This is a genomic window from Mojavia sp., assembly GCF_059505145.1.
In genome coordinates this window covers 1-43762 of sequence record NZ_JCACKA010000077.1, presented here as the reverse complement: position 1 = coordinate 43762, position 43762 = coordinate 1, and the positions used below count along the sequence as shown (strand labels likewise).

Here is a 43762-nt window from a genome sequence, read left to right as displayed (position 1 = left end):
GTGTTCCAAGCTCAAAGTTTCATGTTCCGAAATCGGAGTTTCGTGTTCCAAGCTCGGAGTTTCGTGTTCCAAGCTCAAAGTTTCATGTTCCGAAATCGGAGTTTCGTGTTCCAAGCTCAAAAAATGAGATTGTGAGAGCGATCGCTGTGATCTCGGACTGACTTAATTGGGCAGATATTGCTGGAGTTTGGGTTCAGCCATAAGATAAATGATGCTGCACAGGATGCTACTTCTAGCTTATCTCTATGAGTAAAGTTTGAAACGATGTTTCTGGGGATGCTTCAAGACATCTATCCAATGTTGGCATTGAGAGATTGGAGCGATCGCTTTTCGTACAACCTCTAGAGATAGTTCATACTATGTTGCGATCAGACAGATTCGGATTTCCTCCCCTCTGCTCCCCGAAGTTTGCTTGGAGGGAAACCCTCCTGGCAACTTCTCTTCCTGCTCCTCTGCTGCCCTAATTTACTATCTTTGAATGCAACTCGGTATCAAATTCCAGCGCTACTTTCTGGAGTGCGTTGCTGAATCAGAGTATGAAATTCCAAAATTGTATTTCTTCAACTCTTACTCTTTGCGCCTTTGCGCCTTCTGGAGAAACGGTTCTTTTTGGTCTGGAATTGCAGGTATGAATATTTTCATACCAAGTTGCAATCAAAAGTAGCAACTGTCATTGCGAGCGAAACAAAGTGGAGCGAAGCAATCTCCGTTAACGAAAGATTACTACAACAGAACGCAACTTGGTATCAATAACCAAACCGAGTTTGTTCCATCAAAAAAGCTCAAGCAACAATGCTTGAGCCTCTACAATATTGAATTAAGTTGATGGGACTGATGGGATAATAAACAGCCCCTACCTTCTTACGCTAACAAAGTAGCTTAGTAGCGATTGCGGTTGCCGCCACCGTAGCCACCACGATTACCACCGCCAAAGGAACCTCCCCTATCTTCTTTGGGTTTAGCCTTATTGACTTTAAGGTCACGGCCCATCCACTCAGCACCATCAAGAGCTTCAATGGCAGCTGTTTCTTCAGCTTCTGAACTCATTTCCACAAAAGCAAACCCGCGCAGACGACCTGTCTCACGGTCAGTAGGTAGCTGAACACGTTTTACAGAACCATATTCTGCAAAAACAGCGCTCAAGGCATCTTGTGTAACTTCGTAAGAAAGGTTACCTACGTAAACTGACATAGAATGTCTCCAAAACCATAAGAGTGTAGAGATTTAGATTTCGGAGAGAGTCTGAAAATACCAAAAGGAAAAAGCCTGTCAATACTAACAAAAAACACTATCACCGAATTAATTCTCACTTTCTATTATGGCATACCAATTAGCTATGTAGGGAGGAATTGGTAAAGCTGTTATAAAAAGTCATCTTAGCCATTAACAGCTAAGTGCAGCTATGTCTTTAGTAGAACGAATGAAATGGGCATTGGGCATTGGGGTATTTATTTATATAGATATTGGGATGGGTGGGTAAACTAATAGCTGTAACCCACCTCACAAATTAATCTAATCTCTTTTCTAAATACTGACCGATCATCAATTGCTCACCAGCACGAGAGATAATAGTTTGGCGAGTACGGTATTTACTACCTACTAGCTTTAACTCTTCTTCAAACACTGAGTCATTATACTCAGTTCGCAAACACAGTGTTTTGGGATTGGGAAAATAATATTGGGCGGTGACTGGTTTGGATGTGGCAAAACCGCGATCGCGATACAAAGTGCTTCCTAAAGCGCCAAATAAAGTTGAACCTTTAGATTCTTTCCTTCCTGTAACTGAATCTGTACTCTCCCAGATAACTTCAGCACCGCATATCAAACTCATTGAATCTGGTAACCCGTGCAATTGAGCAAGCTTTTGCAATTCACCACATCCTTGTTCTAAAAACCGGATGCTGATTATACTCACCATTTCTTTGGTAGCTCCCGACGGCAAGGTGTAGTAGCGGCGTTCTGATCGCCACTTGCCCACTGATTCAGTGAAAAATTCTGCTATTTGGGATTCATCAGTAGTTTGTGCAAGTTGTAATGGTGATGTCACTAAATGCCTTCCTCACGCAAAGTTAATATATAGTTGAGCTTTGAGATGACTACATTATGACCGTCTCAAATGCCAGTTTTTTTTACTTTTCTTAATTTAAACTAGATGTTAGAGGAATTACTGATAGTTTAACTACAATGTTAAAAATCCCAATTCAGATTAGCTTCTAGCCTAAAGCAGAAGCTAAAGATGAAAAATCTGGCTTTTTACTTGTTACCAGTGTTATACCTTGGGGAAGAGCTTAGAAAAGCTAAAAATACGTATACTAAGTTTATATTTACATTGAGAATTATTCTGCTTTTCTTATTAAAGAACAACAGTTTTTCTACAAAAAAATTTTTGAGAGACAACTTATGCTTTATTCTTCTTTTTCCTTGTCCACCTTTATCAAAAAAAGTCGGTAGTAAACGGCTGTTCTAGCCCAAAGCCGCCCTATCAGGAGCAAAATAATGATTTTGGATAGAAACAAGCCGCACAAGCTATTGCAGAAGCAAGATTACCTAGTCGGAACTCAGAGAATTAACTCCCAGTTAAATTACACAGTTTACAAAGAGAATAAAGAGAAGTATCCCCGTGGCGTTGGCTGGCGGTCTCCTTTATTTATTGCTTGTGTCTTGGGTATTGGACTCATGACAGCAAGTTGTGGCTCATCTCCAAAAGAATCAGCCGGGGCGCAATCTCAAGGCCCCAATGCTGCTCAAAAAAGAGGTGGTGCAACACCTGTAGATGTAGCGATCGCTCGCACTGGGTTACTGCAAAAGCAACCAGAATATACAGGGACTACCATCCCATTCCGAACTGTATCACTGCGATCGCAAGTTGAAGGGCGATTGTTAGGATTGAACGTAGATGTGGGAGATAGAGTTAAGCAAGCGCAGATTATTGGGCAGTTAGATGACGCCCTACTGTTAACAGACTTAAAGCAAGCAGAAGCAGAATTAGCAGCCCTAAAATCAGAAGTAGCAAGGGCACAAACTCAGGTAAGCAATGCTCGTGCCGAAGTCGAAAGGGCGCGCCTACAAGTGGTGCAAGCACAAGCAGACTCACAACGGCAACAGAGACTATTTCAACAAGGAGCGATCGCCGAACAAGCCGCCGAACAAGCACGTACTCAGGCGCAAACAGCAGCCCAAGCGCTACGGGCAGCTAATGAGCAAGTACGTACAGAACAGCAAGCCGTCGCCGCAGCCCAAGGTAGAGTAGTTGCCCAACAAGCAGTAGTTGCCCAAACCAAAGAACGCAGATCCTACGCACGGTTAACATCTCCCATCGCTGGCGTAGTAACAGAAAAAGTCACAGAACCAGGAAATTTGATCCAAGCAGGTGGTGAAGTCTTGCAAATAGGTGACTTTAGCCGTGTAAAAGTTGTCGTGCAAGTTTCCGAATTAGAACTAGCACAAATTCGAGTTGGACAGTCTGTGCAAGTCCGCTTAGATGCCTACCCTAATCAAGTATTAAAGGGGAGAGTAACACGTATTTCCCCAGCGGCTGATGCAACAGCTCGCTTGATTCCAGTAGAAGTAGAAATTCCTAACATTAACGGTAATATCGGTAGCGGACTGTTGGCAAGAGTCAACTTTGAAACTCAGGGAACACAGCGAGTATTAGTACCGCAAACTGCTATTCAGCAGCAAGCAACTAACAAAGCGGCTTCCTCGTCTGGAGAAGCTCAAAAACAGCCAGCTAATCAAAATGGAACTTTATTCGTAGTTACAGAAGTAGAAGGTAAAACAAAAGCCACAGCCCGTTCTGTAGCTTTAGGAAAAAGAGGTGATGGCAAAGTCGAAATTTTATCTGGGTTACAACCCGGAGAACGCTATGTGGTTCGCAGTGGTAGACCTTTAAAAGATGGGGCAGCTGTCAGTCTTTCGATTCTGTCAGAAAAAGCAGAGTCGACCCCTGCAAGAAATTAAGTAATTTAAAAAATTTTAACTTAGAAAAATGCAGCAGGTAACTAAGAGCAGCGGATTTAGTATCAGTACTATCTCTATCCGCCAACACATTGGCACACTCATGCTGACTTTGGCGGTAATAGTACTAGGTGTATTTTTTATATTAAAGTTACCCGTAGATTTGCTACCATCAATTACTTATCCCCGGATTGGTATTCGCGTACAAGCTCCTGGAGTGTCCCCAGAGGTAGCGGTTGATGAAGTCACTAGACCCTTGGAAGAAGCTTTTTCCGCCACAGAGGGAGTAGTACAGGTTTTTTCCCAAACTCGTGAGGGACAGATCAGTTTGGATCTGTTCTTTCAGCCAGGGGGAAATATTGACCAAGCATTAAATGATGCCACTGCCGCATTTAATAGAGCCAGAAGCACATTACCAGACACTATTGAAGAACCGCGCTTATTCAAAGTTGATCCCTCCCAGTTACCTGTGTATGAGATGGCATTAACCTCACCGTCTTTAACAGGCGTTGATTTGCGCGTTTTTGCTGAAGAAGAACTAGCCCGTGAATTAGGTGTTGTGCCTGGGGTCGCAGGGGTAGACGTATCGGGAGGAGTGCAAGAAGAAGTCAGGGTTAATATTGATTTGGATCGGTTGCAAGCATTAGGTGTAGGTTTAACTGATGTACTAGATGAGCTGAGAGACCGCAATCAAGATATTTCTGGCGGTCGGATTCTGGGGCAGAATTCTGAGCCATTAACCCGTACTGTCGGGCGTTTTCAAAATGCCAATGAAATCGGCAATCTTTCTTTTGAAGTCTCTTCTCCCGCTACTACCTCTGCTACCTCTACTTCCCAAACTCCCAACCGCCGCGTCTATTTACGGGACTTTGCTGAAGTCATTGATGGTTCAGAACAACAACGGGTATATGTTCTACTCAACGGAGAAGAGGCGGTCAAAGTCAGTATTCAAAAGCAGCCCGATGCAAACACCATCAACGTTGTCGATGGGGTAAAAAAACGGCTGGAAGAACTCCGCAATTCTAGTGTGATTCCTGAAGGGACAATTATTACACCTACCTTAGATGAATCGCGGTTTATTCGTAATTCCATCTCAAATGTTACCAGTTCCGGTTTGATTGGTACTGCACTGGCGGCGATCGCAGTTTTACTATTCCTTGGTTCCCTAAGACAAACTTTTATCATCGTTATTGCCATCCCTTTAGCAACTATGGCTGCCATCATCTTGATGGGGCTATTTGGCTTATCACTCAACGTTTTTAGTTTGGGTGGTTTGGCACTAGGTGTAGGGATTGTGGTTGATAACTCTATCGTGATGTTGGAGAACATTGCCGAGGGTGCTGGAATGACACCGGGTAAAGATACAAGAACCCGCTTGAGTCAAGGTCAACTAATTTCCCAAGCTGAACAAAGTAGCCAAGAAGTAGAATCAGCTCTAGTTGCTTCCACCAGTACCAACTTAGTAGCAGTGTTGCCGTTTTTGCTTATTGGTGGTTTTATCGCCTTATTGTTCAATGAGTTAATTCTTACTATCACCTTTTCCGTAGCGGCCTCAATCTTGATTGCTGTGACAATTGTGCCAATGCTCGCTTCGCGCATGTTAGCATGGCGATTTTCTAGCCGTTTGAGTGAATTTTGGCTACTACGCCAGTTCAATCGCAGTTTTGAAGCTGCTACCGGAGGATATGGGCGTTTTTTGGCAGGTATATTGCGCTGGCGGCTAATAACAGTAGCGATCGCTATTCTCCTATTCGGCGGTGGCAGTTTGTGGATGGCTCCGCAAATTCCTCAAGAAATACTGCCCCGCATCAATACCGGACAAGCCAACTTAAATGCCCAGTTTCCTCCCGGTACACCTCTAGAAACAAACCAAAAAGTCATGACTGCGGTGAATGAAATTATCCGCAACCAACCAGAAACAGAATATGTTTTCACTACAATTGGTGGTGCTCTCTTTGGAAATGCTACCAATGCTAATCCCCTAAGAGGTACTAGTAATATTACCCTAAAACCGGGTACAGATGTGGAAGCTTATGTAGAACGAGTCACCCAAGAATTTAACAAGCTAAATCTAGCAGGAATTCGCTTGCGGCTTTCCCCTGGTCAAGTGCGGGGTTTGATTCTTAGCAACTCTCCTGTACGTGGCGCTGATGTTGATTTGATTCTTCAGGGTAACGATGCAGATGTTTTACAACAAGCTGGTAGTCAGGTACTATCAGCCCTGGAAGAGCAAGCTACCCTAGCACGGTTCCGTCCTGATGCAGATGAGCGGCAACCAGAAATTCAGATTCTTCCAGATTGGGAGAGGGTTTCAGCTTTAGGGTTAACTACCACCGATATTGGAGAAACAATTCAGACCGCACTCGAAGGCAGCGTACCAACTCAGCTACAACGCGGCAACCGTTTGGTAGATGTTCGGGTGCAGTTAGATGAATCATCGGTGCAAGCAGCTTCTCAATTAGAAAGGTTACCTTTGTTTGTGGACAATAATCGCCAAGTCCGCTTGAGCGATGTTGCCAAAATTGTTGAAGGTCAAGCTCCTGGAGAAGTTCAGCGAATTAACCAGCGCCAGGTTTTCTTAATTGCTGGCAATTTGGCTGAGGGAGCCAGCCTCAGTGATGCTTTAGCACAAGTAAACAGGGTAGTCAATAGTATAGATTTGCCTGAAGGAGTTAGCTTATTGCCTAGTTCGGCAGCTGAATCTAATCAGCAACTACAAGACTCATTAAAGCTGTTAGGGGGATTAGCTGCCTTTTTAGTCTTTGTCGTCATGGCTGTGCAATACAACTCCCTCATTGACCCGCTGGTAATTATGTTTACCATTCCGCTGGCGTTAGCTGGGGGTATTTTCGGGCTTTACATTACCAAGACAGCGATTGGTGCAACTGTGATAGTTGGTGCAGTTTTATTGGTGGGTATTGTGGTGAACAATGCCATCATCATGGTAGAACTAGCAAATCAAATTAGGGAACGGGAAAAAGTTGACCGGAAAACAGCGATTTTGAAAGCTGCTCCGCAACGTTTACGTCCAGTATTAATGACCACAATTACTACAGTGTTGGGTATGTTTCCCTTAGCATTGGGAATTGGTGAAGGCTCAGAATTTTTACAACCATTAGGTGTGGTAGTGTTTTCGGGGCTTTCCTTAGCAACACTACTGACACTGTTTATTATCCCCTGTTTTTATTCGCTGCTACACGATCTTTTCAGTTGGGGTTGGATGAAGCCGATTTTAATTCAGTTGGAGGCATGGCAGAAAAAGTTTTACTAAGTGTAATTTACGTCTTCCTGGTTTGTGGCAATCCATACTACCTATGTCAATTCGCATAGGTAGTATTGTTGGATATTTGAAAAAAACTTCTAGTCAATAGTTTTAACCCAAAATCTCAAATCCACAATTAGTATTAGGCTTCGCTACTTCCCCACGCCTCTGTCAACATCTGCAATGGTATATGAGTATCAATCAACACAATTTTATTCAGGTGAGCATTACGAAGATTTGTTCTGCGTGAGACGGTAGCAGTGAGCAAAAGCCACCAAGCAACACGAGAAAAAATAACTGGATATACCATAGTCAGAAAACCCTTCAGCTTGCCATCTTTTAGTGCGACTAAAGACCAATGTAGCTTTACGTAATTTCTAGTTTGCTGAAGTGTAGGTACATAAGAAAGGTGCTTTTTATCAATCAAAGAGTAAATTTTCTCCTTCATCAAAATATTCATTGCCAGTCGTCGAGCTAACGAAAATTTTTGATTATAAGCACCAGACCAAATTGTACGGTAAGCAAGGCACTGATTGATAAAGATAGCATCGCCAAACTCAGCAATGCGAATCCAAGAATCAATGTCATCACAATTAGCATCTAGTTGAGAATTCCAACCACCAGTTTGCAAGAAAGTCTTACGACAGCAAGCTACTTGAACAGGAGTACCAAAAGGCACAAGCTCTAACAGCATACCGTAGTGAATATCTGCCTGGGGAATATAAAAAGCTAACCCTGGCCCAAATTGCGGAGTCTGACTCAGTTCAACCTCATTACTATCCACTTGTGCAGCTATGCAAGAGCAAATAACAGCGTCTTGATGAAGTGCGATCGCTCTTGCCATCTCTTCTAAACAATTGGGTGCTAAGTAGTCGTCATCATCCAAAAACTTGATCCAATCGCCACTAGCTTTTTCTACTCCAGCATTTACCGTAGCTGCATGACCCTTGTTAACCTCGTTACGATGATAAACAACAGAGTTACCTAAACTTTTGACATAAGTTTCGGTTTCATCAGATGAACAGTCATCAGCAACTACTACCTCACAGGGCATCGTCTGCTTGAAAACCGAATTAATTGCTCGTTGCAGTAAGTCTAAGCGATTATAAGTGGTAATGACGACACTAAATTTCATAAGTTTGAAACCTGTGAAGGGTCATGTTTACGTAAAAAGCAAATTGCTGTAGGATGCATTAGGCACTGCCAAGCCCAGCCCTTTAGATCGTCACTAAGTACAACAGTTATTACTCTGTAACGCACTATCTCCAATAAAAGGTGAGGTTTGGAGTATTAATCCTATAGACCCTACAAATTTAGGATTCACTTTTTAAATCGGATCTAATACATCCTCATGTAACTTTTTTTATTGTGAAAACTTGATCACAGAAAAATTATCAATTCTAAATCACTGGACTCTCAGGCGGTTATAGATTTATGATTGATGATCGTGAGTTTTTTAAAGCAGACAGGTAATGAACGCTCAAGAGATCATCCGCTCGATTGAAGCGGAACAACTAAAATCGAATCTGCCCGAAATTTATGTGGGCGATACAGTTAAAGTCGGCGTGAGAATTAAAGAAGGTGATAAATACCGCGTACAACCCTACGAAGGTGTAGTGATTGCTAAACGCAATGGTGGAATCAACGAAACTATTACAGTTCGCCGAGTATTTCAAGGTGTTGGCGTTGAGCGGGTTTTTCTACTGCATTCACCCCGAATTGACAACATCAAAGTATTGCGTCGTGGTAAGGTACGGCGTGCTAAACTGTACTATCTCCGCCAACGCGTGGGCAAAGCTACTCGAATCAAACAACGGTTTGATCGCGCTTTGTAATTTGTTGTTCCACGTATGGGAGAGCTTTCAACCAAAAAGCGGCATCTGCCGCTATCTTGTTACCTCGGCGAATTTAAGGTAAAATAAAAGCTGAATTGCGTTAGACTAAAATAATTAAAGTTCAGCGCAATCACTGAATCCAAGACAGCTTGTGCGCTCTTAGTTCAGTTGGTAGAACGCAGGTCTCCAAAACCTGATGTCGGGGGTTCAAGTCCTCCAGGGCGCGCTCAAAAGCAAAAAACATAGCCCGAAACAAAAGTACATCTGCTAACATAGCAGTGAGTGCTAATTATTTCGGGTAAAGTTTTTTTTGCAGCTTTTTGCTTCCAGGCATTGTTATGGAGCCAAGCTGTAGACCTGGATGAAAGTTAGCAGCGTGTAGCTGTATAAAAAACGGGGAGATAAACGGCCGTGGCCAAAAAAAATGAAGCGGAAATCCCAGAAAACACAAGTGGTTTGAACTTAATCAACTTCTTCCAAGGAACTAGAGAAGAACTTGAGAAAGTAGTTTGGCCTAGTCGCAAACAACTGGTGAGTGAATCAGCAGCTGTTTTGTTAATGGTGACACTTTCCGCATCCTTAATATATTTGGTCGATGGATTGTTTGCTTGGGCAGCAAAACAGGTGTTCTGATGACTTTTGCAACAGACGAACCACGCGACCCTATGTTGCAGTCAGATGAAGCCACAGAAGCAGCGCTGAATGAAGCACGCTGGTATGCGGTGCAAGTGGCCTCTGGCTGTGAAAAGCGCGTTAAGACAAACTTAGAACAGCGCATTCAAACCTTTGATGTGGCTGAGAAAATTATCCAGGTGGAAATTCCACACACGCCAGCAGTGAAAATCCGTAAAGATGGCAGTCGCCAGCATACAGAGGAAAAGGTTTTCCCTGGTTATGTACTAGTGCGAATGGTCATGGATGATGACACCTGGCAGGTGGTACGAAACACCTCCCATGTAATTAATTTCGTGGGAGCAGAACAAAAACGTGGCAGTGGCAAAGGTCGCGGTCATGTCAAGCCAGTACCCCTAGGTCATTCAGAAGTCGAACGGATCTTCAAACAGACTAGCGAACAAGAGCCAGTTGTCAAAATTGACATGGCTACTGGTGATAAGATAGTCGTGCTTTCTGGCCCGTTTAAAGATTTTGAAGGCGAGGTGATCGAAGTTTCTCCAGAACGGAGTAAACTTAAAGCCTTGCTCTCGATTTTCGGACGAGATACACCAGTAGAGTTGGAATTTAATCAGGTAGAGAAACAGAGCTAAATAAAAATGGCAAAGAAAGTAGTAGCGGTCATTAAACTGGCCCTGAATGCTGGAAAAGCCAATCCAGCACCACCAGTTGGCCCTGCTTTGGGTCAACATGGCGTTAACATCATGATGTTCTGCAAAGAGTATAATGCCAAAACAGCTGACCAAGCTGGGATGGTAATCCCTGTAGAAATTTCGGTTTTTGAAGACCGGAGTTTTACATTTGTACTCAAGACACCACCAGCATCAGTACTGATTCGCAAGGCGGCAAAGGTTGAGCGCGGCTCAAATGAACCCAATAAGAAGAAAGTTGGGAATATTACAAGAGCACAATTGCAAGAAATAGCTCAAACTAAACTACCCGATCTCAACGCCAATGACATAGAAGCGGCGATGAAGATTGTAGAAGGTACTGCCAAGAATATGGGCATAACAATTGCCGATTAGCCAAGATTTTAGAGTCAAGGGTAATTACTCAAAACTCAACACTCATAACTAATTTAGTCAAAAGTCAAAAGCCATTAGCAAACAGCTAAAAACTCAGCACTGGCACTCATAACTAAACTTATCGGGGGAGAAGCAAAGCTTCGTAAGTACCCCAGGAGAGAAAAATGGCAAAAAAAATATCGCGTCGCTTGCAAGCATTGCAAGCAAAAGTAGAAGATAGGGACTATATACCCTTAGAGGCTTTAAACCTCTTGAAAGAAACGGCAACAGCCAAATTCCCTGAAGCCGCAGAAGCACATATCCGGCTGGGAATTGACCCGAAATATACAGACCAACAATTGCGGACAACAGTAGCACTGCCCAAAGGCACAGGACAAATCGTGCGGGTGGCAGTAATTGCTAGAGGTGAAAAGGTCAACGAAGCAAGTAATGCCGGTGCGGATCTAGTCGGTTCAGAAGAGCTGATTGACGAAATCCAAAAAGGTAGAATGGACTTTGACAAGCTAATTGCCACACCAGATGTCATGCCTCAAGTGGCAAAGTTGGGTAAATTACTCGGCCCCCGTGGTTTGATGCCATCACCCAAAGGTGGGACAGTGACATTTGACATAGGAAGTGCGATCGCAGAATTTAAAGCTGGTAAATTAGAATTCCGTGCTGACCGGACTGGCATTGTTCATGTTATGTTCGGTAAGGCATCTTTCTCGCCAGAAGATTTATTAGTCAACCTGAAGGCATTACAAGAAACAATTGATCGTAATCGTCCTTCTGGAGCTAAAGGTCGTTATTGGCGAACTGTGTACGTGTCTGCCACTATGGGCCCATCGATTAAAGTCGATATCAGCGCCCTACGGGATTTGAAAGTGACTGAAGCAGCATAATAGGGAATCGGGATAATTAACAATATCCAATACCCAATGCTTAATACATAATACACAACCCTAATTGAATAGACGAAGCCGGAGACAGCAGGAGCTAATAGCTTAAATATCCTGCCGAGGTGGAAGCTCAAATTGCTTGAAGTATTACCTGTAATAGTGTAATGACTGCGGCATCAAGAGTCTTGCTACTAAACCCCGGCTAAGAAAGCTGGGGTTTATTGTTTGGGTTGGTGAAAACAAGACGCATAAGTAGGGAAAATCGATGATTTTGCCTTAGGAGGTGAAATAAAGATGGGTAGAACGCTAGAAAACAAAAAAGAAATAGTTGCTGACCTCAAAGAAACTTTGAGCGAGTCAACTTTGGCACTGGTAATTGAATACCAGGGTCTAACAGTTGCCGAAATCACTGACTTACGGCGACGGCTGCGTCCGAGTGGCACTGTTTGCAAGGTAACTAAGAACACCTTGATGGGCATTGCTATTGAAGGCGAAGAAAAATGGCAACCACTGTCAGAACTGCTCAAAGGTTCTTCCGCCTTTTTGTTGGTCAAAGAGGATTTCTCTTCTGCAATTAAGGCCTACCAAGACTTCCAAAAAGTCACCAAGAAGACAGAACTTCGCGGCGGCGTCATGGAAGGTCGCCTATTGAAAGAACCTGATGTCAAAGCTCTGGGAGACTTGCCATCTAAGGAACAACTCATGGGTCAAATTGCTGGAGCTATCAATGCCTTGGCTACCAAGATTGCCGTGGGTATCAACGAAGTTCCTGGTTCACTGGCTCGTGCTTTGCAGGCAGTGGCTGAGGGAGAAAAAGGTGATAGCGCCGAAAGTGCTGGCGAATAGACTTCGCAGTTTATAGCCCACAGTCAAAAGTCAAGATTAATAACTCATGACTAATGACTAATAACTAAATCAAACATCATAGGAGTTATATCAATGTCTGCTACAACCGATCAAATTTTGGATCAATTGAAATCCCTGACTTTGCTGGAAGCTGCTGAGTTAGTCAAGCAAATTGAAGATGCCTTTGGCGTGAGTGCGGCTGCACCTGCTGGGGGAATGATGATGATGGCTGCTCCTGGTGCTGCTGCTGCTGCTGAACCAGTAGAAGAGAAAACTGAGTTTGACGTAATTCTCGAATCAGTTCCAGCTGATAAGAAGATTGCCGTACTGAAGATTGTACGGGAAATTACTGGTCTGGGTCTAAAGGAAGCCAAAGACTTGGTAGAAGCTGCGCCTAAGGCAGTTAAGGAAGCTATTGCTAAGGATGCTGCTGAAGACGCTAAGAAACGGATCGAAGAAGCTGGCGGTAAGGTGACTATCAAGTAGTCAAAATTCCATTACCAGTTTTTGGAAAAGGAGCCTAATTCAGGCTCCTTTTTTGATGAAAAATAGTAAGTGCTTAAGTGTTTACTATGAACACTTTTTGGCTGCCGACGGACTGACAAAATCATGTAAGTCTGCATCCCAAATACTGATGTAAATAAAATCACAGTTCTGTCGTACAATCTGACCTTTCACTGAACCTTTAGAAAACTGGAAATTATCAGACTGACGAAGTTGTATCTGTTGCAGTCCCTGCTGAATTTCTGCTGTTGCTTGACCGCCTAACATTCCATTTAAAGTACTCTGCATTACTTGGGGGTCTACCGATTGGGCAAAAGCTGCCTCAGTTTGGCGTAAGGCTCCAGAGTTCCGGTCAAATAAATAGCCCAGGTCGATTTGGTTTGGCACTACGTTATAGGTGACAGCACGGGTATTGCGCCAAAGCCCTCTTAAATCTTTTTTTGGTTTGCCGAGAACAGCTTCGACGCGAGTTCTTGGTGTACCTGTGGGAAATGCAGGAATGTTGCTGCTTGCTGAATTGCGCGGCTCGTCGTTTTGGGGTGCGGAACGAGCCTCTGGTGTAGGAGCTGGCTGATCTTCTGGTTCTGGTGGTGGTGCTGATGGTGTGCTTGGTGCAGGAGCATTGGCAGTTATAGGATCGGTTTCTGGCAGTGACGTTGATGCTTCTGGGGGATTAGAGTTGACATTGGATCTGGGAGTAGAGAAAGGTGCAGGAATTACTTGCCGTGGGGATGCAGTTGGAGATGGCTCAGAAGCAATAGGTGTATCAACAGGTTCGGAATTAGTAGCTAAGGATTCTGGCGAGGGGGTGGAGTTTTGGGCAATGGGTGCTTCAGAATCTGGTTGACGACTCATGCTAGAAATGACTACGGCACTAATCAAGCTACCCACTACTAAACTGCTGACAATTACAGCAGGCTTTTGCCAGTTACTTGCAGGAATTTTGGGTGAGGAAGGTAATGGCTGGGTTTGTCGAGTTGGTAAAGCAGCAGTGATATTTGGCGTGACTGTGTGAGGCGTGATATAGCTAGCGGACTGCAAAGCATACAGCATTTTACTTGCAGTGGTGTAGCGATCGCTAGCATTGGGTTTAATTGCCTGATTAAGTACGGTTACCAGATTGGGCGAAACTTGCGGGGCGTGATGTTGCCAAAGTATTTCCCCAGTTTGCTGGTCAGTTTCTAGTTCTTGTGGTTCTTTACCAGTCAACAGGTAAATCGCTGTCAAACCTAAACTGTAGATATCTGTGGCATAGACAGGACGTCCTAAAGCTTGTTCGCTAGGCATATATCCTGGTGTACCAATTACCATCGATTGCATTGGGTATCTTGGGGAACTCACTACTGAACGTATGGTTTCCTTAACTGCACCAAAATCTATCAAAACTGGCTTGCTATCAGGAGATCGGAGAATGATGTTGTCAGGCTTGATATCTCGATGAATGATACCCTTGCTGTGGATGTACTCTAAGACAGACAACAAACTTAAGAGAATTTCTCTAACAGCAGTTTCGCTTTCGTATCCTTTAGCTTTAACAATATCTCTTAAAGTTTGACCGTGTATCCATTCTTGAACAAGATAAAATTGCCCGTTCTCCGAAAAGTAGGCGTAAAGTTCGGGAATTTGGTCACTACTTTTGCCCAAATACTCCAAAGCTGTTGCTTCCCTCTCAAACCGCTGTTGAATCATTTGGTAGGCTTGCGGGTCATTGCTGATTGGTTTAAGTTGTTTGATCACACAACGACGGCGAGAAGGCATATGGGTATCTTCTGCCAGAAAGGTTTCGCCAAACCCACCAGCACCAAGTACCTGAATAACTTGATAGCGATTGTTCAGTAAGGTTATTGTCATGCTCCGTGAACAGCGTGGATACTTAGCAGCTTGTCTTTAGACATGGCTTTTTCCAATGTATACCAGATAGTTTAATAGAGACTGGGGATTGGAGATTGGGGACTGGGGATTGGGGACTGGGAATTCGTGTTTTTTACTTAGCACTCAGCACTTAGCACTCATACCATTTCACGCAATGCCTGATACAAATGATTGCTCTTTAATTCTTTCCCCCTGCTCCCTGCTCCCTGCCCCTCTGCTGCCTATTTGTATCAATCTTAAAGTGACACGGTATCACAACTGGGAACTCTTTCATGCTGACTACGAACTAGACCCGAAACTACCTGGCATCGCTAACAACCCATTTACGGTTTTCAGCATCCCATAACAGAGAAAGACGCACAGAAGCAGGAACTACTTTTCCAGTTTTCATTGAATATTGCAAGCGAGTATCAACTGTGGCTGTTTCTGCACTTGCTTGTACTAAATTAACTTGTTCAATACTTACATTTTGTACCCTACCTCCCCACCAATCTATATAAGAAAGATAACCTTTGGGGTGGAGACGTTTATTACTTTGGTAAGTAGGAGATAGCTGATTCCATGCAGTTTGATATTGCCCCTGATTAATATTTGCATAATAGTTTTGCACAGCTTGTTCTGGCGATGGTCGATCAACTTGTGAAGGGCTAGGAATCGGTGGAGGAGAAAAATTAGGAAGGCGAGGGGGAGGAATTATTGGTTGTGCAGACGGAAGAACATCCTGTGGTTCGTTGGGGATTGTACTGGATGTAGAATTGTTGGGAAGTTGCGATCGCCCTTGGTGCAGTTCTGGTGTATTGTCTTGTGATTCACTATTGAGTGTGGCAGAGGTTGTTGACTGTGCTATCGGCTGGGGTTGTTGCTTGTTGTTGAGGGCAAAACCAATGATGATCGAAGCGCTGATCAATCCACCTGCGATTAAACTGGCAACAACTATTCCTTTTTGCCCAGTATTCCCTGAATTGGTAGGTTGGTGGGTTGGCGCTGGACTAACAGAAATTGTATTTTGAGGTATTGCCGGAGGCGGTGTATTAACTATCGGTGGACGAACATAAGGCATCGTTGGCGGAAAATTACCTGCCCCAACTTGCAAGGCTTCTAGCATTTCTTGGGCGGTAGGAAAGCGATCGCGTGGATGATAGGCGATCGCTCGATCAATCACCCCTGCAAATGTAGGACTTACATTCAAAGCGTGGTTTTGCCAAATAATTTCTCCTGTACGTGGATCTGACTCTAATTCTTGTGGTTGTTTACCAGTTAGCAAATAAATTGCTGTCATTCCTAAACTGTATAAATCACTCGAATAAACTGGTCTGCCTGCTGCTTGCTCGCTGGACATATATCCTGGCGTACCAATCACAATCGAGCTGGTAGGATTGCCTTGAGAATTTACCACCGTTCCCATTGATTCACGCACAGCACCGAAATCAATTAATACTGGTTTACCATCACGATGACGCAAGATAATGTTATCCGGTTTGATATCACGGTGAATGATGCGCTTACTATGAACGTACTCTAGAACTGGCAACAGATTTACTAAGATTTCCCGAACGGAACTTTCGCTTAATAATCCCTGCTGTTGCACTTTTGCTGTGAGAGTTTGACCTTCAACCAACTCCTGAACTACATAAAATTGCCCTTCTGATTGAAAGTATGCATATAACGTGGGAATTTGGTCAGTAGAACCACCCAAATCTTCTAAAATTGCTGCTTCCCGTTGAAAACGTTCTTGCACCAGTTGATATATCTGGAGGTTATTTTGAATTGGTCTTAGCTGTTTAATGACACAGTGGCGCTTTGAGGGCATTTGGGTATCTTCTGCTAGAAAAGTTTCACCAAATCCCCCGCTTCCCAATGTCTGAATAACTCGATAGCGGTTGTTTAGCAGCGGTTGCATAAATTAGCGCCAGTCAATAAAAGTATGTGATGTTGTGTTAGCTATTTACTTGTGCTGTAACTAATTTTTTTAATAACAGCAAGATAGCCTTTTAAGGCGATCGCCAATATAAAACTTTAAGTTTCAGTTAACAAAAAGATTAGCAAGTAAGTATTATAGTATACCTATTTCTATTTGACTAATTCGTTACTTATTTTAAACAACTAATATTTATCTCCGCGCTTCAAGTTTCAAGTTATGAACTCGAAGTTTTGAGTTCCAAAATGCTTCAACATTTATTTTTACGAGGCGTACCCCTATTTTTTTCTTAATTTCGTCACAGTCATTGTAGGGGCACAACAATGTTGTGCCCTTACCATGTATTGCATCCCAAAGCGAATTGTTATTTATGACATAACACAGACTTGTGAATCAAAATGGGATATCAAACAGGAAACCTTGATCATCAAAATTATGTTGCGGGTTTTCTGGATCATCTGCCCAAAGCTGAGGATTATTGACAATATATTCTCGGATGTTATCTATAGATTTTTGTTCTCTACCAATGTGTTCGGAAAAATTGCGTTGCCAGATTGATTGTCCTTTAGTCTGCCAAATGATATTAATGCGTTTGCTGACAACGCTTTTATAACTACCAATAACTGTAGAAATAGAACCACTTACAGGTTGACCAAATTTTTCTGTGTTGCGTTCGGGATGTTGATTGAGGGCAAGGCATTGCCTTGCCCCTACAGGGTTGTCGGTGATGATTAAGATGCCGTGTAGATGGTTAGGCATGACTACAAAGGTATCTAATTCAATGTGGGGAAAATGAGCGGGTATTGTTTGCCAGCAATTTAAGGCAATATTACCTAAACAATTTAATTGCATTTCGCCATTAACCACATTACCGAATAAACATTGCCGTCCTTGAGTGCAAATGGTGATGAAATATGCACCAGTTTGGATGTAATCGTATCCTTTTAAGCGGAGAGAATGACGGTGATGTTTTTGTGGATCATAGGGCATTAATTTGTATATCCAATTATTAGCAATTTGTCTTTATCTTAACTGCTGATTTTTGTCTTTATCCATATATAAAATGTAGGGGCACGGCAATGCCGTGCCCCCAAACGATATGGCATCTCTACGATAAACATTATTCTTTTTGCACAATGCCTATTACATTTGAATGATGCCAATTCCTATGCGGGAAATTACAAATAAATTCTTGACTGCGGTGAAAATTTCTCTCAGGGCACAACATTGTTGTGTCCCTACAGAAGATATTTGTGGTAACTTGAGGTTGCAGATTTGTAAAGATGGAATAATAAGGAAAATATTCGTTCTTTAACCACCATCATTCTCCCTTGGATCTCGGATGTTGCTGTTCTGAACACGAAGTTTCGAGTTTGGAACACGAAGTTTCGAGTTCTGAGCATGAAGTTCCGAGTTTTGAGCCTGAAGTTCCGAGTTCTGATGGTGAAAACTGGTGTTAAAAACCTGAAGTTCCGAATTCTGATGGCGAAAACTGGTGTTAAAAGCTCGAAGTTTCAAGTTCTGCTCTCAAAGTTTTGAGTTCCCAACTTAAAACTTGCTGATCGGAGGTTGATTTTGGCTGAGTTAGCACCTTTCGCTACGGTAGTAATTGTAGTTCACGACGCTCTCTACTTACTTGCTTGCATAAGTTCGTAGATAAACTAAAGTAAAGTTATCGTGAGCTAAAAAAAAGATCATGTCTTCGCTTCCTGTCAACGACGCTCAAAAGAATTTACAACAGCTGATAGACCAATTGGCAGAACAAGGTAAACCTGTGATAGTTCAGGGTGAACGCGGTAATGCGATTCTGCTTGCAGAAAAAGACTGGTCTGCAATTCAGGAAACTCTTTACTTGCTATCTATACCTGGAATGCGAGAATCTATCAAAGAAGGATTAGCAACCCCAATCCAAGAATGTGATGAGGAGTTGGATTGGTGAGTGATGGCAGTAATGGAGAGCTAATTCCGAATGCTGAAGTATCTGTAGGGTGGGCAATGCCCACCGAAACCCGCAAAAATCAAGTATGAATCCTATATAGAAAAACTGAAACTTTGTTCATCGAGTAAGTGCAGGAATTTTTAATTAGTTTTAATCGTCATCATCTTCTTCTTTTTTATCTTTCCTATTCTTTTTTTCATCATCATCTTCATCGCCGTCATTCTCTTGCTCTGATTCAGATTCTTGGTTAGATTGATTCTTGTACCGTTCGTTTTGTTGCTCAGTTCGATTTAGTGGGTTCTGTACTTCATTAGAGCAGCTGATTAATCCTAGAGAAATTGATATTAAGTTAATAGCGGCAAAAATGACACCTAGGATTTTTATACTCAATGGTTTGTTCTGATTTAGCATTTCCCGGAACTCTTAAACGGTAAATTGGCTCATTTCTCCAACATAAACTAAATTTCTGTTGCAGAACCATTATTTTTACTGAGCGATCGCATTTCAGCTATCAAGCCAATGATGTGTCCTCCACAGGAGTTACCACGGGTATTACTTGATCTACACCTGAAGCTTGTTTAATTCCTGTACAATTGTGCCTGAAGCAATGCTGTATGCAAGCGATGTCTCCGACGGGCTACGCCTACGCCTTTTTTTTACCATCATTCATGCTTGAATCGTGGTGGTTGCAGTTCTAAGCATGAAGTTCCGAGTTACCAGGATGAGCGATCGCCTTTTTTTCACCATCATTCACCATCGGAGCTCAAAATTTCATGTTCGGAAGGCGAAATTCCGAGTTCCGAACTCGCAACGCCGAGTAATTTACTCCAACATCCGAGTTCCGATCTGCAACGTTGCACCTTTGAAGTGCAATCGCCGAGTTATTTTTTACAACGCTGTTTCTTGAGGCTTGGACTTCTTAGATTTACGAGCAAATCTTTGCCCCATTTCCTCAACTACTGTCTCTAAACCAGCACCTTGTCCACTAGCTTTGGCATAAGTATACACCTGCAAGGCGGCTGCATAGGCTTCACTACCCACAGCTAGCGAAGTATCATCCACCAATTCTTGTAATTGTGACAGCGATAGCAATACTGGATACAAAGCTTCAAACAATTGTACGTCTTTCCGCATTTCATCGAGGTCAAACGATCGCGGTAAAAACTCTGGGTTCTGTGTGGCTACCTCCAATGCTTTGCTGACAAAGGCGCGGCTTTTATCTCCCATCTTGGGTAAAGCTTTACGCTCTTCGTTACTTAAATCAATCAAAAATGGTAGCTTGTCTTTAATGGTGGCGATCGCTTGCAACACAGCATCTCTGTCTGATTGCTTTAGTGTTGCACTAATTGGGGCTGTGGACATAGGAATTAGTCTCCCGTATGTTTATTAATTTTAGAGTGCCCACATATACAAGTTGAATTTCAATACGCACTAATAAACATTCCGAGTTCAAAGGGAGAGCGATCACTACGCTGTTAAAAATCAAAATTCTTCTTCCTCGTCAACTTCCTCGCTTATTAGTGGCGCTTGTGAGCTATGACGGACATGAAGCACAAAAACAGTATCTTCCCGAATAGCGAACAAAATACGGTACTTATTTCTTGACTTACCGTAAATAAGTTGACGGATTTCTTCCGTAAGCGCATCATTTTCTGGAGCTAAAGCGCAACGTAGAGGCTTTTCTTGCAGAGTAGCAATAGTATCCATTAACTCCCGAAACCATTTATCCGCGTAAACTGGGTTGCGCTGTCTCAACCAAGAGTAAGCAGTATCAATTTCAGCTCTTGCAGTTTGAGTCACCCTAACTTGAAATGCCATACTTTTGCTGCATTTCTTGCTCAAATTCGCTCAGGGTAGTAGTTCTACCAGCTTCTACATCTTCAAGCCCCTGCTTAATTCCGGCGATCGCTTCTAATCTTTCTAACGTATCCAAAAGTTTTTGGTAAGACTCTGCATCTTGAACCACAAGCTCGGCTTTACCATTAACTGTCAGCACTACGGGTTTACCTGTCTGCTTCATCTGCTGTATGAATTCCAACGTATTGCGCTTAAAGCTAGAGAGTGAATGGATGTCTCGACTAATGTTTAGCATGGAGTTGATTAGGCATTAAACTTGCACTTAATTTAATGCTATCTCGACAGCTTCCGCCCAGACCAATTTGTATTGCAAGCTAACAACATTGTTCATTGTTAAGCCAGTACCACGTTTTACTTGAGAAAAATCGCACATCGCGCTAGTCTTCATTAGCAAAACTGCACGCTGTGATATCAAGCGATGACGACAAATCAAATCTCCCCGCAAATTCCTTCTTGTAATTGGAGTCGTCCCATCGGTTTAGGTTGGGACAAACCTTATACTGTTCGCTACGCTAGTAATATTGATGATGGCCCTTGGCACGGTATGCCTTTAGGTGGCTTTGGTGCGGGTTGTATCGGCCGTTCTTCAGGGGGAGACTTTAATCTGTGGCACATTGACGGGGGAGAGCATACTTTCAAAAATAATCCCGCCTGTCAATTCAGTGTATTTGAATCTACTGGTACATCTTCTCAAGCTTATGCTTTATCTACCCAATCGCCTGAAGATGGAAGCTTGAAAGGTTGGCAATGGTATCCGGCGAGTGAAGCAGGGGGGATTGTGAATACAGGTACGTATCACGCGCTATACCCTCGCAGTTGGTTTGTTTACGAAAATGTATTTCAAGCACAGTTAACCTGTGAGCAATTTTCCCCGATTTGGGCAAACAATTATCAAGAAACTAGTTACCCTGTGGCGGTGTTTGTCTGGAATGCTCATAATCCCACCAATGCACCTATCACTCTCAGCATTATGCTTACCTGGGAAAATATGGTGGGTTGGTTCACAAATGCTTTGAAATCACCTGAAGTGAAAATCAGGGATGATGGCAGCCCGGTTTATGAATATCAGCCACGCTGGGGCGAAAGTCAAGGTAATTACAATCAAATAGTGGAAAATAACCAACACTTTGGTTGCTTTTTATCTGGGGTTGGTAGCGATGCATCTGTGCAAGAAGGAGATGGTAGCTGGTGCATTGCCACACTGAAACATTCTCAAGTGGAAGTATTTCAGCATACCCGCTGGAATCCGGTCGGTACTGGTGAAGAATTATGGCAGAGCTTTGCTGAGGATGGTTCTTTGCCTAATTATATAGATGCAACTCCGGCAACAGAGAATACACAAATAGGTGCAGCGATCGCAGTTCGTTTCACTCTGCAACCAGGGGAAACTCTAGAAATTCCCTTTGTCTTGGCTTGGGATTTCCCGGTAACAGAATTTGCAGCCGGAATCAACTACTACCGCAGATATACAGACTTTTTTGATCAAAGTGGTGAGAATGCTTGGGCGATCGCATCTACTGCTTTAAAAGAATACCAAAGTTGGCGATCGCAGATTCAAAGTTGGCAACAACCCATTCTTGACCGAGAAGATTTACCTTCTTGGTTGAAAATGGCTTTATTTAATGAACTTTATGACCTCACCAGCGGTGGTACTCTCTGGAGTGCCGCATCAGAACTTGATCACAGCGGTCAGTTTGCAGTTTTGGAGTGCTTAGATTATCGCTGGTATGAAAGTTTAGATGTGCGGTTGTATGGTTCTTTTGCGCTGCTGATATTGTTCCCAGAACTGGAAAAATCAGTCATGCGGGCATTTGCACGGGCAATTCCCCAAAGTGACGATCATTACCGAGTAATTGGTTATTACTATACAATTGGCGCAGATACGACAACGGCTGTCCGTAAAGTTGCAGGCGCAACACCCCATGATTTAGGCGCACCCAATGAACACGTTTGGGAAAAAACTAACTACACTTGCTACCAAGATTGCAATTTGTGGAAAGATTTAGGCAGCGATTTTGTATTGCAAGTATATCGGGATTTTCTGCTCACGGGTGCTGATGATGTGCAATTCTTGGCAGACTGCTGGTCTGCAATTGTCCAAACTCTCAACTATTTGAAAACATTTGATCAAGATGATGATGGAATTCCCGAAAATTCTGGTGCGCCCGATCAAACTTTTGATGATTGGCGGTTGCAAGGGGTAAGTGCTTATTGTGGCGGGTTGTGGTTGGCGGCTTTGTCAGCTGCGATCGCCATTAGTGATGTTTTATTAACGAACCGCCAAGACGCAGAGAACACAGAGGAGTTAAAGGTTCAAAAATCCATCTATGAAAAATGGTTAGCCCAATCTCGCCCCATCTACGAAGAAAAACTCTGGAATGGGCAATATTATCGCCTGGATAGTAAAAGTGGTTCTGATGTGGTGATGGCGGATCAGTTGTGTGGGCAATTTTATGCGCGCTTGCTGGGATTACCGGATATTGTAGCGAGCGATCGCGCTTTATCTGCGTTGAAAACTGTTTATGATGCTTGCTTCCTCAAGTTTCAAAATGGTCAGTTCGGTGCAGCCAATGGTGTTCTTCCTGACGGTTCACCAGAAAACCCCAAGGCTACTCATCCTTTGGAAGTCTGGACAGGTATCAACTTTGGACTAGCAGCTTTTCTAGTGCAGATGGGAATGAAGGATGAAGCATTGAGGTTGACACAAGCTGTAGTGCAGCAAATTTACGATAACGGCTTACAGTTCCGCACGCCTGAAGCCATAACTGCATCTGGTACTTTTCGTGCAAGTACTTATCTGCGGGCAATGGCTATTTGGGCAATTTACTTAGTTATTAGCCACTAACCGCTAGGGACTGGGTAGTGAGGGAAGGGATGAAGGTGTAGGGCTTCAAAAGCCTTATACCAAGTCTCAAGGGACAAGATGCGTAAGTTTTATATTTTGCGATCGCTACCTTGTCGTTGGTGTGATTGCTTTTTGAGCAGTCAATCTAGAATTTGCAACCAAATATACATAAACATAGAAATAGATGTTTTATTATGTGCGTTTTGGAGTGTACTCTACTGATGAGACATTAAGTGTCTATATAACTAGTGGTTTTATTTTCCGGGTGTTCTAAGAACTCAAGGAAAAGATAAGTAACACTCAGAAATAATTAAAAAACTGGCACTCAGGACTACAAGTTTAAAAAAGTCCCACATTGCTATCTTTAGTCATCCAAACTCTTACTATTACAAAGATTATGTTCACCAATAACAATTTTTGCTTAAGGAAAAATTCATTTTTGAAAAGTAAGTTTTGTAAAAAAAACTACCTCAATTAAGTTGCTAATCATAAAGTATTTTTAGTAAAAGTATGATTTTATAATTTATTCCAAGTGTTTTTTACTACATAAAAATATATTGAAACAAGTAAATACTATTTTAGGCAGGAGTAAAATTTGACAAAATTATGAGGTGAGAATTGAAGAACACAATCAAAGTTTTACAAGAATGCATCAGTACTTGGTTCCTATCATGATGGAATCATAAGTTGGGTTTTGCTAATCAAATGTTCTTTTTTAACTTTCACTTAGAGAAGCCACTGAAAAATGATAGGTAAGCAATTGGCGATTAATACTACGAGTAATTGCGTTTTGCAGAGGCTGTTGGAATGATCCAAACCAAAAAAATAGCTAGCGATCGCGCATTGGTTAAGAATCCACAAATCTGATTTTGGACGAAGCGACTAGTACCCTAGATGCCAAGTCAGAGCGGTAATTTCAACAGAATTTAGCCCAGAAGAGCCAAGACCGCACCACCTTTATCATTTCCCATCGTCGTCTCTCCAATGTCCGCGATGCTGAATGCATACTTGTTCTAGACCGATGTATCCTTTTTGAACAAGCGATTCATGAGACATTAATAGCAACTAGCAGTTTTCACTACCACTTAATCCAAATGCAATTTCATAATAATGACATTTAAATTAATGATTTAAATATTAATCAGGCAGCAAATATTTTTTGTATAAACTTAACATATTTGTACGTAAACTACATTTATTTTAGTGCTGACTTTTTATCAGGATGTAGCAGGTTAATTCTGCACATCCTTTTTATTAAAAAAAATAGTCGATGATTTATTAGAGCGCGATCGCTCTGATTAATACAGTTTATTTATCATAGCATAAAACTTTATTTTTAACAAAATTCTATAGCTAATTAATTGCTAGCTGCTATACAATATTGCTAAATTTTTTTTTTAATTTTACTAAGGCTTTAATAACCGTAGCCTATGCACGACAAGCAATATATCCAACTTGAGCAACAGCATACAATACATTATTGATAAAAATAATTTTCAATAGTTAGGATTAATTCCTTTTTATTAAATGCTGTTTATATTGCTAACTTAATCGCTTGTTTAGCAACAAAGTTAATGGTAGTATTTCCTAGTTAACTGACAAATGGAAGAACTTTCAAAGAATACTAAATGAGGGGTATTACCCCCCACTAATTAGTAAAATAGGGGACAAAATCCAAACTTGCACATACACAAGTAAATATTCCTACAAAATCAGTAAATTTAACTTATTAGCCACAAATTTGGCAGATGACATTAACAGCAAAAAATAGTATAAATAAAAATGTTGTTATTAATGATCAAGGTTGAAGACTTTTTCTTTCCTTGGGTAAAATACAAAGGATTTTGCTGAATTACTCCTAAAATTTTGGCATCATATTATACGAAAAATTTATCAGGGAAAAGTAATTGACTTAGGAGTTGGGAAGTTCAAGAGGACGAAACTGCATCTACCAAGAGCCAGACGGAGACTTTTTCAGCCAGTCATCTGACATAACAAAAGTAATTTTTTACCTTTGTTAACCATCTACCGCTAGCTGCCTTGCCCAGCTTTGAACTAATTAAGCAACCGCCAATAGGCCAAAGCAGTTTGTCAACCTCAATTTAAATACCAACAGCCAAAGAAACTGGATTGGTTTACTTCATCGAAGACAACTAACACTATGAATCAAGATATTCCTGGCATAAGTAGCAACTTCAATAAATCAATTCATCCTGAAGAGTTTGACCAAGTAGTTGAGGCAATTCTTTCTGGAAAGTATTCCTGGGCATGTGTTTTAATGCTACGTTTTGCTGGCTACAATCCTTTACACTACATTCCCTACCGCACCTATAATCGCTTACTCAAAGAAAACTCGCACATTAGTAGATCCAACCATCAGCAAAACTCAAACCCGAACATTGCCAAAAAATCTCCTGATTTAAGACCTGATACGAATGTTTCACCAACATGCTTAAGCAAAATTAAAGATTTAGCTTATCTTGAGGTAGTTGGCAAGCAAAAAGCAGAAATTCGTGGCGGTAGTATGGATCAGTGGTTGAAAAAGTAAGTTCAAGACTATTAACTAGTAAAATCTGAATTGAAGCTAGAAAGCATTCAAGGTTTTTCCTTAGAATAATGAAATTTAGTTAATATTTTTATTAATTAAATATAAGTAGGCTTCTTACACAAGTTAGGCTAAGGAAAACTCGGAGTCACTATAAAGTAGGGATGAGGGACAAGGAGAAGGGTGAAAGGAATTTGATTACCCTGTGCCTTAATCTTTACCCTTTCTCTACCTATTGTGATAGCTTTTCAATTGCTTCAATACAGATATATTTACAAAACTCAGGCGCACCAATACGACTTCTAATTTTAAATCTAAAATCAAAATGGTACAGCTTAATAATCTAAGAAATTGCTTTCTTTCAAGCGTGGGTGTTTATTAAAGGTGCGCTAAAGGTGCTTGTTTTTGGTAAAGTTCAGTTTTTAGTATTTCCTTATACAGAACAATATAAATAAAATTGACAGGCTGGATGTTAGCAGAAAGTAATGTCGAGTCTGGTTGAATATTTATTATCAGAACTGATGCGGGAACCCGGAGAGTTCTTCCGATAAGGGATTAGGCGGACATCCTCTTAGAAATCTCTTACAGAGAGCTATATAATCATATATGATCATATATAATCATAATTTCATGGCGTAATTAAATTTTCAGACTTAAGATAGATGCATAAAAAACTAGTATTCAGAAAAATGTTGATTTTTCCGTTCAGAGTCTATTAAACATATTGAGTAAAGGTTTAGTATACAAAATTTAGAAAAAGTTAAAAATTAAAAAGTTAATAAATTTATTATAAAGCTAGCATAAAATATTCATCGCTATTTCAAGATTAGGCTTGACTAAATAAAGTAAATTTACTAAATACTAGTAATGTAGTATGTTTATGTACTGCGTAAAGTTTTATTTCTTTATCGTAGACATAGCTCTTTAATGAGTTCAAATTAAAAAAATATACTGGATGAAAAAATTTGTTAATCTAGGGCTATAAGCAGCCTGACATTGAAACTCGACTTTGGTATAAAGCAACAGTCAATAATTAGAAATTCATGATTTCATCATCGATCAGCGAACTGGTTTTTGGTGTTTTGTTAAGAAACTGTTGTTTATGAAAGACTCAAAAGATATGTTGTCTGCATATGTTACCAAGTGCTCTTTCTTCTGCTTGAAAGCTATCTACACTTTGAAAATTGCTAGATAAGTTTTTAGTGAGGATTTTATATGATTCACAAAATATGCAATTGACTATGATTTTTTTGGCTTATTTCGTTAAGCTCAGAAGTCGGGACTTGAAACTAAGCCAACCGGGAACCATCCCCTAGACTTCCGAAAACCTAGGGGAATAAACCCGGCTTTTAGTTGCATATCAATAATAAAGAAATGAATTAGCCTTGCAGGGCTAATAAATTTCGCAGTTGTGAAACCTTAGCTATAAGTATCAAATCACAGCTGCTGCGGACGGATTGACCCACACTTTTACAGTTGACTGCAACTGGACATTTATTATGTCATACTATTCTAGTCAAGACAAGATTTTTGATACTATCTACACGCAAGAAAGCAGATTTTTAACTTCTTTTCAAAGGAAGGTTCTGCTCAAGAATTTGCAAGCTGATTTGCAGCCAGAATATCGTCGTCGGATTGAAATTATGTTGCTAGCAGACAGCGGTAAATCTCAAACGCATATCTGTGAAATATTAGGTTGTTCGCAAGAAATGGCACGATACTGGATTGCTGTAGCACAAGCAGGTCTAGCACATAAATGGAACGAGCGACCGATAGGTAGACCTAAGACTGTTAATCATCAATATTTGGAAAGATTGAAAGAATTGGTGAGTTGTAGCCCTCGTGAATATGGTTATGGATTTAGTTGTTGGACAGCTCAATGGTTAAGCAAACATCTTGCTAAAGAATTTGGCATTGAAATCAGCGATCGCCATATTAATCGCCTACTAAAACAAATGGGGCTTTCAACCAAGCGAAAATCCTCTTACCAACAACAAACTAATTGTTTAAAGAATGCTGGCATTACAATTTGCGACTTGCAATCTAACTCCCAGCCTAGTTTTCACTTGAGCAAGAGAGAGAGTTAGGGAATGAGAGCCACTAAAAAAAGTAGAGATAATTCATCAATTATCTCTACTTTGTCAAATTATTGAAATATGGCTTAATTTTTAGCTTGTGGTTGTGGAGGAGGAATCGTCACATCTATTGGCGTTACTTGCGCTGCTAATTGTGTCAGTGGTGGTTGGATAGCGTTTTGATTTCCCACTACCAAAGTCACGATATTTTCTGGCTTGAGGTATTGTCGTGCTACTCGCTGCACATCGGCTGCTGTCGTTGCTGCTACAGCTTTTTGGTAGCGAAACAAGAAGTCGGCAGGGTAGCCATAATATTCGTATCGCATCAAGCGTGATAGAGTTTGGCCAGGGTCTTGAAAATTAAAAACAAACGAGTTGAGCGTAGACTCTTTAGCAAAAGCGAGTTCTTGTGGTGTCACTCTTTGAGTCTGGATACGCTTAATTTGGTCTTGCAAGGCTTTGACAAACTGTACAGTTGTTTGCGATCGCGTTTGTCCCCCAGCAATGAACATTCCCGGATAATCGAAGCGGGGACTCCATTGACCATATACAGAGTAAGCTAAACCTTGGCGCGATCGCACCTCATTAAACAAGCGTCCACCAAATCCATTTAACACCCCATTCAACACATCGAGCGCTGCATAATCAGGACTATCTAACCTTCCGCCCAAATGCCCAATGAGAATATTACTTTGAGTCAGTTGCGGCTGATTCACAAAAAACACACCGCCGGTTTTAGCTTGGGCAACCTCTGGCAGTTGGGGTTTAGCCAGCTTCGGATTAGGTTGCCAATCGCCAAACTTAGCTTGAATGAGCGATCGCATTTTCTTGGGTTCAAAATCTCCCACAACCCCCAAAATCATATTATTGGGGTAAAAATACTGCTGATAGAATTTGAGCAAATCTTCACGGGAAATTCGATCCAATGTCGCATACTCCATTATGCGGGCATAAGGGCTATCTTGTCCGTAGATCAATTTCCGAAATTCCCGCCCAGCAATACTATCTGGATTATCATTACGACGGGCAATACTACCCCTGCCTTGTGTCTTTGCCAAATCCAGCTTTTCCTGAGCAAACACAGGTTCGCGCAAAACTTCAGCAAACAGCCCCAAAACTGTTTCTATATCTTCGCTGAGTGCATCAAAACTAGCATTACCAGCAGTTTCACCAATACTAGTTTCCACCGCCGCCGCCCGCTGCTCTAATATCTCGTTGATTTCGTCAGGCGAGTGCTTTTTAGTTCCCCCTGTTCGCATCACCGCACTTGTAAAACCAGCTAAACCAACCTTCTCTGCTGGCTCCAAGCGACTTCCTGTACGCAATAAAGCTATACCATTTACCAACGGTAGCTCGTGATCCTCCATTAAATATACAACCAAGCCATTTTGAAGCACAAACCGCTCATACTTGGGTACTTTAACTTCAGGTAACGGTGGCAACTGCAACTCTGTGTAATGCTTTGCCTCTGCTGTCGCCGCCAGAGAAAAGTTAAAAGAAAAAAGTAAAAAGGCACAAGCCGCAACTAATGCATAAATTAGCCTTTTACTCTTGTGAATTTTGAATCCCATCTGCCTTTTACTCTTCACCTTGTACCTCTGCATATCTTTTTGCTGTCAACATTGGGTGTTAAAATTTTGAACTGTGAATGAGTGAATTTTGAATTGCTTAACCCTGTTTCGACAACAGCTTGCCAATCGTGCGGTTCTCAGGCGTAAATGATGCTTTTGCCACTCGCTGAATATCAGCAGCATTCACTGCGGCAATTTCATCCAACTGCTTAAACAAATTCCGCCAAGAGCTAGTTTTTACCTCATATTCCAATAACTGCTGTGCCATCCCCATATTGGAATCGAGAGTACGCAATAAATCTGCCCTTGCTTGTGTCTTGACTCGTTGTAATTCAACCGCAGCAACTGGCTCAGTTTTTAATCTGTCAATTTCCTTACGCAAAGCCACCGCCAACTCATCAACTGTGTGGCCGGGAGCCGTGAGAGCATAAAATAACATGAGATTTGGGTACTTATCTCCAGGAAATCCACTGAAACCTTGGGCATTGAGTGCCAAACGCTGCTGTTCTACCAAAGACTTATACAGCCGTGACGTGCGCCCATTACTCAACAATCTGCTAATAATTTCGTAAACTGCATCATCTGGATGAGTCAGCGCCGGACGATGATAACCTTCTAAATACAAAGGTTGAGAAGGTAGCTGTACAGTAATTTCCCGTGTTTGTGTCTGTTTGGGTTCCACCGGGATTGATGCAACAGCTTTTGGCCTGGACTTAAAGCGTCCAAAGTAAGTCTGCGCTAGCCTTTTAACTTCAGTCGGGTTAACATCGCCGACAATAGCGATCGTTAAATTGCTTGGTGCATAATAGGTGTCAAAAAACTTCTGCACATCTTCAGGTGTTAGGTTGCGGATATCTTCGTCATAACCAATTACTGGACGCCTGTAAGGATGAACTTTAAAAGCTGTATCGATAAACTTCTCTACCATCAAGCCAATCGGGGAATTTTCTACCCGCAGACGCCGTTCTTCTAAAATCACATCTCTTTCTTTGTAAAACTCCCGAAACACAGGTTCTAAAAATCGCTCTGATTCCAGCGACATCCACAGTTCTAATTTATTAGCAGGAAAGCTGTAAAAATAACGCGTAGCTTCCGTAGAAGTAGTAGCATTTAAGCCAACGCCTCCTGCTTGTTCTACAATTCGTCCTAGTTCATTTTGCTTGACTAGCTTGGCTGCTTGTGATTCCACTTGCTGAAACTGGGCTTGTAATTTGGCAACTTCATCTTTTTTGCCACTAGCTTTTGCTGTTTGAATTTGGTTATCTAACTGTTGCAAGCGTTCTAGTAAAGGTTTTTCAGCAATGTAGTTTGTTGTACCAATGCGCTTTGTACCTTTGAAAGCCAAATGCTCAAGAAAGTGTGCTACACCTGTTTTTTTATCTGGCTCATCCACTCCACCTACATCTGCATAGGTAACAAAGGAGACTATTGGTGCTTGATGCCGTTCTAAAACAATGAACTTCAAACCATTGTCAAGCCGAAACTCTGTCAACTGTTGAATTACCCGATCCAAATAAGGTTGAATCGAAGTTTGAGTTTTGGGAGATGGCTGTACTCTTTGAGGAGGAGGTGCGGTCTGAGTTTGAGCTAGAGCGACTTCTGGTAATAACCCCCAGCTGAAAATCGTCAGTGCTAACAAAGTTACAACTAGCCGATACAGTATAGCTGGTACTTGGCTTAACCAATCTAAAAATGCTCGGAAGCAATTGAGCTGATTCATAAGCGACAATTAAACTAAATTTTCACTACCTAAGAGACAGGCGATTTGGTAAGCAGAGCGTTAATCTTGTATTAAGCTTTCTGTGCTTTTTGTACTTGACGTTAGACAATAATGCTACAAGTCGTGTTCCGAAGATCTCACAGTAACTGCTATGCGAGTTTTTAATTCTACTCCCCCCTCAGAGGCACAGACGCGTACCCGCATTTTACAGGCGGCACAAAAATTATTTGCCTCCCAAGGTTTTGATGGTACTACCACGCGGGACTTAGCACAGGCAGCAGGTGTAGCTGAGGGCACGTTGTTTCGTCATTTTCCCAACAAAAAGGCTATTTTGGTTGAGGTGGCAACTAATGGCTGGATCGACATTCTGACTGATTTGCTCACAGAATTGAGCGAAATGGGCAGTTATAAAGCTGTAGCTCAGGTGATGCGCCGCCGGATGTGGAATTTGCACAAAAATGTTGATCTAATGCGAGTTTGTTTTATGGAAGTGCAGTTTCACCCAGACTTGCGCGATCGCATTCAATTAGATGTCATTACTAAAATGACCGATGTGGCTGAAGCTTTCTTCCAAACCGCTATGGATAAAGGCATTTATCGCCAGACAGACGCCAAACTTGTCGCCAAGGTTTTCTTGGGAATGTTTGCGATCGCAGGCTTCTCCGACAATACCCTCATGGAACCAAACGCCTCCCCTCAAGAAATGCAGCAAATGGCAGAAGGACTTGCTGATATCTTCCTCAATGGTGTGCTAGCTAAAGAATGAGGCATTATTAACTCAGCACTCAGCACTCAGCACTATTTTCGCTTGTTGACTCCATTGCTGCACTTGCTCAATCGCTGGACATAAATCTCGTCGTTGCAATGTTGCTACTTGTAGGCGCATAATTTGTTGATGCAATCTGTGAGTAGGAGTCTGAGCCAACTGCGCTACAGAGCCAATACCCGCGTGCAGTAATAAACCACAATATTGCGGCCCTACGCTGGGAATACGCGCCAAATCTGCCAAAGCTATCCATTTATTTACATATTGCAAATGCACTTGCAATTTATTTGCTAAGGCTAACTTTGACTCTAGATTTTTTCCTTGTTTAACTAGTACTCCTGTAGTTTTAATTCCACAGTTTTGCAGTTGCAATTGTTCTTCTTGGCTCAATCCAGGTAATTGCTCAATCGGCCAGTCACAAGCTGCGATAGGGCTTCTATTATGTGTGTGTTTAGCAGGCATTTCATGAAACTCAAACTTAGGCTTCTTTAATATTGTGACTGAATAACATAGGAAAGTGCTGAGTGCTTAAGAGCAATGCGTGGGTACTTCACGCTACTTGAAAACTAAAGCTGAGGCTTGCCCAATTATTTACGTCCAAGGCGTAGGAGTCAGTAACGGTGCTATTTATCTCAGCTTTAACTGGGCTGGCGTTGTGTAAATCTTGTAGTAGCGCTTGGGCAACTTCTAAGGGATTCAACAATGGGCCTATGGGTTGTTGATCTGTGGTGAGATTTTTAGCAGTTTCCAAATTAGTTAGGGTTTCGCTGAAAGGGTAGGTGCTTAAAATTAGTTGGTGTTCGCATTCATAAGCCGGCCCTGGAATCACCCATCCAGAGGTAGCCGCAGCTTGTGGTAGGCTAATAGTCTCACCTGGAGCGATGACTATTGGTTTAAGTAGAGGTTTGGTTTCCGAGATGTCAGATTCTGCGGGGATTTCCCAGGGGTAGAATGCGATCGCACTCCTACTATTCTTTAATCCCAGCAGTATTAAATATACTGGGCGATCGCTTAGATTTTGCACCTTGTACTGCATTCGGCTCCCAATAGGCACAACAGGAGTTCTAAGTGGCTTGCTCATTGAAGTTTCAGAACCGAGAGATCGCATTGTTTCTCGTTGCATGACAACACGAGGCGATATGCTGTTAATAATCTCTAAAGATGCCTTGATTGCCAAGCGCGAAGAACCTTCATTTTCTGTAAGACGCCATAATTTTGCTGCTAGTAAAGTTGTTAATTTTGGTGCTAATCGCTGCACTGCCATTTTTACTGCTTCGCCTACTTCCTCAGCAGTGTTGAGAATTAGCTCGCCGCCAACAGAAAATAGACCATAACGAGTGGGAGGTTGCAATAGCTTAGCAAATAAATAATCAGCTGGTTGTTCTCCTGCTACTACAGTGGATACACGAGTAACAGTGGCAAAAGCGCTGGTAGCATCTACTCGCTCAATTCTTTCGAGTCCAGTATCTAAGCCAACTATTAAATTAATATTGCGGGGTAAAACTCGGACTGCTTCCTGGACAAGTTGTCCGACTTGTAAAGAATTAGTATTATCAAAAATGGGGATTTGTGCTTTTGCAGTTAATCCAGTGCGCGATCGCAATACTAACTGCTCTCCTGTGACTAAGCTAAATCGAGAGTTAATTCCGTAATTTTCTAGTACTTGTGGCGGTATTCCTCCTAACCACAGATTAACTGTTTTGCCATCTTCTTCCGTGGCTGTGATTACTCCCTCGGCCCCTATAGTACTGTTGGGCAGAAAATTATCTGCAAGTAAAATTGCTTGGGGATTTTTCTTACTACTTAATAACGCTGGCTGCTGTGTGCTACCCAGCTTGTGCATAGAAGTTTCCACATGGGAGAGGCTGACTTGAATTGTCTTGGCTGGGCTGGCTTCCCATAAATATTGTGTTAAGGCGTAGGTAAATAATCCCGCACTAAAACCGGACAGCAAAACTTCTCTCGCCGATTGCTTTGATTCTGAGGTCGCTGTCAGCAGCAGAGGCGGAGTCACTTCGCCCTTACTGAGTGAATTTTGCGTTTTGAGTTGTTTGAGAAATTCCAGTTCTTCTGTTGCTAGCTGGGCATCTATTATTTCTGGGCGGGCGCGAATTCGCAATCCCGTTGGCTGGATTGTATTAGGAGCGTAGTAGCTAGTATCAAATACTGCTGTGACACGATCTGTAGGAAGCGATCGCAACAATGAAAGTAAGCTTTCTTCTAATAAATAATTGACAATATTAGTATTTTGTGGATTCTTGCTCTCATCGATTGGTACTAGAGCGTTTTGTACAGTATCGGTTTCTGTTTTGATGCGAGTACCGTAACCGCTAAAGTGAAAAATAACGGCATCGCCTGGTTTAGTTTGCTTACCGAGATGATCTAAAAAAGCCGCTTCAATAAATTCTCGGCTAGCTTGTTCCTCAGTTAAGGTGAGGATATCTGAAGCAGAGAAGCCAAAGCGATAAATTAACAGTTCTTTTTGTAGTTCCACATCGGTTAAACAACCGCTAAGAGAGGGGCTTTTTTGGTATTGATTTATGCCTATAAGTAAAGCCAGTTTACGCGGACTGGGTTGTGCCAAAGCTTGGTAATAGCGTAGGCTTTGCCCGCCGAAGGCATCGCCCAAAGTCAACCACTCAGTTTCAGTTATACCCAATACCGCGAGTATTGAGCCAATCCGTTGTAAAAAAGTCCGACGCTTCATAAATTAGCCATCAGCCCGTCAGCTAACAGCTTAAAGGGCTGAAGTCTGCTGTGTAAAGTTAATACTGTTTGTCTGTTAATAGACTACCCTAAGCCAATGCTTGTACTCGCATTGCCCGTGCCAATTCTGCGGCTACTTCAGGACGAGAAAATTCTGGCGGTGGTAATTCACCTCGACGCAGCATTTCTCTCACCTTAGTTCCTGAGAGGTGAACGCGCTCTTCTGGTCTACTAGGACTAGTTTTAGTCGTTGCCATCTGTTTAGTGCGAGTGCAGTAGAACGCGTGTTCAAATTTCATCGGCACAATGCCCAATTCATGGGCTGCAAATTCATCAAAGATGTACTGAGCATCGTAAGTACCGTAGTAGTCACCTACGCCTGCATGATCTCGCCCGACAATAAAGTGAGTGCAGCCGTAGTTCTTGCGAACTAAAGCATGGAAAATTGCCTCACGAGGGCCAGCATAACGCATTGCCGCTGGATTAATTGCCAAAATTACCCGGTCTTGGGGATAGTAGTGTTCTAGCAAAATTTCATAACAGCGCATCCGCACATCAGCAGGGATGTCATCTTCTTTTGTCGCCCCTACTAATGGGTGCAAAAATAAACCATCGACGGTTTCTAAAGCGCACTTTTGAATATATTCATGGGCGCGGTGGATGGGGTTACGAGTTTGAAACCCAACAATTGTTTTCCAGCCTTTGGTTTTAAACATTTGCCGAGACTCGGCTGGATCGATTTGGCAAGCGGGAAACTGAGGATGAGAATCACGTTGCAATAGCCAAATATCACCAGCAAGATTGACAGAACCTTGCTTATAGACTACCTGCACTCCAGGATGTTTAGCGTCATCAGTGCGGTAAACATTGACGACTTCGCGGGTTTTGTCGTAATGATACTTTTGCGTCAGTTGCAAAACCCCAATGTACTCACCTCTGGGGTTATCCAGACGGACAAAGCCGCCTTCCTGCAAAGGAGCAGCTACTTCTTCTGCTACCGACAGTGTAATTGGAATTGACCACACAAGACCGTTAGCTAGCCGCATTTCTGTAACCACGCGATCGTAGTCCTCTTGGTTCATAAAACCTGTGAGTGGACTAAAACCGCCGATCGCAATCATCTCTAAATCAGAAACGGCTCGCTCGTCAAGTTGCACTCGTGGCAAAAACTCTGCTTTTGAGAGAAATTCTGCCCTTTGTTCTGGTGTGGCGATGCGATTAACCAACTGTCCACCGTGGGGGGCAATGGCATCTGGATGGTGACTCAATGTAATCCCCTCTTTGAGTTAACTGTTATTGTTTCAAAGTATGTATTAACTTTATCAAAATGCTGATACGTAGAGAAAAAGAGTTTGGCTATGACTTACAAATTCAGAAACAATTTTCTATAGTACAAAAATACTATATTAATTTCGGGAACAAGTATGCTTAATTGTCATGATGTTGCCAAATATTTTCTTGCTCAATCAGCATATACCTCATTGTCCAATTTATCGCTGGTTTCTGCACCAAAATCGTCTTTAAAATCAATGTTCCCACAATCGTCTGTATTGCAGCCATTGCACATGAAATCACCAATGTCGTCTTGAATGGCTTTGTTCATCTGGATAATCGCTTTTGTACAGTCTTTTGCATTTTCAATCATCTCCATTTGCTGATACAGCTTAAAAGCTTCTTCATAGGCAGAAATAGCATCTGAATAATGGTATAGAGAATCTAGAGCCAATGCTAAATTAAACCAGCCATTAGCTTCAAATTGATTATGATGACTATGGTGAGCAGCTTCTATTCCGCGTTGAAGGTAAGAAATAGCTTGTTCATACTTTTCTAGCTGGCGGTATGTGTTGCCTATATTAATTAATGACCCTGCTGCTCCTTGAGGATCATTAAGCTTTGATTTAACTTCTAACGAAAAATGATAATAATCAATAGCTAATTGGTACTCTTCAAGATCACTGTAAATCATGCCTAAGTTATTTAATGCGTGAGCCTCAAACTCTGTATTCCCAATTTCTCTGACGATTTCTAAGCCACGTCGGCTATAGTCCAGTGCTTCTTCATAGTTTTCTAAATAAAAGTAGGCGAGACCCAAATTTACAAGAGAACCACCGATGTTGTCTCTATCATTAATTTCCTCGGCAATTTGTAAGCAATTTTGATAATATCCAATGGCTATTTCGTGATTTCCCATTCGATCATGAGCATCACCCAAACAAGTAAGTGTAGTTATAAATTCCCATTTTTCGACTTTTCCGGGAATCCAAAATTCTATTAATCGCTCATAAAGAGCAATTACGATATTCAAGTAGCCATGCGAACTTAAGAAGTTATAAACACAATTTTCATAATCATCAGTATCAAAAATTGTGTAAAAGGCTTTTGTATATTTTTTAGAATCACACAGATTGTTGAATTTATCAATATAGGGTTGAACTTGCTCAATTGTCTGCCATGCATACTCTTTAATTATGCTTGTAAGTTCTGTATTTTTATTTTTGTTAGCTTGATAATTTTGTTCATTTTCTTGCCCAAAATTAGGAACATTTGCTTGAGAGATTTTTTTATAATTTCTTAAGATTAGATAACGAGCTTTTCTCTCTGTCATTTTTCCCTCTGTCGTTTCATCCGGGAAAAGCATTTTAATAAGTTCGTAAGGCTTCTTTAAATAGCTATTTACTGTATCAGTTGTAATGTTTAGTTTTTTAGCAATCTGATCGCGAGGTAAGTCAATAGCAATAGCTTTTAAACATCTCTGCTCTTGGGGATTCAACCCATCTCCACCATTGCACTTCAATAGATCCAGGTAAAATTTATTCCAATCGCATAATTGGTCAACTTCTGAGAAGTCTTCGTTTAACTTATCTGTAAAATTTGGCATCGGTTCAATGTCTTTGTCTTTACTGCTCAAGGTTATCAATTGCTTTGGGTGATAGACTACCCACAAAATCACCCACAAAATTGCCTACGCTTGTGTAGAGACTTAGTTGGAGTTTTCCAGATAGCTTGTAAACAAATAAATCAACGAATCTGGAGAGAGTTAAATGACAGCTTATAATCACAACGCAGTCTACACTAGCCATACAACATCCATCCAGGCAAATTTTCACCAATCTGAATTTTTTGAGCAAGATACGCATTTCTTCACTGCCGACTTTGAGCGAGGAGAACTGATAAGTGGTTACGCTCTGTCTATCTTGGAATTGGTGCGTGGTATTTTGGGCGAAAACTACTGGTACTTCACCGAATTTCCTTTGCAAATAGCCTGCCCTAAAAGCGAAGGGGTTTACCTAGAGGATAAAACCTTGTGGCAGTTCTGGGTTAACTCTAGGGTAGACATAATTGTGATGAACCCTCATTTGGGTGAAAACTGCCGTAAAGCTTGTCTAATGTTGGAATGTCAGTCTCCCTGGCATGACCTGGAAGATACTCAACGGCGCGATCATACCAAATTTGATATTATTGCCTCTACAAAAACCCCTCTAATTTACGTTCGTTATGCTGACTATCCTAGAATTTTGCGTTTTTGGAGTCAGGGTAATAGTGATGAGGTATTTTATAATCCCTTTACTCAAGATCGTAAGACAGAGTTGAAAGAATTCTTCACAAGCTACTGTCTGTGAATTTGGAGCGATCGCCCTGACTTCTTCAACCTCAGAGTAGAGTGAACTAAGTGCGATCGCCATGTTTACATCTATGGTTGATGCTAGCTAGATATAAGGTATTGGTGATCGCGTAGAGACACTGGATTACAATGTCCCTACATGCGCGTTAACTAACTAAACTGTTCAATAATTCCGCCGCCTAAGACTTTATCATTGTCATACCACACCGCAGCTTGGCCGGGGGTGATGCTGAATTGGGGTTCATCAAACACTAAGCGGACGCGGGAGTTTTCCAGAGGAATCACCGTTACTGGTGTGGGATGGGAACGATAACGAATTTGCACTTCTGCACGAATTGGGGTGGATGGTTCAGCGATGGAAACCCAATTTACCCGGTTTACAGTGCATTCTGGCTGAGTTGCCTTAGTCCGATCGCCTACAATTACTTTATTATTCATCGCATCTAATTCAATCACATACAGCGGTTCAGGTGCAGCAATACCCAATCCTTTACGCTGTCCAATGGTGTAATGATGGACACCATCGTGTTGTCCTAAAATTTTACCGGATGTATCTACAATATCGCCTTTTTTCGGGGCTAAATACTTATCAAGAAATGCCCGCATGGAACCATTACTTTCTACCAAGCACAAGTCTTGGCTTTCTGGCTTATCGGCGGTTGCGAGTTTGTATTCAGCAGCAATGCGGCGCGTGTCGGCTTTTTGCATTTCTCCTAGAGGAAATACTGTAGCTGCTAGTAAATCTTGAGACAAGTCATAGAGGAAGTATGATTGGTCTTTGTTGCGGTCAACTGCTCTTAGTAGCTGGTAACGCCCAGTAGCTTCGTCATAGTTAATTTGGGCATAATGACCAGTAGCGATGCGATCGCATCCTAGTTGCTCACGGGCATACTGCACCATTGGGCCAAATTTTACAGTTTTATTGCACTGCGAGCAAGGCAGAGGGGTGATCCCAGCGCTGTAACCAGCCACTAAATAATCGACAATATTAGTCTGAAAGACATCTCGAATATCAACAACTTGATGAGGAATGCCGAGTTGTTCGCAGATATTAGCCGCGTCGATCATTCCTTCAGAGCAACACTGACCTTTGCCTTTCATTAGCCAAAGCGTTAAACCAACAACTTCATAGCCCTGATTGTGCAGGATTGCAGCAGCGGTGGAACTGTCTACGCCACCGGAAAGACCAACGACGACTTTTTTCATGTCCTTAAATCTTGTTAAGCTAGTGACTGCTACTAACGCTAATGCTAAACATAAAACGCAGGTTTTTAGGGGTTAAAACCTATGCCATGCAGCCCTATGGCAAAATATAAACTTTGTTCAACTTGCAAATTGTAAATTTTATACAATCAACTTGACACCGTGTTTTTGGGTATCATGATTGCAACTAATGACAACCCACACTCTTGAAACTACTTGCTTCTGTGCTGTACTGATAATAGTAGCCCTTTACTCAATGTGTGAGTACAGGCTATTTATACAAGCACAATAGAGAGTTGCGAGATTGTTTAATTGTAGCATACATCCTTCAAAGCCTTACGAGTAAAGCACTTCCGTTTTTGGTAAATATATAAAAGATAACTGTGAAATTAATCAATAATAATAACCGTAAAATTAATGAACTTTCACTTTAAGAATAAGATAAAAATCAACATAATTAAGGATTTATACTACTTTCTTATGTAAACAAATCACATAGATATTTAATCTATTACTAGTAAGGTAGAGATTTTATCAAGACCTATGCATTACCACACAAATCAAGCAAATCTAAGTTAACACTGATATAGGTGCTACAACAGACAGCCTCAATTAGTTCCTTGAGGAAATTTTCGAGAAATCCTGTTACTACTATGTCCAAAACAATACCAGATAGACTGATAACATTTCCAATGCTGCCTTTGTTCTTGGGAGGATACTTGGCGTTGATCCCCGACTCTACCCCAGCACAAGCACAAACCGCCAATGGTGGTATTTTATTGGCACAACGAACGGTGGTTGACAGTTTACCCCCACCGCCAAATTTCCAATTAACTCCCTATAAACAACAACGATTAAAATCACCACAAAGGCAACCAATACGACAAGTACCGTGGAACTCATATAATCAAAACTTTCAACCATACCAAAGAGTGAGGGGCAATCAATATAATCAAACTAATCAAAACTTTCAGCCTTATAAATCAGCGCAAGCTAATTCATATAGTTGGAATTATGAACGCTATTTAGTGTATGTTGAAGGCAATAGTTATCAGCAACTGGAACGCATACGCCAGATTGAAGGTAGCGCTTATATCCGAAATTACAATGGACGTTCCGTTATCCAATCAGGAGCTTTTAGTAAAGCAGCTAACGCCCAACAACGAGTTAGAGAACTGGAGTTAAATGGCATCAGTGGGGCAAGAATTGTCAAATCCACTAATGGTCAGGAAATAGGATATTCTGCTAACACCGGAGGAAATTCTAGGCAAAAAAAATCTGATTTTTACTATGTAACTGTTCCTGCTAAATCAGAAGCATTATCTTCTATCGCCAGCCGAATTCGGCAGAATTCAGGACGCTATGACATTGTAGTCGAAAGAGCAAAACCATTAGGGCCACACGTAGCAGTTGGGCCTTTTACCCGGCGCTCAGATGCAGAGCAATGGAATGACTATATACGAAAATTAGGATATGGTAACGCCAGAGTTTATTACGGCAGATAATCTAGCGGTTGTAGGTTGAATGCAATACAACTTTTGGAGTTGGCGAAAAGGAAAAGGGTAAAGGGCAAAGAATGATTTCAGCCTTTACCCTTTTTTGTAGGACTTACGCACTGAAGCCTGAAACCCTGATCCCCCCTAGCCCCCCTTAAAAAGCTACCGTGTACACACAAGTCTTTGAGAGTTGTCCCACAGGCTTTTGATCCCCCCAACCCCCCTTAAAAAGGGGGGCTAAAATCCCTCAAAGTCCTCCAATTTATCGGAGGATAATGACGGATCTACAATGATTTCGGTTTAGTACACAGATGTGTGTACACCGTAGCCTTAAAAAGGGGGAAAGTCTAAAGCCCCACGCCACTGAGGGACTCGAGGAACCCGCAAGGGCGCAGGGCTGCCCCTTTTTAAAGGGGTTGGGGGATCTGAGTGCGTAAGTCCTGTTTGTTTCTATGTTTACTAAAAAGAATTACGCCTCAATATTTCTGCATTGGTTCTGTCTGACTCCCCGCACCTGATGTTAAAAGTAAAGAATGAGAAGTTAAGGCGGATCTCATTAGTTACAACTCAGCAATCAGGACTGATGCACAATCGGCAAGAACAAATTTCCCAAATCGTAGTTACCGCTGGGCAGATGCGGGATATTGAAGAGCGTATCTTTGCAGCCGGAATGCCTGTAGCGGCTTTAATGGAAAAGGTGGCTGGATTAATTGCCCGTCGCATTCAGGTAATGATTCCTGATAAATCTCGTGTTGGGATTTTGGTAGGCCCTGGTCATAATGGCGGAGATGCTTTGGTAGTAGCCCGTGAACTACATTTTTGTGGGTATGAAGTTTGGATATATAATCCTTTCTCGAAGCTGAAAGAATTAACTACACAGCATTTGCAATATGCCCAAAGCGTAGGTATTCCTTGTTATCAAACAATTGAGCAGTTGCCAGATTGTGATTTATTAGTTGATGGGTTGTTTGGATTTGGCTTAGAAAGAACGCTCACCGATCCGATCGCTTCTGCAATTAATCAGCTAAACACATGGAATCAGCCAATTTTTAGTATTGATTTGCCTTCAGGTTTGCACACTGATACTGGTGAAGTTTTAGGAATTGCAATTCGTGCTACCCATACATTTTGCTTGGGTTTGTGGAAGCTTGGTTTTTTGCAGGATCAAGCTTTAGATTATATCGGCGAAGCTGAGTTAATTGATTTTGATATTCCTGTGGCTGATGTGCAAGCTGTACTCAAGGATGCACCGAAAATTACACGCATTACGACAGCAAGCGCCATCAAGAATCTGCCTTTACCTCGTCCACCAGTCACGCACAAATATAAGGAAGGGCATTTACTGTTAATTTGCGGTTCGCGTCGCTATGCTGGTGGTGCAATTTTAACTGGTTTGGGTTCCCGTGCTAGTGGTGTGGGGATGCTCTCAATTGCTGTGCCAGAATATCTTAAACCGCTTTTAGTTTCGCATTTACCAGAAGCGCTGATTATTGGTTGTCCAGAAACAGAAACCGGAGCGATCGCTCACTTACAATTACCAGAAAAAACCGATTTGAGTTCCTTTGATGCGATCGCAATTGGCCCTGGTTTAACAATCGATAGCACTCCGATTGTGCAAGAGGTAATAGCAAGCAATCGCCCTTTACTTCTCGATGCTGATGGGTTGAACGTCTTGGCACAGATGGGAACTATCCCCACGTTACAAAAACGCCAAGCGCCAACGGTACTTACACCCCACGCTGGTGAATTTAAGCGGTTATTTCCTGATATTCCTAACGCTAATCAAGATAGAGTTAAAGCCGTGCGGGAAGCTGCAATGCAAAGCGGAGCAATAGTATTGTTGAAAGGAGCAAGAACTGCGATCGCTAACTCTCAAGGTGCTGTTTGGTTGAATCCCAAAAGTACCCCAGCTTTAGCCCGTGGTGGTAGCGGTGATGTGTTAACTGGGCTACTGGGTGGATTGTTGGCGCAAGCCGCAACTAAGCAAATAGCTGTTGAAGATATGGTAGCAACTGCTTCCTGGTGGCATTCTCAAGCAGGAATTTTAGCAGCCGAAGAACGGACAGAATTAGGCGTAGACGCATTTACATTGACACAGTATTTGATGAAAGTTCTCGTATAAAACTTACAGTATTTTGCAGATTAATAGACCACAGTAGAAGCACAACAATGTTGTGCCCTTATGATAATTTACAGAACTTACGCACTCAGATCCCCCAACCCCCCTTAAAAAGGGGGCTTTAGACGTTCCCCCCTTTTTGAAGGGGGGTTAGGGGGGATCAGGGTTTCAGACTTGGGTGCGTAAGTCCTAATTTAGTGTTTAGAGCGTGTATTCCATGCAAAGGAAAAACGCTGTAGCATCATTTTCAAAGACAGGAAACCAGGAAATGAGTCTTTGATACTCGTGATATCATGTCCATTCAAATAACCGTCATTGCGACTGTAGGGAAGCAATCCCAAAAACATTGCGATTGCGTCGTTTCACTTCGTTCCACTCGCAATGACATTAAGGGTGATTTGCCGGACATGATATGAATGAGTCTTTGAGGTGGATGAACGAGTCTTTGATACTCGTCAACGAGTCTTTGAGGTAGATGAACGAGTCTTTGATACTCGTGAATGAGTCTTTGAGGTGGATGAACGAGTCT

The 43762-nt window shown here is 41.9% G+C and carries 34 protein-coding genes, 1 tRNA gene, 2 pseudogenes and 1 other annotated feature; of the genes and pseudogenes, 18 read left to right on the top strand and 19 right to left on the bottom strand.

Annotation, left to right across the window (positions count from 1 at the left end):
- Positions 1-879: 879 nt before the first annotated feature.
- Both rbp and AC5JL8_RS22315 read right to left on the bottom strand, forming a co-directional pair.
- On the bottom strand, positions 880-1191 hold the full coding sequence (gene rbp, locus AC5JL8_RS22320) for an RNA-binding regulator (protein WP_495881879.1): 312 nt from the start codon (positions 1189-1191) through the stop codon (positions 880-882).
- A gap of 316 nt (positions 1192-1507) precedes the next feature.
- Positions 1508-2047 (bottom strand): phycobiliprotein lyase, encoded by a 540-nt coding sequence (locus AC5JL8_RS22315; protein ID WP_495881878.1) that lies wholly within the window; start codon positions 2045-2047, stop codon positions 1508-1510.
- Between the two features lie 449 nt (positions 2048-2496).
- Between AC5JL8_RS22315 and AC5JL8_RS22310 the strand changes: the two genes are divergently transcribed.
- Positions 2497-3960 (top strand): efflux RND transporter periplasmic adaptor subunit, encoded by a 1464-nt coding sequence (locus tag AC5JL8_RS22310; protein WP_495881877.1) that lies wholly within the window; start codon positions 2497-2499, stop codon positions 3958-3960.
- A 28-nt stretch (positions 3961-3988) separates the two neighbouring features.
- On the top strand, positions 3989-7228 hold the full coding sequence (locus tag AC5JL8_RS22305) for an efflux RND transporter permease subunit (RefSeq protein WP_495881876.1): 3240 nt from the start codon (positions 3989-3991) through the stop codon (positions 7226-7228).
- A gap of 133 nt (positions 7229-7361) precedes the next feature.
- Here AC5JL8_RS22305 and AC5JL8_RS22300 read toward each other — a convergent pair whose 3' ends face one another.
- The gene (locus AC5JL8_RS22300; RefSeq protein ID WP_495881875.1) at positions 7362-8354 is read right to left on the bottom strand and encodes a glycosyltransferase family 2 protein; all 993 of its coding nucleotides are present in this window, start codon (positions 8352-8354) and stop codon (positions 7362-7364) included.
- A 337-nt stretch (positions 8355-8691) separates the two neighbouring features.
- On the opposite strand from AC5JL8_RS22300, the gene rplS reads away from it, so the two are divergent.
- The 8 genes from rplS (at position 8692) to rplL (ending at position 12961) form a co-directional block, all read left to right on the top strand.
- Positions 8692-9054 (top strand): 50S ribosomal protein L19, encoded by a 363-nt coding sequence (gene rplS / locus AC5JL8_RS22295; RefSeq protein WP_495881874.1) that lies wholly within the window; start codon positions 8692-8694, stop codon positions 9052-9054.
- A 153-nt stretch (positions 9055-9207) separates the two neighbouring features.
- Positions 9208-9280, top strand: a tRNA-Trp gene (locus AC5JL8_RS22290).
- A gap of 185 nt (positions 9281-9465) precedes the next feature.
- A complete protein-coding gene (secE, locus tag AC5JL8_RS22285; protein ID WP_495881873.1) occupies positions 9466-9687 on the top strand; it encodes a preprotein translocase subunit SecE in 222 nt (73 codons plus the stop codon).
- Positions 9687-10319 (top strand): transcription termination/antitermination protein NusG, encoded by a 633-nt coding sequence (gene nusG / locus AC5JL8_RS22280; RefSeq protein ID WP_495881872.1) that lies wholly within the window; start codon positions 9687-9689, stop codon positions 10317-10319. The genes secE and nusG overlap by 1 nt, the downstream gene beginning before the upstream one ends.
- A 6-nt stretch (positions 10320-10325) precedes the next feature.
- Positions 10326-10751: a 50S ribosomal protein L11 gene (gene rplK, locus AC5JL8_RS22275; RefSeq protein ID WP_495881871.1), complete on the top strand. Its 426-nt coding sequence runs from the start codon at positions 10326-10328 to the stop codon at positions 10749-10751.
- 164 nt (positions 10752-10915) lie between these two features.
- Positions 10916-11632, top strand: coding sequence for a 50S ribosomal protein L1 (gene rplA / locus AC5JL8_RS22270; protein WP_495881870.1), 717 nt, complete (start codon positions 10916-10918; stop codon positions 11630-11632).
- A gap of 60 nt (positions 11633-11692) precedes the next feature.
- Positions 11693-11861: a sequence feature (ribosomal protein L10 leader region), on the top strand.
- A gap of 62 nt (positions 11862-11923) precedes the next feature.
- Complete coding sequence (gene rplJ, locus AC5JL8_RS22265; protein WP_495881869.1) at positions 11924-12475, top strand: 50S ribosomal protein L10; 552 nt, start codon at positions 11924-11926, stop codon at positions 12473-12475.
- Positions 12476-12568: 93 nt separating this feature from the next.
- On the top strand, positions 12569-12961 hold the full coding sequence (rplL, locus tag AC5JL8_RS22260) for a 50S ribosomal protein L7/L12 (protein ID WP_495881868.1): 393 nt from the start codon (positions 12569-12571) through the stop codon (positions 12959-12961).
- An 84-nt stretch (positions 12962-13045) separates the two neighbouring features.
- Here rplL and AC5JL8_RS22255 read toward each other — a convergent pair whose 3' ends face one another.
- From AC5JL8_RS22255 to AC5JL8_RS22240, 4 genes are all read right to left on the bottom strand, one after another.
- The gene (locus AC5JL8_RS22255; RefSeq protein WP_495881867.1) at positions 13046-14830 is read right to left on the bottom strand and encodes a protein kinase domain-containing protein; all 1785 of its coding nucleotides are present in this window, start codon (positions 14828-14830) and stop codon (positions 13046-13048) included.
- Positions 14831-15149: 319 nt separating this feature from the next.
- Entirely contained in the window at positions 15150-16751 is a 1602-nt protein-coding gene (locus AC5JL8_RS22250; RefSeq protein WP_495881866.1) for a protein kinase domain-containing protein, read from the bottom strand.
- Positions 16752-17162: 411 nt separating this feature from the next.
- Entirely contained in the window at positions 17163-17759 is a 597-nt protein-coding gene (locus tag AC5JL8_RS22245; protein WP_495881865.1) for a transposase, read from the bottom strand.
- A 321-nt stretch (positions 17760-18080) separates the two neighbouring features.
- A complete protein-coding gene (locus tag AC5JL8_RS22240) occupies positions 18081-18287 on the bottom strand; it encodes a hypothetical protein (protein ID WP_495881864.1) in 207 nt (68 codons plus the stop codon).
- Positions 18288-18465: 178 nt separating this feature from the next.
- Here AC5JL8_RS22240 and AC5JL8_RS22235 point away from each other — a divergent pair, with 178 nt between their 5' ends.
- On the top strand, positions 18466-18708 hold the full coding sequence (locus AC5JL8_RS22235) for a type II toxin-antitoxin system Phd/YefM family antitoxin (RefSeq protein ID WP_495881863.1): 243 nt from the start codon (positions 18466-18468) through the stop codon (positions 18706-18708).
- 150 nt (positions 18709-18858) lie between these two features.
- Here the strand turns inward: AC5JL8_RS22235 and AC5JL8_RS22230 are convergent, their stop codons facing one another.
- The 4 genes from AC5JL8_RS22230 to AC5JL8_RS22215 form a co-directional block, all read right to left on the bottom strand.
- Positions 18859-19098 carry a hypothetical protein gene (locus AC5JL8_RS22230; protein WP_495881862.1) on the bottom strand — a complete coding sequence of 80 codons (240 nt, stop codon included), beginning with the start codon at positions 19096-19098 and terminating at the stop codon, positions 18859-18861.
- 498 nt (positions 19099-19596) lie between these two features.
- A complete protein-coding gene (locus tag AC5JL8_RS22225; RefSeq protein WP_495881861.1) occupies positions 19597-20070 on the bottom strand; it encodes a hypothetical protein in 474 nt (157 codons plus the stop codon).
- A 120-nt stretch (positions 20071-20190) separates the two neighbouring features.
- Entirely contained in the window at positions 20191-20526 is a 336-nt protein-coding gene (locus tag AC5JL8_RS22220; protein ID WP_495881860.1) for a type II toxin-antitoxin system RelE/ParE family toxin, read from the bottom strand.
- On the bottom strand, positions 20510-20800 hold the full coding sequence (locus AC5JL8_RS22215) for a type II toxin-antitoxin system Phd/YefM family antitoxin (RefSeq protein ID WP_495881859.1): 291 nt from the start codon (positions 20798-20800) through the stop codon (positions 20510-20512). The genes AC5JL8_RS22220 and AC5JL8_RS22215 overlap by 17 nt, the downstream gene beginning before the upstream one ends.
- A 183-nt stretch (positions 20801-20983) precedes the next feature.
- Between AC5JL8_RS22215 and AC5JL8_RS22210 the strand changes: the two genes are divergently transcribed.
- From AC5JL8_RS22210 to AC5JL8_RS22200, 3 genes and pseudogenes are all read left to right on the top strand, one after another.
- A complete protein-coding gene (locus AC5JL8_RS22210; RefSeq protein ID WP_495881858.1) occupies positions 20984-23410 on the top strand; it encodes a GH116 family glycosyl hydrolase in 2427 nt (808 codons plus the stop codon).
- A 2161-nt stretch (positions 23411-25571) separates the two neighbouring features.
- Positions 25572-25949 (top strand): annotated as a pseudogene (locus tag AC5JL8_RS22205) (HetP family heterocyst commitment protein); the annotation flags it as partial.
- A gap of 1505 nt (positions 25950-27454) precedes the next feature.
- Complete coding sequence (locus AC5JL8_RS22200) at positions 27455-28042, top strand: helix-turn-helix domain-containing protein (protein WP_495881857.1); 588 nt, start codon at positions 27455-27457, stop codon at positions 28040-28042.
- Between the two features lie 74 nt (positions 28043-28116).
- On the opposite strand, the gene AC5JL8_RS22195 is transcribed toward AC5JL8_RS22200, so the two are convergent.
- A complete protein-coding gene (locus tag AC5JL8_RS22195; protein ID WP_495881856.1) occupies positions 28117-29634 on the bottom strand; it encodes a M16 family metallopeptidase in 1518 nt (505 codons plus the stop codon).
- Between the two features lie 64 nt (positions 29635-29698).
- Positions 29699-31321 (bottom strand): M16 family metallopeptidase, encoded by a 1623-nt coding sequence (locus AC5JL8_RS22190; RefSeq protein ID WP_495881855.1) that lies wholly within the window; start codon positions 31319-31321, stop codon positions 29699-29701.
- A gap of 151 nt (positions 31322-31472) precedes the next feature.
- Here AC5JL8_RS22190 and AC5JL8_RS22185 point away from each other — a divergent pair, with 151 nt between their 5' ends.
- Positions 31473-32087 (top strand): TetR/AcrR family transcriptional regulator, encoded by a 615-nt coding sequence (locus AC5JL8_RS22185; protein ID WP_495881854.1) that lies wholly within the window; start codon positions 31473-31475, stop codon positions 32085-32087.
- Between the two features lie 12 nt (positions 32088-32099).
- On the opposite strand, the gene AC5JL8_RS22180 is transcribed toward AC5JL8_RS22185, so the two are convergent.
- The 4 genes from AC5JL8_RS22180 to AC5JL8_RS22165 form a co-directional block, all read right to left on the bottom strand.
- Complete coding sequence (locus tag AC5JL8_RS22180; protein ID WP_495881853.1) at positions 32100-32549, bottom strand: DUF4332 domain-containing protein; 450 nt, start codon at positions 32547-32549, stop codon at positions 32100-32102.
- Between the two features lie 88 nt (positions 32550-32637).
- A complete protein-coding gene (locus AC5JL8_RS22175; protein WP_495881852.1) occupies positions 32638-34794 on the bottom strand; it encodes a caspase family protein in 2157 nt (718 codons plus the stop codon).
- Positions 34795-34882: 88 nt separating this feature from the next.
- Positions 34883-36061 carry a sulfate adenylyltransferase gene (gene sat / locus AC5JL8_RS22170; RefSeq protein ID WP_495881851.1) on the bottom strand — a complete coding sequence of 393 codons (1179 nt, stop codon included), beginning with the start codon at positions 36059-36061 and terminating at the stop codon, positions 34883-34885.
- A gap of 194 nt (positions 36062-36255) precedes the next feature.
- Positions 36256-37701, bottom strand: coding sequence for a tetratricopeptide repeat protein (locus tag AC5JL8_RS22165; protein WP_495881850.1), 1446 nt, complete (start codon positions 37699-37701; stop codon positions 36256-36258).
- 133 nt (positions 37702-37834) lie between these two features.
- Between AC5JL8_RS22165 and AC5JL8_RS22160 the strand changes: the two genes are divergently transcribed.
- Positions 37835-38413 (top strand): hypothetical protein, encoded by a 579-nt coding sequence (locus tag AC5JL8_RS22160; RefSeq protein WP_495881849.1) that lies wholly within the window; start codon positions 37835-37837, stop codon positions 38411-38413.
- 152 nt (positions 38414-38565) lie between these two features.
- Here AC5JL8_RS22160 and mnmA read toward each other — a convergent pair whose 3' ends face one another.
- Entirely contained in the window at positions 38566-39621 is a 1056-nt protein-coding gene (mnmA, locus tag AC5JL8_RS22155) for a tRNA 2-thiouridine(34) synthase MnmA (protein WP_495881848.1), read from the bottom strand.
- Positions 39622-40271: 650 nt separating this feature from the next.
- Between mnmA and AC5JL8_RS22150 the strand changes: the two genes are divergently transcribed.
- Both AC5JL8_RS22150 and AC5JL8_RS22145 read left to right on the top strand, forming a co-directional pair.
- Positions 40272-41123: a hypothetical protein gene (locus AC5JL8_RS22150; RefSeq protein ID WP_495881847.1), complete on the top strand. Its 852-nt coding sequence runs from the start codon at positions 40272-40274 to the stop codon at positions 41121-41123.
- Positions 41124-41697: 574 nt separating this feature from the next.
- Positions 41698-43236, top strand: a complete 1539-nt coding sequence (locus tag AC5JL8_RS22145; protein ID WP_495881919.1) for an NAD(P)H-hydrate dehydratase — start codon at positions 41698-41700, stop codon at positions 43234-43236.
- A 298-nt stretch (positions 43237-43534) separates the two neighbouring features.
- Here the strand turns inward: AC5JL8_RS22145 and AC5JL8_RS22140 are convergent.
- A pseudogene (locus tag AC5JL8_RS22140) lies at positions 43535-43762 on the bottom strand (hypothetical protein); the annotation flags it as partial.

What these genes read in the sequence shown, in the direction of transcription:
- mnmA (WP_495881848.1), bottom strand. Translation starts at nt 39,621, where the DNA reads ATGAAAAAAGTCGTCGTTGGTCTTTCCGGTGGCGTAGACAGTTCCACC.
- rplS (WP_495881874.1), top strand. Translation starts at nt 8,692, where the DNA reads ATGAACGCTCAAGAGATCATCCGCTCGATTGAAGCGGAACAACTAAAA.
- AC5JL8_RS22235 (WP_495881863.1), top strand. Translation starts at nt 18,466, where the DNA reads ATGTCTTCGCTTCCTGTCAACGACGCTCAAAAGAATTTACAACAGCTG.
- rbp (WP_495881879.1), bottom strand. Translation starts at nt 1,191, where the DNA reads ATGTCAGTTTACGTAGGTAACCTTTCTTACGAAGTTACACAAGATGCC.
- AC5JL8_RS22255 (WP_495881867.1), bottom strand. Translation starts at nt 14,830, where the DNA reads ATGACAATAACCTTACTGAACAATCGCTATCAAGTTATTCAGGTACTT.
- AC5JL8_RS22190 (WP_495881855.1), bottom strand. Translation starts at nt 31,321, where the DNA reads ATGAATCAGCTCAATTGCTTCCGAGCATTTTTAGATTGGTTAAGCCAA.
- nusG (WP_495881872.1), top strand. Translation starts at nt 9,687, where the DNA reads ATGACTTTTGCAACAGACGAACCACGCGACCCTATGTTGCAGTCAGAT.
- AC5JL8_RS22210 (WP_495881858.1), top strand. Translation starts at nt 20,984, where the DNA reads ATGACGACAAATCAAATCTCCCCGCAAATTCCTTCTTGTAATTGGAGT.
- AC5JL8_RS22145 (WP_495881919.1), top strand. Translation starts at nt 41,698, where the DNA reads ATGCACAATCGGCAAGAACAAATTTCCCAAATCGTAGTTACCGCTGGG.
- AC5JL8_RS22160 (WP_495881849.1), top strand. Translation starts at nt 37,835, where the DNA reads ATGACAGCTTATAATCACAACGCAGTCTACACTAGCCATACAACATCC.
- AC5JL8_RS22305 (WP_495881876.1), top strand. Translation starts at nt 3,989, where the DNA reads ATGCAGCAGGTAACTAAGAGCAGCGGATTTAGTATCAGTACTATCTCT.
- AC5JL8_RS22180 (WP_495881853.1), bottom strand. Translation starts at nt 32,549, where the DNA reads ATGCCTGCTAAACACACACATAATAGAAGCCCTATCGCAGCTTGTGAC.
- rplA (WP_495881870.1), top strand. Translation starts at nt 10,916, where the DNA reads ATGGCAAAAAAAATATCGCGTCGCTTGCAAGCATTGCAAGCAAAAGTA.
- AC5JL8_RS22225 (WP_495881861.1), bottom strand. Translation starts at nt 20,070, where the DNA reads ATGTCCACAGCCCCAATTAGTGCAACACTAAAGCAATCAGACAGAGAT.
- AC5JL8_RS22250 (WP_495881866.1), bottom strand. Translation starts at nt 16,751, where the DNA reads ATGCAACCGCTGCTAAACAACCGCTATCGAGTTATTCAGACATTGGGA.
- AC5JL8_RS22150 (WP_495881847.1), top strand. Translation starts at nt 40,272, where the DNA reads ATGTCCAAAACAATACCAGATAGACTGATAACATTTCCAATGCTGCCT.
- AC5JL8_RS22300 (WP_495881875.1), bottom strand. Translation starts at nt 8,354, where the DNA reads ATGAAATTTAGTGTCGTCATTACCACTTATAATCGCTTAGACTTACTG.
- rplK (WP_495881871.1), top strand. Translation starts at nt 10,326, where the DNA reads ATGGCAAAGAAAGTAGTAGCGGTCATTAAACTGGCCCTGAATGCTGGA.
- AC5JL8_RS22200 (WP_495881857.1), top strand. Translation starts at nt 27,455, where the DNA reads ATGTCATACTATTCTAGTCAAGACAAGATTTTTGATACTATCTACACG.
- AC5JL8_RS22220 (WP_495881860.1), bottom strand. Translation starts at nt 20,526, where the DNA reads ATGGCATTTCAAGTTAGGGTGACTCAAACTGCAAGAGCTGAAATTGAT.
- AC5JL8_RS22195 (WP_495881856.1), bottom strand. Translation starts at nt 29,634, where the DNA reads ATGCAGAGGTACAAGGTGAAGAGTAAAAGGCAGATGGGATTCAAAATT.
- AC5JL8_RS22185 (WP_495881854.1), top strand. Translation starts at nt 31,473, where the DNA reads ATGCGAGTTTTTAATTCTACTCCCCCCTCAGAGGCACAGACGCGTACC.
- AC5JL8_RS22215 (WP_495881859.1), bottom strand. Translation starts at nt 20,800, where the DNA reads ATGCTAAACATTAGTCGAGACATCCATTCACTCTCTAGCTTTAAGCGC.
- AC5JL8_RS22310 (WP_495881877.1), top strand. Translation starts at nt 2,497, where the DNA reads ATGATTTTGGATAGAAACAAGCCGCACAAGCTATTGCAGAAGCAAGAT.
- AC5JL8_RS22245 (WP_495881865.1), bottom strand. Translation starts at nt 17,759, where the DNA reads ATGCCCTATGATCCACAAAAACATCACCGTCATTCTCTCCGCTTAAAA.
- AC5JL8_RS22175 (WP_495881852.1), bottom strand. Translation starts at nt 34,794, where the DNA reads ATGAAGCGTCGGACTTTTTTACAACGGATTGGCTCAATACTCGCGGTA.
- rplL (WP_495881868.1), top strand. Translation starts at nt 12,569, where the DNA reads ATGTCTGCTACAACCGATCAAATTTTGGATCAATTGAAATCCCTGACT.
- rplJ (WP_495881869.1), top strand. Translation starts at nt 11,924, where the DNA reads ATGGGTAGAACGCTAGAAAACAAAAAAGAAATAGTTGCTGACCTCAAA.